Below are 50,855 nucleotides of genomic sequence, written 5' to 3'. Positions count from 1 at the left end.
CCGCCCTTGACCCCGCCGATACCGAAACAAGGGATAGGATAAATTTGCGAAAAACCAGTTGACTTGGAATTCATCATAGAAGGTCGGGTTAGCCCTTCAGGGCGTAACCCGACTGGCGTCGGCGGCGGCTCGACGTCGGATTACGCTGTCGCTAATCCGACCTACGGGCTGTTAACTTGGCGGCATCAGGGTCCGACCCCGGTTTGACGCCCCTGTTTTTTTGCCGCCGCCGGCGCCCCGGCCGCTTCCCGCCATCCCTTTCGTTGACTCCCACATGAAACTTGCAACACTGAACGACGGCACCCGCGATGGCCAACTGGCCGTCGTCGCGCGCGATTTGAAAACCGCCCATGTGGCCGACGGCATCGCGCCGACCTTGCAGGCGGCGCTGGACGACTGGGGTTTCATCGCGCCCCAGCTCGACGCGCTGTACCAATTGCTCAACCAGGGGCGCGGCCAGCGCAGCTTCGAGTTCGACGTCGCCAACTGCATGGCGCCGCTGCCGCGGGCCTTCCAATGGGTTAGCGCGGCGGCCTATCCGCTGCGCCTCGAACTGGCCTGCAAGGCGCGCGGCGCGGCGCCGCCGGAGTCGCTGCGCGGCGAGGCGCTGATGCAACAGGGCGGGGCCGACGCTTTTCTCGGGCCGCGGCAAGACATCGCGCTGGCTTACGAGCAGTGGGGCGTCGACTTCGGCGCCGGCTTGGCCGCCATTACCGACGACGTGCCGATGGGGGCGACGGCGGACCAGGCGCACCAGCACATCAAGCTGCTGGCCCTGGTCAACGAGGTGGTGCTGCGCAATCTGGCCGACGACGAGCTGGCGCGCGGCGGCGGCTTGCTGCAGGCACGGCCGGCGGCCGGTTTCGCGCCGGTGGCGCTGACGCCGGACGAGCTGGGCGACGCCTGGAAGGGCGGCAAGGCGCACCTGCCGCTGCGCACCCACTGGAACGGCAAGCTGGTTGGTCAGCCGCACGCCGGCGTCGACATGGTGTTTAATTTCCCGCAACTGATCGCGCACCTGTGCCGTACGCGCAATGTGCGCGCCGGCAGCATCGTCGGTTCCGGCGTGGTGGCGAACAAGGACGCCCGCCGCGGCTACGGCTGCATCGCCGACAAGCGTAACCTTGAGCTGGCCGCCGACGGCGTCGCCGCCACCCCGTTCATGCTGTTCGGCGACAGCGTCAAGATCGAGATGCTGGGCGAGGACGGCAAGTCGCTGTTCGGCGCGATTGAGCAGACCTTGAAGCAGATAGAGGCGCGCAGGGCACGCTGACGAGGCAGTCGCTATCGTGTCGCCGGCGGCACCGGCTATCGGCTCGATACCGGCGATGGCGGGTCGGGGCGGCAGCTTTTGGCTAGCTTGGCAGGCATTTGTGTCGCATGCGCAACATGTACACTGGCGGCGGCGTCGCCTGCGTAGTCAACCTGTTGCGCCGGCGTCGATGCGCGTCAAGCGGGGACGGCGTGCCTTTTTGTTTACAACGTCCATTGTCGCGCGCCGTCGGAAGCCTGTTTTTCCAGTGCTGAGCGGTGCGTTTGTTGTTGTTATCCCGTTCTCGCCAGATACGGATAGTAGCTGCCGGGAGGCTTACTTCGTGGTAGAATCGCGGCCTCCTTTCTGGCAGTTTTGGCGGGTTTGACGGGCGGCCCGAGGGTGAATGGCCGCCGCGACGCGCCGCCTAAAATCAATGCCGGCGAGCGCGTGTTTTCGAGCGTTTGCCTTGCTCAAAAATATTTCGTCCTTGCTGGAAAGCCGCGTAATATATATCGACGATACGTACTGCTGACGCGGTTTTTTTGACTAATAGAATTCACCCATGCGCCAAATTTCCCGTTGTGCACTGGCTTTTACTTTGGCCATAACTAATGTTGCTTTTGCTCAAGATGTAATCAATAAGGGAGACTTGCCAGATCCTCGCAGTAGCGTTGACCAGAATCCGGTAAGCGTGGGCGACGTTCCAGTGTCGCAAGGGCAAATGCCCGGCAAAACGCGCATCAGTAATGCACTCTCAACTTCCACGGACGTCAATGGCGCATCAAAGGCGCAACCATTGAACAATCGGGATGTCATGCAGCAGCAGGTGGTGGCGGGCGCGAGTCAGCGTCCGAACGTGCCGAGCGAATTCCAAAAATTCCTGTTTGATAGCACAGGTAAAAACCTGCCCATCTTCGGACTCGAGTTTTTCGCCAATGCGCCGTCCACGTTCGCGCCCATTCTCAATTCGCCCGTTCCCGCCGAGTATCCTTTAGGGCCTGGCGACGAGTTGCTCATTCGCGCATGGGGTTCGATCGACATTGATTTCCGCGCCACCATTGATCGCAACGGCACGATCACCATCCCGACCATCGGCTCGGTTGTGCTGGGGGGGGTCAAGTCTGGTGACGCCGAGGGCGTGGTGCGCGCGGCGGTGGCCAAGCTGTACAAGAGCGTGACGGTTAACGTGAACTTCGGCCAATTGCGCGCGATTACCGTCTACGTCGTCGGTCAAGCAAGCCGGCCGGGCACGTACACGGTGTCGAGCCTGTCGACGCTGGTGACGGCACTGTTCGCCAGTGGCGGCCCGAACGCCAACGGCAGCCTGCGCCGGGTTCAAGTCAAGCGGGCTGGCAAAGTGGTGGCGGAGCTGGATCTGTATGCCTTCATCGCCAAGGGTGATAAGTCGGCCGACATCAAGCTGCAGGACGGCGATACTATCTATATACCGCCGTCGAAGGGTTACGTGGCGCTGATTGGTAAATTGAACACGCCGTCCATTTATGAATTGCGCACCGGCAGCGACACCGTCGAGTCCATGCTCGATTTCGCCGGCGGCTTGCCGATCGTGGCCGATCCGCGCCGCGCCTTCCTTGAGCGGATCGATCCGAGGAAAGTGCAGCCGCGTAGCGTCGAACAATTCGCTTTGACGTCCGATGGCCTTAAAAAAGTGATGAAAAATGGCGATGTCCTCCACATCACCTCGATCACGCCTGATTTTTCGAATGCGGTGGTGTTGCGCGGTAACGTGGATCAAGCCGTGCGCGCGCCGTTCCAAGAGGGCATGCGTGTCAGCGACTTGATTCCGAGCCGGGATTATCTGATTACCCGCGGCTCGACCCAGCGCCAGAACAGCGCCGTGCTGTCGGATAATAGTGGTAATGCCATGAATAATAGCAGCCCCGATTACGCCAACGCCGGCAACAATAACAACAGTAATAACAACAGTAATAACAACAATAATTACAACAATAATTACAACAATAATTACAACAATAACGGTGGCAACGCTTACCGCGGCAATAGCGCCGGCAACGAAAGTGGCGCCAGCCGCGACGGCGGCAACGGTAACTATCCGTCCAATAGCGGTCGCAGAGAGCGTCAGAACAGCAGTAACATCGCCGCGCGCATTGGCGGTTTGATGGACGAGATCAATTGGGATTATGCGGTTATCGAGCGTATCAACCGCGCCGACTTGAGCGTGAGCCTGATTCCTTTTAATTTGGGCAAGGTATTTTCCGACCCCGCTAGTTCGGACAATGTGCAGTTACAGCCGGGCGATACGGTGACGGTCTTCTCGCAGCAGGACGTGGTGGTGCCGATCGACAAGCGGCGCGTGTTTGTCCGCGTCGAAGGCGAGGTCAATGTGCCGGGCGTGTATCAAATGACGCCGGGCGAGAACCTGCAGTCGCTGCTGGAGCGGGCGGGTGGTCCGACCTCGAACGCTTATCTGTTCGGTACCGAGTTCTATCGCGAACAGGTGCGCAAAGAACAAGAAATCAACTTGGAAAAAGCTGCCAACCGGCTTGAAACGCAGTTGCGGGCCGAACAGTCGAAAACGATAGCCAACGTGCGCGCCACCAACGCCGCCGACGCCCAAGTCGCCGAAAGCCGCCGCCAGGCCGACTTGCTGAGCGCGCGTGATACGGTGGCCCGCTTCCGCCAATTGAAGCCGACCGGCCGCATTGCGTTCGGCTTGGATCCGAAGGAGCGCGCGTTTAGCGCGTTACCGCAGCTGAAGCTGGAAAACGGCGACAAGCTGGTGGTGCCGCCGAAGCCGGATTTTGTCCATGTTTTCGGTGCCGTCAACGCCGAGGCGTCGGCGCTGTGGCGTCCCGGCACGCCGGTGAGTAAGTATCTACGGACGGCGGGCCTGACCGCCGACGCCGACGCCGACAATATATTCATCATCCGGCTCGACGGCAGCGTGGTGGCGGGCGATTCGGCCGGCTGGCTCTCGCGCGGCGTGTCCAGTATGGATGCCATGCCGGGCGACACCATCGTGGTGCCCGAAAAACTCGACAAAGAGACCGGCTGGACTCGGTTCACGATGGGGGTGCGCGAGTGGACGCAGATTTTCGCCAACTTCGGTTTGGGCGCGGCGGCCATCAAAGTTTTGAAATAGTCCGAGGGGGGGGGCGGTGGCGACGCGATGCACCGGCCCAGGAAAGTACTCACCATAATCGCATAACAACCTTGAGCGGCTTCCCAGCATGAATGAAATGCAGACCATCGCGGCAACAGCGGACGAATCCGTCGTTGAGAGTGAACTTGACCTGATCGATCTTTTGATCGTCCTTGCGAAGCATAAGAAAATGATCATTTTCCTGCCTTTGGCGGTGGCGATCCTCGCATTGGCTGTCAGTTTTCTTTTGCCGAACATCTATAAAGCGAACACCAAGATTTTGCCGCCGCAGCAAGGCCAGTCCGGCGCGGCGGCGTTGCTGTCGCAACTAGGCGGCGTTGCCGGCGCCGCCGCCGGCGCCGCCGGGATGAAAAATCCGAACGATTTGTATGTCGGCATGCTGACCAGCCGGACCATTGCCGATAGGCTGATCGCACGCTATGATTTGAAGAAGGCCTACGCTACCGATTCGCAGGAAAAGGCGAGGAAAATACTCGAAGACAACACCAGTGTTGTCGCGGGGAAAGACGGCTTGATCAGTGTCGAAGTGGAGGGCAAGGATAAGTTGCTGGTGTCGAAACTGGCCAACTCGTACGCGGAAGAATTGTTAAAGCTGACCAAGGTGCTGGCGGTAACCGAGGCGGCCCAGCGCCGCCTTTTCTTCGAGCGCCAGCTTGAACTCTCCAAGGACAATCTGTCCAAGGCCGAGATGACCCTCAAAAGCGCGCTCGATACGCACGGCGTGATCAGTGTGGACAGCGACAGTCGCGCCATCGTCGAGACCGTCGGCCGTTTGCGGGCGCAGATTGCCGCGAAGGAAATCCAGCTGAATTCGATGCAAGCCTTCGTGACCCCGAACAACCACGAATACAAGCGGGTTCAGGAAGATTTGAGCAGTTTGCGTTCCGAGTTTTCCAAACTTCAAAACGGTCGTCCGGCGCTGGCCGGCGACGAGATGCCCGCCGGAGACAAGCAGGCTGGACTGGAGAACATCAAGATCTTGCGCGAAGTAAAGTATCACCAAATGCTGTATGAGTTGTTGTCGAAGCAATATGAGGTGGCTCGTCTCGACGAGTCGAAAGATTCGTCGATCATTCAAGTGCTCGACATGGCGATGGAGCCGGAACGCAAATTCAAGCCGAAACGTTTAAGCATTGTGCTGGTCTCCACCATGCTGGCATTTTTCGCGGCGATCGCCCTGGCGTTCATTCGCGAAGCCAAACGGGAAGCGCTGGAGAATCCGGAGCGCGCCGAGCAGTGGGACGAACTGAAGTCGCATATCCGGTTCAAGTGAAATTCGACTCGGCGCCCGAGGCTGGGTTGAGCGGTACGACTCCGCGTCTGCGCCCGGTCAGGATTTGCTGACAGGGAAATGGTTTTGTGTTGGGGGCGGAATGATGAACGAATTTTACATGCTTGGTATTGCTGCGGTGGCCGGGGCGGGCAGTTGCGCCATGTGTCTTCTGATCATTTGTTCACAGCGCTGGCACGGCAAGCACTCGCTTCACCACGACCTCGCCGGCGCGCAGAAATTTCACGTGACGGCGGTGCCCCGCATCGGCGGCATCGCCGTCTTCGCGGGTGTGGCGCTGGCGGTCGTTACCTGTATGGCGCTGCTGCCGGCTGTATTTCCTACTCAATACGTCAACCAGGCGATGAAGCTGTTGCTGGCCAGTCTGCCGGCATTTTGCGCCGGCATCGTCGAGGATTTGACCAAGCATGTATCGGTGAAGGTCCGCCTGACGGCCACCGTCGTCAGCGCCTTGATGGGAGCTTGGCTGCTGGGGGCGGTGATTACTTCGCTGGATCTGTGGGGCGTCGACAATCTGCTGCTGTTTGTCCCGGCGGCGTTGTTGTTGACGGCGCTGGCGGTTGCCGGTGGCGCCAACGCGATCAACATTATCGACGGTTTCAACGGCCTAGCCGGCAGCGTCGTCGTGATTATGATGGTGGCGCTTGGCTTCCTGGCTTGGCGCGTCGGTGACGGCCTGGTGCTGACGCTGGCTTTGCTTGGCGGCGGCGCGGCGTGTGGTTTTCTGGTGTTGAATTTTCCGACCGGTCGCCTGTTCCTTGGCGACGGCGGCGCTTATTTTTTGGGGTTTTGGACGGCCGAACTCGCTGTGCTGTTGCTGGTTCGGAATCCCTCGGTGAACGCATGGCAGGTGTCGTCGTTGTGCGCCTATCCGGTGATCGAAGTCCTGTTCAGCATGTATCGCCGAAAAATCATCCGGAAATCCAGTCCTGGCGCGCCGGACGGCTTGCATTTGCACACGCTGCTGTATCGCCGGGTCGCGCCGCGTCTGGTGCGTCGACATGGCAAGGCCGGTTGGGTGCGCAACGCCGCCGTGACCTGCCTGGTCGCGCCCGCGATCGCGGCGCTGGCAGGGCTCACTTTGCTTGTCGGGAATAGCTTCGCCGGCGCGGGGGCCATGGTCTGCCTGCAGGTCGCCCTCTATCTTATCGTCTACAAGCGGCTGGTGCGCGGACGCTGGTGGCAGGCCCCGGCCAGCTATCGCGCGGTGGCCGGCGAAACCAAGGTCAAGTTGTCATGAGCGGCCGCGGGCGCGGCGCCGCGCGCCCGCACGCGGCGGAAATATACAAGCGGGAATCGTCCCCGATGTGATGGCTACGGGTGTCACCTGAAGCGTTTAACCATTTTTTACGAGAAATTTGTCATGCTCAAGAATAAGTCAATTTTAATCACCGGCGGAACGGGTTCTTTTGGTAAAGCTTTTGTGAGAACAATTTTGGAGCGTTTTCCAAGTATCGAGCGCCTCGTGGTGTTCTCGCGCGACGAGTTGAAGCAGTTTGAAATGGCGCAGGAGTTTTCCGAGGAAAAGTACCAGGGCCTGCGCTACTTTATCGGCGACATCCGCGACGAGGCGCGTCTGCGCCGCGCGCTCGAAGGTATTGACGTGGTGATCCACGCCGCCGCGCTCAAGCAAGTGCCGGCCGCCGAATATAATCCTTTCGAATGTATCAAGACCAATGTGCTCGGCGCGCAAAATTTGATCGAGGCCTGTCTCGACAGCAAGGTGCAAAAAGTGGTCGCCCTGTCCACCGACAAGGCCGCCGCGCCGATCAATCTGTACGGCGCCACCAAGCTGTGCTCGGATAAATTGTTTATCGCCGCCAACAACATCCGCGGCCGCCGCGACATCTCGTTTAGCGTGGTGCGTTACGGCAACGTTATGGGTAGCCGCGGCTCGGTGGTACCGTTTTTTCTGAGCAAGCGCGCCAGCGGCGTGTTGCCGATCACCGATGCCGAAATGACCCGTTTCAATATTTCCTTGCAAGAGGGCGTTGACATGGTGTTGTGGGCGCTGGAAAACGCGATGGGCGGCGAAATCCTGGTGCCGAAGATTCCGTCGTACCGCATCCTCGACGTCGCCAAGGCGATCGGGCCGGAGTGCGAGCATCCGATCGTCGGTATCCGCCCGGGCGAAAAAATCCATGAGGAAATGATCACCGCCAGTGACAGTTTGAACACGGTCGACCTCGGTCCGTATTACGCGATTCTTCCGGCCAATGGCAATCTGACCATTCAAAAGTATTGCGATACAATGAAGGCGACGCCGGTGGCGCCCGGATTCAGCTATAACAGTGGATCAAACAGCGATTTTCTGAGCGTCGACGAGTTGAAAAAACTGATCGCCGCCCAAGTCGGCTGACACTTCAACGGGAGCATTGATTGAGTTACATTCCCTACGGACGGCAAGACCTCGACGCCGACGACATCCAAGCCGTGGTCGAGGTGCTGCAATCGGATTTCCTCACGCAGGGGCCGAAGACCCCGCAATTCGAGGCCGCCCTGGCCGCCTACTGTGGCGCCGCCCACGCGTGCGCCGTCAACAGCGCCACGTCGGCGCTGCATATCGCCTGCCTGGCCTTGGGGGTGGGACCCGGCGATCTGGTGTGGACTTCGCCGGTGACCTTCATCGCCAGCGCCAATTGCGCGCGCTATTGCGGCGCCGATGTCGACTTCGTTGACATCGACGCGCGCACCTACAATATGAGCGTGGCCGCGCTGGCGGTCAAGTTGGCCAAGGCGCGGCTGGCCGGGCGCTTGCCCAAGGTGGTGATTCCAGTCCATCTGTGTGGCCAGCCGTGCGAAATGGAGGCGATCCGCGCCCTGTCCAGGCAGTATGGTTTCAGCGTGATCGAGGACGCCTCGCACGCCATCGGCGGTCGCTACCAGGATGCGCCGATCGGCGCATGTCGCTTTAGCGACATCTGCGTCTTCAGCTTCCATCCGGTGAAGATTATCACTACCGCGGAAGGCGGCGCGGCCTTGACCAACAACGCCGGGCTGGCGGCGCGCATGAATTCGCTGCGCAGCCATGGCATGACGCGCGACGCCGGGGCCATGACACAGGCGCCGGACGGTCCCTGGTATTATGAACAGATCGAGCTCGGTTACAATTACCGCATGACGGAGCTGCAATCGGCGCTGGGCCTGAGCCAGATGCGCCGGCTTGACGCCTTCGTCGCGCAGCGCCACCAGATCGCGCGGCGTTACGACGCATTGCTCGCGAAGCTGCCGGTGCTGTTGCCCTGGCAACATGCGGACGGGTATTCAGGCTTACACTTGTATGTCGTCAGACTGCAACTCGAGAAATTGGCGCTCAGCCATCTGCAGGTGTTTGAACGTCTGCGCGCGGCGGCTATCGGCGTCAATGTGCATTACATTCCGGTGTACCGCCAGCCGTATTACCGCGAGCTGGGCTTCGAGCCCGGCTATTGCGCCGAGGCCGAGTCCTACTATGCCAGCGCCATCAGTCTGCCGATGTATTCCGCGTTGAGTCTCGAACAGCAAGATTATGTGGTCGAGACCCTCAAAAACATTCTTCAAGAGCCATCATGAGCGGCGTGCTGCTCTCCAGTTCCCGCATCGCATTCCGTCCGCTGACGCTGGCCGACGTCAGCCAGGAGTATGTCGACTGGCTGTGCGACCCCGAGGTGTCGCGTTTTCTGGAGGCGCGGCACGTGCGCAGCACGCTGGCCGGGTGCCGGGAATACGTGGCCGCGGCCAACGCCAACGACAAACAGTTTTTGATGGGAATGTTCGACCTGGCCACCTCCAAGCATATTGGTAACATTAAGATCGGCCTGATCGACTACCAGTATATGTCGGGTGACCTCAGCCTATTCATCGGCGATAAAACATTCTGGCGCCGCGGCTACGCCGGCGAGGCGATTCAGCGGATCACGGGCTGGGGCTTCGAACAGTTGAAGCTGGAAAAAATCGGCGCCGGCTGCTACGAGAATAATACCGCCTCGCTGCGCGCCTTTCTGAAGTCCGGCTATGCGATCGAGGGATTCTTCCGCAAGCAGGTGCGATACGAGGGCAGGCGTATCGGCGTCATACGGGTAGGGATCACCGCACATGACGTCGAATAGGCCACCACAGCGGCTAGGTTTGGGGACGGTACAGTTCGGCCTTGACTACGGTATCGCGAACCAGTCCGGCCGGGTCGCGTTGGCCGACGCCGTCGCCATCGTCGCCCTGGCGGGCGGCAACGGCCTGGAGGTGCTCGACACCGCTTCCGCCTACGGCGACAGCGAGTCGACGGTTGGCCTATGCCTGCTTGCCAACGCCGCCTGCGCGTTCCGGGTGGTGACCAAAACCGCGCCGCTCGGAACGGCGGCGCTGGGTGCGGCGGAATTGCAAATGGTCGAACGGGCGTTCATGGCGTCGCTGGAAAGACTAGGCCGGCGCCGCGTCGATTGCCTGATGGTGCACCACGCCGACGACTTGCTGGTACCCGGCGGCGAGCGCCTGTTCGCGCGCCTGCTGGCATGGCGCGAACAGGGCTTGGTCGACAAAATTGGCGTCTCGGTCTACGACAAGGAACAAATTGAGCGCCTGTTCGCACGCTATAGTTTCGACCTGGTCCAGTTGCCGCTGAACGTCTTTGACCAGCGCCTGCTGCACAACGGCGGCCTGGCCATGCTGGCCGAGCGGGGTGTCGAAGTACATGCCCGTTCGCTGTTGTTGCAGGGCGTGCTATTGATGTCGCCCGCAAGCCTGCCGGCCCATTTGGCCGCGCTGAGGGCGCCGCTGGCGGCGCTGCACGCGCTGGCGCGTACCAGGGGCCTGACGCCGCTTGCTGCGGCGTTCGGTTTTGTCAAACAAATCAAGGAGGTGGCGGTGGCGCTGGTGGGCGTGTTGTCGGTCGCGCACCTGGGCGAATGCCTGGACGCCTATCGCGGCGCGCCGGCGGGCGATTATGCCCGCTTCGCCCAGGACGATGACAGCTTGATTGATCCGCGCCGCTGGCCCGCGTCGAGGTAAGACAGATGATATTAGTGATATTGCAGGCCCGTTGTTCGTCCACGCGTTTGCCGCAAAAAGTGTTGAAACCTATCCTCGGCGTGCCGATGCTGGCCCATCAAATCGCCCGCGTCCAGCGGGCCACGCTGATCGATCGCCTGATCGTTGCCACCAGCTCCGATAGCAGCGACGAGCCGCTGCAGCGCTTGTGCGGGCAGTTGCGGGTCGAGTGTTTCCGGGGCAGTTTGAACGACGTCCTCGACCGCTACTACCAGGCGGCGTTGCCGTTGCGGCCAGAACATGTGGTGCGGCTGACCGGTGACTGCCCGTTAAGCGACCCGGAGGTGATTGACAAGGTGATCCGGGCCCACCTCGACAGCGGCGCTGACTATACGAGCAATGCCGTGTTGCCGAGCTATCCCGATGGCCTGGATGTGGAGGTGTTCAAGTACGCGCTGCTGCGCCAGGCCTGGCGCGAGGCGAGCCTGCCGTCCCAGCGCGAGCACGTTACCTTGTTTATGCACGGCCAGCCCGAACGCTTCCACGTCGAGCACGTGCGCGGCGAGGCGGATCTATCCCATTTGCGCTGGACCGTCGACAACCCCGAGGATTTCGAACTGGTGCAGCAGATTTACGCGGCCTTATATCCGGCCAAGCCGCGGTTCGACAGCGCCGACGTCCTGGCCCTGCTGGCGCGACGCCCCGGCCTGGTGGACCTTAACCGGCATATCGACCGCAACGAAGGTTTGAAGAAATCGCTGGGCGCCGACTAGCGCCAAGGGCTTTCCCCATTTTAGACACGTCTACTCTAGTAAGGGATATACAAGAATGAGCACCCGTTATCAGAAATCCGAGCAACTGCTTGAGCGCGCGGAAAAAGTTATCCCGCTGGGGAGTCAGACTTTCAGCAAGAGCAAGACGCAATTTCCATTTGGCGTGTCGCCCTATTTCATCAGCCGCGGCAAAGGCAGCCGCGTATGGGACGAGGACGGCAACGAGTACGTGGACTATATCAACAGCCTGGCCGCCATCACCCTGGGCTATAACGACCCGGACGTGACGGACGCGGTACGAGCGCAATTGGAAGACGGCGTCATTTTTTCGCTGCCGCACCGGCTGGAAATGGAAGTGGCCGAGTTGCTAGTGGAGATGGTGCCGTGCGCCGAAAAGGTGCGCTTTGGCAAGAACGGCTCCGACGCCACGGCTGGCGCGATCCGCGTGTCGCGCGCGTTCACCGGGCGCGACCGGGTCGCCATCTGCGGCTATCACGGTTGGCAGGATTGGTACATCGGCACTACCGCCCGTTCCCTCGGGGTGCCGCGGGCGGTCAAGGACCTGAGCCACACCTTCCCCTACAATGATTTGCCGGCCTTGGCCGCGCTGCTGGAGCAACACCGCGGCGAATTCGCCGCGATCATCCTGGAGCCGATGAACGTGGTGTTCCCGGCGCCCGGTTACCTGGAGGGCGTGCGCGAGCTGGCCACCCGGCACGGTGCGGTGCTGGTGTTCGACGAAACCATCACCGGCTTTCGCTATGCCAACGGCGGCGCCCAGCAATTGTTCGGCGTGACGCCGGACTTGGCCACTTTCGGCAAGGGCATGGCGAATGGTTACCCGGTGTCGGCGGTCGCCGGACGCGCCGATATCATGAAGTTGATGGAAGAGATTTTCTTTTCGTTCACCTTTGGCGGTGAAACGCTGTCGCTGGCGGCCGCCGGCGCGACGATGCGCAAATTGAAGCGCGAGCCGGTGGTACAGACGATGACGGCAACCGGAACCTGCCTGCTCGGCGAGGTGACGGCCTTGATCGAGCGGCACCAGCTGGGAGAATGGCTGGGTTGCGCCGGCCATCCGACCTGGAGTTTCCTGACGCTCAAGGACGCCCCGCATTGCTCGATGTGGGATATGAAGACGCTGTTGATGCAGGAATTGTTGGCGCGCGGGGTGCTGTGGTTCGGCACCCACAACATCAGTTACGCGCACACCGAGCAGGACGTGCACACCCTGGTCCATGCCTACGATGCCATTTTCCCCATGCTGGGGCAGGCCATCAGGACGGGGCGGCCGGGCGACTTCCTGCGCTGCGAACCGCTCAAGCCGCTGTTCAAGCTGCGCTAGGGCGGACCCGTTGGCAACTATCATCAAGGTCGCGATCCGGGCCGACGCTTCCGCGCAAATCGGCACCGGCCACGTGATGCGCTGCCTGACGCTGGCCAACGAGATTCACAGGCTGGGCGCGCAAGTGTATTTCCTGTCCCGTGATTTGCCGGCGCACTTGGCGCAGGCGCTGCGGCAAAGCGGCCACACGTTGCTGCCGCTTGCCGCCGCCACGCCCGTCGCCAGCGACGAGCCGGCTCACGCCGCCTGGCTCGGCACGTCGTGGCAGCGCGACGCTGAAGCGTGCGCGGCTGTTTTGGCGCCGCTTGGCGACGTCGCTTGGCTGGTGCTCGACCAATACGCGCTCGACGCGCGCTGGGAGTCGGCGCTCCGGCCGGCGGTAGGGAGGATACTCGTCATCGACGACCTGGCCGACCGCGCGCACGATTGCGACATCTTGCTTGACCAAAATTTCTATGTCGACCAGGCCGCCCGTTACGAGGGTAAGACCGCGCCCGGTACGGCGCTGCTGCTCGGTTCGCACTACGCCTTGTTGCGTCCCGAGTTCGGACGCATCAGGGCCGCCGCCGACTTGGCCGGCGTGGCGCCGGGGGCGCCGCGCCGGCTGAATATCTGCTTCGGCGGCGCCGACGCCGGCGGCGAAACGCTGAAGGTCGTGCGTGCCCTCGATGGCCGCTTCGCCGCAGCGGACCTGCTGGTCGATATCGTCGTTGGGCCGAGCAATCCGCACCAGGCGGCGATCCGCGACTGGGCGCGCAGGCGCCCCTACCTCCAGGTCCATCTCGCGCCGTCGGGCCTGGCCGGGCTCATGGCCGCGGCCGACATCGGTATTGGCGCGGCCGGCTCGATGAGTTGGGAGCGGGCCTGTGTGGGATTGCCGTCGATCGCCATCGCCGTCGCGGAGAACCAGTTCAGGCTGGGAGGCGACGCCGCCGCCGTCGGCATGCACGTGTTCCTTGGCCGCGCGCAAGACTTGGGCGAGGGCGAGTTGCTTGCCGCGTTCGATTTGCTCATCGCTAACGCTTACTTGCGCCAGGCATTTGTCGCCGCCGGCAAGAAGATGGTCGACGGCCAGGGCGCCGCCCGCGTCGCCCGGCGCCTGGTCGGGACGGACCTGGGTTTGCGCGCGGCGCAGCCGGAGGATTGCGCCGCGTTGTACCAGTGGCGCAACGCACCGGAGAACCGGCGCCACGCGCACCAGTCCGGCCAGATCGCCTATGCGGACCACCAGCGTTGGTTCGCCGACAGCCTGGACCGCGACGACCGTCACCTGCTCATCGGCTATGACGCGCACGGCCCGGTCGGCGTATTGCGCTACGATAAACATATCGGTAGTTGGCTGACTTCGATATACTTGGCGCCAGGTCGGCACGGAGCGGGCTTGGGGCGGAAGTTAATCGAGCAGGGTATTGAATGGATGCGCGCGCGACACGGCCCCCGCTGTCAAATTCAAGCGGAAATAAAAATGGATAACATCGCGTCGCAGCGAGTATTTATGCAAGCCGGTTATATCGCCAGTTTCACCACTTATACAATAGTCGCATAGGATTTACCATGACCAAATCGGAGTTTGCAATTGCGGGTCGTCCAATTGGAACGGGGCAGGCCCCGTTTGTGATCGCCGAAATGTCGGGCAATCACAATCAATCGCTGGCCCGCGCCCTGGAGATCGTCGAGGCGGCGGCCCGGACTGGCGCGCATGCGATTAAAATTCAGACGTATACGCCGGATACGATGACGCTCGACTTGAACGAACGTGAGTTTCGCATTTCAGATCCGAACAGTTTGTGGTTTGGCCGCTCGTTATACGAGCTGTACGGTGAAGCGTTTACCCCGTGGGAATGGCACAAGCCTATATTCGAGCGCGCGCGCGCGCTCGGCATGATTCCGTTCAGCACGCCGTTTGACGCCAGTTCGGTTGATTTTTTGGAAACACTCGATGTCGCGGTGTATAAAATCGCCTCGTTTGAAAATACCGATTTGCCCCTGATCAGGAAGGTCGCGGCGACGGGCAAGCCGATGATTATCTCAACCGGCATGGCCAGCGTGGCCGAGATCGACGACACGGTACGCGCGGCCAGAGCGGCGGGCTGCACCGATTTGGTGCTGCTCAAGTGCACCAGCACCTATCCGGCGACGCCGGAAAACACGAATATCCTGTCAATTCCGCACATGCGCCAGTTGTTCGGCTGCGAGGTCGGCCTGTCCGACCACACCATGGGCATCGGCGTGTCGGTGGCCAGCGTCGCGCTGGGTGCCAGCGTGATTGAAAAGCATTTCACCCTGAGCCGGGCCGACGGCGGCGTCGATAGCGCGTTTTCCATGGAACCGGGCGAGATGGCGCAACTGGTGCTGGAAACCGAACGGGCCTGGCGGGCGCTGGGGGCGGTCAGCTATGGCGTCACCGACGCCGAGCGCAAATCCCTGCAGTTTCGGCGCTCGCTATATATCTGCCGCGACATGAAGGCCGGCGAGGTGCTGAGCGAACACAATCTGCGCGCCATCCGGCCGGGCCAGGGTCTGCCAACGAAGTACCAGGAAGTGGTGCTGGGGAAAACCGTCAAGCAAGACGTGGCCAGGGGCACCGCGTTGACGTGGCAGTTGCTCGCGTAATGGGCAAGCTCGCGGCGCCTCAACACCTGTGCGCCAGCCTGACCGACTGTTTTCGGCAGGGTGGGTTGGCGGGGGTCTTGCGGTTCGACGATCCGCTCGCCTGGCAAGCGGTGTGGGACGCGCTGCCTTTTCAGGCCGTGAACCGCAGCACACCGATGCTCGATTACCAGCACGCCTACCTGCGCAGCGGTGGCAAGGAAGTCGCCGACATGTCGATGACCTTGCTGAACGACGGCAAGCCGTGCGCGATTTGGCCGCTGACCTTGTCGTTCGGCGAGCACGGGAAAATGTGCGTCAGCTCGTACGGCGGCCCCGTCATGCCGCCCGAGTTCGCCGCCGGCACGCCGCCGCGCACGGTGAAAAAGCTCACCGCGCTGGCGCTGTCGCTGCTGGAGGGCTTTCACGGCACGGTAACGCGGGGCGACCTGCACAGTGAAGAGTTCGTGGTTCCGGACGGTGGCGCCGTCGGCCTGTCCGACTGGCACCAGCGCTGCATGCTGGGTGGCGCCGGCGTCACTCTTAAACATGATTTGTACGTTGACTTGTCGCTGCCGCTGGACCGTATACGCGCCAGTTTCCGCAAAAGCTACCGCTCCCTGATTACGGCCGGCTTGAAAGTCTGGGCCGTGAGCGTGGTCGAGCAGGGCTACGTGCAGGCGGCGACGTGGGACGAGTTTCGCACGCTGCATCGCCTGTCGGCCGGCAGGAATACCCGCAGCGACGCGTCCTGGACCTTACAGTATCAGATGCTGCTCGACGGCGGCGCTTTCCTGGTTTGTCTGCGCGACGCCAGCCCCGAGCGCCGCTTGGTCGGCGCTGGCTTCTTTCAAACCACCCGCGACGAGGGCTTGTATGCGGTGGCGGCGTATGACCGTTCGCTATTCGAGCTGCCCCTGGGGCATGTGGTCCAGCAGCGCGCGATCGAGGAAATGAAAAAGCGCGGCTTGCGCTGGTATCGGATCGGTGAACGCTATTACCCGTCGAATCTACCGGCGCCCACCAGCAAGGAATTGGCCATTTCCCTGTTTAAACAGGGATTCGCCACGCATCTGGCGCCGCGCTACGTCTTTCATATTCCCACGCGGCGCGCTGGCTAATCAAACGGCGCCGTGGCGCGCCCGCGCGGCGCGCACATTGTTGTTTGCGGATGACGCGTTTATTTCCATGCACATAGTTTGAAATATTTGATGAAAATTTTATTTGTTGAAAATAGGTATGCGACGTGGATCTTCGACGCGGTCGCGGCCCGCTTGCAAGCGGCGGGTCACGAGATCCATTGGCTGGTGCAAAATCCGGTATTTCGCCCGTCGAGCGGAACGGTACACCTGCTGCGCTTTCCCGGCCGGTCGGAAAAAACCGCGGACGCGTCGTTTGCCTGGCTGGCCGAGCTGGACCGCGGCGTGCGCTGGTTCGGCGGCGACGGCAGCCACTGGCAATGCTATAGCCGGCAAATCGACGCGGTCTTGGCGGCGCTCCAGCCGCGGGTGATCTTCGGCGAAGTGACCGAATTCCACGAGCTGCTAACGGTGGAACTGGCGAAGCGGCGGCGCATGCCGTTTTATCAGCCGACCTCCACCAGATACCCGGTTGGGCGGCTGCAGTTCCTCAGCTACGACACGATGGACCCGGTGTTTGGCGAAGACCTCGACCTGGCGCCGGCCCGGCTGGACGCCATGCTCGACGATATCGTCGAACGCAAGGTCAAACCAAGCTATATGGAGTCGAGCCAGCGCTCCTGGTGGGACGGCAAGCGCCTGGCCTGGTCGGACCGGGCGCGCATTCTGGGCGGCTGGATCCGCGGTGAGCGTTATGTGACGCCGTCACCGTTGCTGAAAATGCGGCTGCAGCGCCGCCATGCGGTGCAGTACCGGCGCTGGGAAAACCTGGCGCATCGGAGCTTGCCGGCCAGCTTGGCCGGCAAGCCATGGGTGTTACTGCCGTTGCAGATGCAGCCGGAGTCGAATATCGAGCTGTGGGGGCACCCGTGGAGCGACCAAGTGGCGTTGGTGCGCCGCGCCGCGCAGGCCTTGCACGGCATGGGCGCGGTCTTGGTGGTGAAGCCGAACCCGAAATCGAAGTACGAGCTGAGCGAAGCGTTGTGCGAGGTGGTAGAGAGCTGCGCCAATATCGTGGCGATCTCCCACACCACGCCGATGAAGGCGGTATTCGCGTCGGCGCCGCTGGTGATGACGGTGACCGGAACGGTGCTACTGGAGTGCGTTTTGGCCGGCAAGCCGGTGGCCAGCCTGGGCAGCCACGCGATGAGCCGGTACGCCGGGGTGAGCGCGCTGGCCGCGCCGGAATCGATTGCGGCGGTGCTGAGGGGCGTGCTCGACAATGTTGTCATGGGCGCCAGCGCGGTCGACGCCAAACAGTTGTTAAACTATTTACATAAGACGAGTTATCCGGCTGCCATGTGGGACCCGGTATCGCGTCCGGAAATGATGACCCGGGAAAATGTCGCTGGTCTTGTATCGGCGTTTGACGACGTGCTGCGCAAGATGCAATGAAAAGCCCGGCGCCGGGCGCTATCCGACTCTCCATGCCGCGTCTTATTAAGTGATGAAATAATATGAAGTTTATTAATAGGTTGCTCATCTCGGAAATTCCGAAGGATCTGGTTGGGCGCCCCGCCAAGCTGGTGGCGCTGTGCATCTATATGTCCGTGTATCTAAAGGACTTTGCCTCCGGTTTTCTGCCGCCTATCGTTTCCCTGGTTTTTCTGGCGCTGGGGGGCGGCGTCGGGACCGTGCTGGTCCTGGCTAAAATCCGCCGCAAGGCGCCGGTAAACCAAGCCTCGCTGAACGTGGCGGTCTGTTGCATCGCCGCCTGGTGTGTATCGATGGCGGTGACGCGCACCTGGAACGCCAGCAATTATTATATCGCCATCGTCGCCGCCTTTGTCGTGGTGAATACCGCGCCGCGCTTTTTCCTGAAATTGTTGGTATTTCACTTTGTCGCTTCGGTCGCCATCCAGGGAATGGAATTTATCACCGGCGATTATTTTTTCGTCTATAAGGCGGCCGACGGCGACCTGTTGAATGAAGAATTGTTCGGCGGGGGCATGGCGATTCTCCGCACCAAAGGCATGTTCCAGGGACCGTTGAGCGCGGTCGCGTTTGGCCTGTGGATGGCTTTTATTTTCAGGGGCAGCGCGCTGTTCGCCTTTGGACTCTTGCTTTCCGCGTATTTCGCCACCGGCCGCCTGGGTATGTCGGCCGGCGCCGTACTGTTGCTCTACCGCTTCTTCGTGAAACGCAACGACACCGGGAAGATCAAGATCCTGCTTTCCCTGCTGGGGGTCGCGGCGATTGCCTATGCCTTGTTCAAGGTGATCGACGCCGACCGGCTCGACTTCATTTCTGCCGCCTTCAACCTGGGCAACGACCAGAATGTGTCGCGCGTGTATTTTTGGCAAAAGTCCCTGATATATTATTTGAATTACTCTTCGCTTGAAATGATTTTCGGTAATTTCGGCTTTATCGGCGTACGCGAGGGCGGCACCGAGAACGATTTCCTGCGCATCGCCCTCGACAACGGCGCGGTCTGTCTGGTGATCTATCTGAGCGCCATCCTGTTGCTATTGTTTTCGAGGCCGCGCCGCGATGGCGCCAGCGCCGAAATCAAATTCATGATGTTGATGATCATTGCGCTGATGAATATCTTCCCGTATATCCAGTCGCTGTCGTCGACGCTGCTATTTTGGATTTTCATGTTTATCTATCTGAAGGTTGGTTCCGCCGCCGCCGCGCTGGCGCCGGCGCCGACGCCGACGCGGAAAAAGGTCAAGAAATTCAGAAAAACCGCTGCACCATCGACGCTCCAGGCGGTGTCGCCATGAAGCGGCGCATGTTGCGCCTGGAGCGCGCCCTGCTGGGCTTGGCGGTGTTCGCCTGGCCGCTCTCGGCGCTCGAGCACGCCGTCCGCCGCCTGCTGTGGTTATGGGGGCGCCTGCGTTTTGGCGCGGCGGTGCGGCACCGCGGCCTCGGCTGCGTGTGCCACTGGGCGGTCGACTTGAAGTATCCGGAAAACATCTTCCTGGGCGAGCGCGTCATCATCGGGGTGAACGCCTCGCTGGGCGCGCACAGCCCGATCCGGCTGGGTGACGACGTCCACCTGTCGCGCGACGTGCACCTGGAAACCGCCGGTCTGGACTTCGACGGCAAGTCGCCGCCGTTCCAACACCTGTCGAAGCCGATCAACATCGCCCGCGGCGTGTGGATCGGCAGCCGCGCCACGATATTGGGCGGGGTCAGCATTGGCGAGTACGCGGTGATCGCCGCCGGGGCCGTGGTCAGCAAGGATGTGCCGGCCTTCACCGTGGTGGCTGGGGTGCCGGCCAGGATCATCAAAGTAATCAATCAGGATAGTGGAGGAACATCGTGCTAGCAAGAAAACTGCGACGCTTGCGTATCGTGCTAGGGGATTCCCGCTGGTGGCCTTTCTATGTGCAACGGCGCTTCATGCATCCGGCCCTGCGCGCCAGGCTGGGCGGCATGCTGGTAAAGGCCAGGCCGCAGCGGCGCGAGACGACGACGCCGCCGGCTCTGCTGGCCAGGCACGTCGACGCCTTGAACACGGCCGGAATTTCCCATCTTGGGGCCTTGCTCAGCGCGGCGCAGGCGGCTGAATTGCGCGACTATTTTTCCAAGTTGCCGGTGTTCGACGACTACCGCCCGCAGACCCCGCCGTTCCTGCCGCACGGCGCCGGTCGCCACCCGGACAGCCATGTCGCCCACCATACCGCGCGCGACATCGCGATGGCGCCGTATCTATGGCAACTGGCGAACGATCCGCTGTTGCTCGACGTTGCCAGCCGCTTCCTGGGCTGCCAGGCCAGCATCGGCTACCTTGCCGCGTGGTGGAGCTACCACACCGCCGCCGGCGCCCAGCAGGCCGAACATTTTCACCGCGACGTCGACGACTGGCGTTTTCTGAAGCTGTTTGTCTACCTGACCGACGTCGGAGACGACAACGGCCCGCACATCTATGTCGCGCATTCGTCGACCAGCCCGAAGTTGGCGGAAATTCGCCGCTTCGACGACGCCGAGGTACTGGCGCAGTTCGGTGGCGCCAACGTGTTGCGCCTGACCGGCGTGGCCGGTGGCGCGTTTTTCGAGAACACCTTCGGCATTCACAAGGGCCAGCCGGTGCAACAGGGCATGCGCCTGATCTTCCAGGTGGTATATAGCGTATTTCCGCTGCCTTATGGTCCGAAGGCGCCGGTGCTCAAGCGCAGCGAATTGCCGGCCGCCGCGCGCGGCGCCGACGCCTGGGTCAACCGCCTGTACGTGGCGCAGGATGAATAGGAAAATTCGCCTGCTGCTGGGCGCGCTGTGTATCTTGCTGCTGCCGTCGCCGCTGGCGGCAAGGCTGTTGAACCTGCTGGGCCACCGCGTCTGCGCCACTTGCCGGTTCGGCTTCTCGGTGGTGCTCGTCGAACACCTGGCTATGCAAAGCGGCGCCAGAATCGGCCACTTGAACGCGCTGAAGATCCGCCGCCTGCTGATGCGCCAAGACGCTTATATCGGCAGGGCGAACTTCCTGCACGGGCCAATCGACGTCGTCCTCGCGCGCGACGCCGCGATCGGCAACACCAACAAGGTGGTGCGCGGTCCGGCCGGCGTGGTGGCGGTCGGGCGCGCCGAGTTGCGCCTCGGGCAGTTGGCGAAAATTACCGCCAACCATCGCGTGGATTGCACCAGGAGTGTGCGGATCGGCGCGTTTTCGACGCTGGCGGGCGTCGGCAGCCAAGTCTGGACCCACGGTTACGTCCATGAGATGGAGGGGGCCGGGCGCTACCGGATTGACGGCGCCGTATTGATCGAAAATAATGTCTACATCGGTGCCGCGTGTGTCATCAGCATGGGCGTACGCATCGCCGCCGGTGTGATCGTCGGCGCCGGTACGACGGTGGCGCGCGACCTCGACGAGCCCGGCCTATACGTGTCCTCGGCCATCCGCCAGTTGCCGCGCCCGGCCGCGCCCGGCGGCCGCGGCGATTTGCTGGCGGCGACCGACGCGCGCCTGTGCGAGCGCGTCTACATGAAGGTGTAGCCCTTGCAGATGAAGAGAATTTTCCAGACCGTGCTGTACCTGGTCAGTTTCGGCTTTGCCCGCGGCACCCTGTTCGTCGCCCCGATCATCCTCGCCAATAGCCTGTCGTCGCGCGACTATGGCGCACTCGAATGGGCCCACGCCGCCGCCTCGCTGGGCGCCACCGTCGTCGCGCTGGGCACTGCCTCGGCCATGCCGCTGGTGGCCCTGAAACGCACCGCGCAGGGCAGCCAGCGGGGCATCCTCTGCCACCATCTCGGCGTCGCCGCCGCCTGCGTCGGCATGGCGCTGGCGGCCGGCTTGGCCGGCGCCGGCCGGGCGCCGGCGATGGCCGCGTTGCTCACCGCGGCCATCGCGCTGCAGGTGCTGTGGAGCGTGCACCTGAAGTCGCATGGCCGCGGCGAGGCGTCGCTCATGCTCGATTCCTGCATGTTTACGCTGGTAGCGGCGGTGGCCTTGGCGGCCAAATGGTGGCAGTGGCAAGACGTGCTGGGTTGCGTGTTGTATGCCCTGGCCGCGTATGTCGCCTGCCTGGCCGCGGTCACCGGCGCCGCCGTGCTGGGCCGTGCGCGCGCCGGCGAGGCGCCGGCGTACCGGGCCACGCTGCGCCTGGGCCTGCCCTTGATGTTGGGGGCGCTGGTGACGATCGCCGCCACTACCTCGGGCCGGCTGCTGATCGCCTACTTGGGCGGGGCCCTGTTGACGGCCGACTACGCCGTGCTGGCCAGGGCGGCGGCGCTGCCGATTATCGCGCATCAAGTGGTGCTGGTGGCGAAATTTCGGAAGTTGTACGAGTTACCGGACCGGGAAATGGAAAAGGTGGTCTTGCTGATCCTGTCCCTGGTGACCGCCTCGGTGCTGGTGTTCTGGTCGCTCAGCCCGTATCTGGGCTGGATGCTGGGCGGCGCCTTCGTCCGCACCTTTTCCACCCACTCCGCGGCGGCCGTGCCGATACTGGTGCAAGCCATATTATGGTCGGCCATCTCGCTCAACGACACCGTCAACATCCGCCAGCAGACAATGTTGAAAGTCTTGCCCGCCAGCGCGCTGGCGCTGCTGCTCGCGGTCCCGGCGGCCGTTGTCCTGGTGCAGTTCCTCGGCGTGAGCCTGCTGCGTTTCGTCTACGTACATGGCGCCGTCATGTTACTGTTTTATCTGGCCCAGGTCGGCGCCATGGTCGGCTCCGGCATCCGCCTGTGGCGGCCGTGGGGCTTTGCCGTGGCCGCGTATGTGCTGTTGACCGGCCTGGCCGCTTGGCTATACCGCTGATCCGTTCCGCATTCTTTTATTGGTTGAGTTATGTTGAAAGTTGTGCATTTAGGAAAGTATTATCCGCCCGATTCCGGCGGCATCGAAAGCGTCACGGAAACGCTGGTCGAAGGCACCTACGCGCATGGGTACGCGTCGACGGTCATTTGTTTTGATAAGGGCAAGCTGGGCAGTACGCGCTGCAAGGGCGGCGAGGTGGTGCGCCTGCCGATCGATAAGATGTTGAACGCCCAACCGCTGGGGTGGGCGTATTTGTGGCGCGGCATCCGGGCCGCGCGCAAGGCCGATATCGTCCACGTGCATACACCTAATTTGCTGGCGTCGCTGGCGACGTTGTTCATCGGCTCGAAGCCGAAGCTGTTGGTGCATTGGCACAGCGACATCGTCGGCAAGGGCATGATGGGGCATGTCGTGCGGCCCCTGGAAAACCTGATGCTCAGGCGCGCCGACGTGGTGCTGGCGACGTCCCAGCGCTATGCCGACGGCTCGGCCGCGCTGCGGCGCTTCGCCGGCAAGGTCAGCGTGGTGCCCCTGGGCGTGCCGGAGCCGCGGACCGAAGCGCCGCCGCAGCCTTTGAGCGAGCGCCTCAATCTGTTCATCGGCGGCCGGCGGCTGGTGTTGAGCGTGGGCCGCCTGACCGCCTATAAGGGGTTTTCGGTTCTGGTGGAGGCGGCGCGGAGCCTGCCCTCCGACGTCGCGGTGGTGATCGCCGGCGGCGGCGAGTTGATGCCGGCGCTGGCCCGGCAAATCGCCGAGCGCGGGCTGGGCCAGCGGATTTTGCTGGCGGGCCGGGTATCGGACCAGGAATTGCGCGCGCTGTATCTGGACGCGCAGGTGTTCTGCCTGCCGTCGATCCATCGCTCGGAGGCCTTTGGCGTGGTCTTGCTGGAGGCGATGGCGTACGGCGTGCCGATCGTGGCGACTGACATTGCCGGCTCCGGCGTGCCATGGGTCAACGCCGACGGCGTCAGCGGTTTGAACGCCGCATCCGGCTCGCCGGCCGCGCTGGCACGGGCCTGCTGCCAGATACTGGCCAGCCCCGAGTTGCGCACGCGCCTGGCCAATGGCGCGCGCAATCGCTATGAACGGCATTTCACCGACAAGTCCTTTGCCCAAGAAGTTGCAAATATTTACACGAAAATGCTGTAGCGGGACGCCGCGCCGCAGTCGCCCCTTTCTTGGGGGGATTTCTAGAGGGGAAAATCAAACAAGGCCGGAAAAGGCCGCCTGTTCCGCCGATGGCGGCGCCGGCGGCGCCGCCATAATGATACTTGTCCCGTCCGTTTTCGCGCGCCTTGCGCCCCGGACTCCACCGGAGTAACAGATGGCCGAAGACAGCGACGCCGAAAAGACCGAACCCGCGTCAGCCAAGCGCATCGAGCAGGCGCGCGAGGAGGGCGACGTGCCGCGCTCGCGCGAGGTGGCGACGTTTACGGTGCTGATGGCGTCCGGCTGCTGCCTGTGGTTCGCCGGCGAGGGCGTGGTGCGGCGCCTGACGGCGGTGCTGGTGGCCGGCCTGAACCTGGACCGCGAGCAAATCTTCAACCCCGACGCGCTGTTTACCCGCATCTTCAACGACGCCGTCGGCGTCATGCTGTCCTGCCTGCCGCTGGGCGTGGCGGTGATGGCGGTGGCGCTGGCCTCGCCGCTGCTGGTGGGCGGCTGGCTGTTCAGCGGCAAGGCCTTCATGCCGAAGTTCGGCAAGCTCAACCCGATCAAGGGCATCGGCAACATGATCTCGGTCAACGCGCTGGTCGAATTGCTCAAGGCGGTCGCCAAGACCATCGTCGTCGGCGTTGTCGCCTGGATGGTCATGCAGCACCAGAAGGACGCCGTGCTGGCCTTGGCGGTCGAGCCGCTGCGCGCCGGCAGCGCCCACCTGGTGAGCCTGTTGATCACCGCCTTCATGCTCATCGTCGGCGCGCTCGGCCTGATCGCCGCCATCGACGGCCCCTACCAGGTGTGGCACTACGCCCACAAGATGAGGATGACGCGCCAGGAAGTGACGCAGGAGAACAAGGAATCGGACGGCAATCCGCAGATCAAGGCGAAGATCCGCCAGATGCAGCACGAAATGTCGCGCCGGCGCATGATGGCGGCGGTGCCGGGCGCCGACGTGGTGGTGACCAACCCGACCCACTACGCGGTGGCGCTGAAGTACGGCGACGATTCGCGCGGCGCGCCGCAGGTGGTGGCCAAGGGCAGCGACGAGGTCGCCGCCAGGATCCGCGAGCTGGCCAGGGAGAACCACGTCGCCATCCTGGAGGCGCCGGCGTTGGCGCGCGCGCTGCACAAGCACACCGACATCGGCGACGAGATCCCCGAGGCGCTGTACGCGGCCGTGGCCGAGGTGCTGGCCTACGTGTTCCAGCTGCGCGCCTTCGACAAGGGCGCCGGGGCGCGGCCGGAGCGCCCCGGCCGGCTGCCGGTGCCGCCCGAGCTGGACCCTTTGAGCCCGGCCTCGCAGCCATCCCCCGACACGCCTAACGGAGCGACCCCATGAACAGCATCAGAATGCCGGCCTGGTTGAGCGGCCTGGGCGCCAGCGCCAGCCGCGGCGTGGCCGCGCCTATCATCATCATCATGCTGTTGGCGATGATGGTGCTGCCGCTGCCGGCCTTCATCCTCGACATCTTTTTCAGCTTCAACATCGCGCTGTCGATCATCGTCCTGCTGACCGCGCTGTACACGGTCAAGCCGCTCGACTTCATGGCCTTCCCGACCATTTTGCTGGTGAGCACGATGCTGCGCCTGTCGCTCAACGTCGCCTCGACCCGGGTCGTGCTGACCGAGGGCCACACCGGCGCGGCGGCGGCCGGCAAGGTGATCGAGGCCTTCGGCCACTTCCTCATCGGCGGCAACTACACGGTCGGTATCGTGGTCTTCATCATCTTGACGATCATTAACTTCACCGTCGTCACCAAGGGCGCCGGGCGCATCGCCGAAGTCGGCGCGCGCTTCGCGCTCGACGCCATGCCCGGCAAGCAGATGGCCATCGACGCCGACCTGAACGCCGGCCTGATCGCCGAGGCCGAGGCGCGCCGCCGCCGCACCGAGGTGGCGCAGGAGGCCGAGTTCTACGGCGCCATGGACGGCGCCAGCAAATACGTGCGCGGCGACGCCGTGGCCGGCATCATGGTCACCGTCATCAACATCGTCGGCGGCCTGCTGGTCGGCCTGCTGCAGCACGACCTGCCGTTCGCCGAGGCGCTCAAGACCTACACGCTGCTGGCCATCGGCGACGGCCTGGTCGCGCAGATCCCCTCGCTGATCATCTCGACGGCGGCCGGTATCGTGGTCTCGCGCGTGGCCAGCGACCAGGACATCGGTACCCAGCTGGTGGGCCAGTTGTTCGCCAAGCCGCAGGTGCTCTACATCACCGCCGGCATCATCGGCGGCATGGGCCTGATCCCGGGCATGCCCAATATGGTGTTCCTGCTGCTGGCCGGCGTCATGGCCGGCACCGCCTACCTGATCAGCAAACGCCGCGCCGAGGCCGCCGACGCGGCGCCGGCCGAGGCGCCGCCGCCGGCCACCGCGCCGGAGCAGGAGGAGGCCAGTTGGCAGGACATCATGCCGGTCGACACCCTCGGGCTCGAGGTCGGCTACCGCCTGATCCCGCTGGTCGACAAGACCCAGGGCGGCGAGCTGCTCAAGCGCATCAAGGGCATCCGCAAGAAATTCGCCCAGGAGGTCGGCTTCCTGGCGCCGCCGGTGCACATCCGCGACAACCTGGAATTGAAGCCGGCCGCCTACCGCATCACGCTCAAGGGCGTCGAGGTCGGCGCCGGCGAGGCCTTCAACGGCCAGTTCCTGGCGATCAACCCGGGCATGGCCAGCGGCACCCTGCCCGGCGTGGCCACCAGCGACCCGGCCTTCGGCCTGCCGGCCACCTGGATCGAGGCCGGCCTGCGCGACCAGGCCCAGGCGATGGGTTACACCGTCGTCGACGCCGGCACGGTGGTGGCGACCCATTTGAACCACCTGATCACCTCGCACGCCTCGGAGCTGCTCGGCCGCGCCGAGGTGCAGTCGCTGCTCGACCACCTGGGCAAGGACGCGCCCAAGCTGGTCGAGGATTTGGTGCCGAAGATGGTGTCCTTGTCGACCTTGCAAAAAGTGCTGCAAAACCTGCTGGTCGAGGGCGTGCACATCCGCGACATGCGCTCGATCATCGAAACCCTGGCCGAGCACGCCGTGCACATCCAGGACCCGGCCGACCTGACGGCGCTGGTGCGGGTGGCGCTGGGCCGGGCCATCGTGCAGCAACTGTTCCCCGGCGCCGGCGAGCTGTCGGTGATGACCCTGGACAACCGCCTGGAGCGCCTGTTGATGCAGGCGCTGGGTTCCGGCGGCGCCGACGGCGCCGGCATCGAGCCGGGTCTGGCCGACACCATCGCCCAGCAGGCCGGGCTGGCGGCGCAGCAGCAGGAGGCGCTGGGCCTGACGCCGGTGCTGCTGGTGCCGGGGCCGCTGCGCGCGCTGCTGTCGCGCTTCCTGCGCCGCGCGCTGCCGCAGCTGAAGGTGCTGTCGCACTCGGAAATCCCGGAAACCAAGACCATTCGGGTGACCAGCCTGGTAGGCGCGCAATAGCGTTGCCGCCGCCGTTCGCCCGCCCGCCCGCTCGCCGCCGCCGGAAAAATGAAATACGGCCTGTTTCCCGTCCTGCTCCTTCGATCGTTTCCAGGGTGCATCGTTAATAATGGACCTGTCCGAGTAAGCTGCGTCTCATGTGGAAGACGCGATGCCCGGGCAACAGGGAGTCGATGATGGCCATACACAACCATGCCGCACGCCGGCAAGCGCGCCCAAGCCACATACCGGGGGAGCGGCCATGAACGTCAAAAAATTCACCGCGCCGACTTCGCGCGATGCGCTGCGCAAGGTGCGCGAGGCGCTCGGCCCCGACGCCGTGATCCTGTCCAACCGCCAGCTCGACGGCGAGGTCGAGATCCTGGCGCTGGCCAGCGACGACGCCGCCTCGCTGGCCGAGCCCAGCGGCGAAATGGCGCCGCGGCCGTACGCGCAGTCGCAGCCGCCGGCCAGGCCGGCGGCGCCGTTCCAGGCGCAGCCTCAGCCGCAGGCCCGCCCGGCGCCGCGCCAGGCCGCCGCGCCGGCCGCGCCGGCCGACGACGCCCGCGACATGGCGCGCATGTCGCAGCTGATGGCCTCGGCCATCGCCCACGCCAAGGATAGCGCCGCCGCCGAGATGAGCGGCATGATGGACGAGATCCGCGCCATGCGCGGCATGCTCGAGAGCCAGCTCAGCGAAATGTCGTGGAGTTCGACCCAGCAGCGCGAGCCGCACAAGACCGAGGTGCTGCGGGCGATGCTGGCGGCCGGCTTTTCGGCGACGCTGGCGCGCTACCTGGTCGAGAAACTGCCGGCCGGGCGCGGCGGCGCCGACAGCCTGCGCTGGATCCAGACGGTGCTGGCGAAAAACCTCAACGCCATGGCCGACGAGGACGCGATGCTCGAGCAGGGCGGCGTGTTCGCGCTGGTCGGCCCGACCGGGGTCGGCAAGACCACCAGCACCGCCAAGCTGGCGGCGCGCTGCGTGATGCGCCACGGCCCGGAAAAGCTGGCCTTGATCACCACCGACGCCTACCGTATCGGCGCCCACGAGCAGCTGCGCATCTACGGCAAGATCCTCGGCGTGATGGTGCACTCGGTCAAGGACGAGGCCGACCTGCGCATCGCCCTGAAGGAGTTGCGCAACAAGCACACGGTGCTGATCGACACCGTCGGCGTCAGCCAGCGCGACCAGATGGTCACCGAACAGGTGGCGATGCTGCAGGGCGCCGGCGCCGACGTCAAGCGCCTGTTGTGTCTGAACGCCACCGCCACCGGCGAGACGCTGCAGGAAGTGGTGCGGGCCTACCAGGGCAGCGGCCTGGCCGGCTGCATCATCACCAAACTCGACGAGGCGGCCTCGATCGGCAACGTGCTCGACGTCGTGATCCGCCAGAAGCTGCGCCTGTTCTACGTCTCCAACGGCCAGCGCGTGCCGGAAGACCTGCACCTGGCCGACCGCGGCTACCTGATCGACCGCGCGTTCAAGCTGCAACGCGCCGGCGCGCCGTCGCAATACCAGGACGCCGAGCTGCCGCTGCTGATGGCGCAGGCCGGCGCCGCCCGCAACGAGCGTTCGCTCAGCGGGGTGCACCTTGGCTAATTTCGACTTCGACCAGGCCGAAGGCCTGCGGCGCATGCTGGCCGGGCCCAAGCCGCGCATCGTCACGGTGCTGTCGGCCACGCCGCGGGACGACAAGGGCGCCATGCTGGTGAACCTGGGCGCCTCGCTGGCGCGCGCCGGCAACGACGTGCTGCTGGTCGACGCCTGCGCCGGCGAGCGCGGCGTCGGCGAGCGCCTCGGCGTGGCCGGCGGCGCCAGCCTGCTCGACGTGGCGCGCCAGCGCTGCGCGCTGAACCAGGTGATCCACCAGGTGCCGCAGGGCTTCGGCGTGGTCACGCTGGCGCCGCGCGGCGTCGCCGCGGTGGCCGCCGACGAGGCGCGCCGGCTGGCCAAGGCCTTCGACGTGCTGGTCAAGCAGACCGGCATCGTCATCGTCGACGGCGAGTATGGTGAAGATGGCGAGGAGGGCTTCCCGCTGCCGGCCATGGCCAGCGCCGACATCGTGGTGCAGGTCTCGAACAGCGCCACCTCGATCAAGGCGGCCTATTGCATGATCAAGCGCCTGAACCACGCGTTCGGCCGGCGCCCGTTTGGAATTCTTGTCACCGGGGCTTCCGAAACCGAGGCAAAGGTGGTATACGATAATATGGCTCAGGCGGCCAGCCGTTATTTGGCGTTGAACCTGACCTCGATGGGCTCGGTGCCGGCCGACGAATACCTGCACCGCGCCGCGCGGCTGGGACGCGCGGTCGTCGACGCCTTCCCCTTGGCCGGGGCATCGGTCGCGTTCCGCCAGCTGGCCGGGCGCTTCGCCCTGTCGGCCGGGCCGTCACCCTACCGCGCGGGGGGGCAACCATTTTAGCGCCTAACAAACAATAAGCTGCCTATGTATACGGTTAAAGGGAAAGCGGACAAGAACCAATTGCTGACGGAGCACATCCCGTTGGTGAAGCGTCTGGCCCACCACATGAAGGCCAAACTGCCGCCCTCGGTCGAGGTCGACGACCTGGTCCAGGCCGGCATGATAGGCCTGCTCGACGCCATCAACCGCTACGAGGAAACCCACGGCGCCCAGTTCGAGACCTACGCGGTGCTGCGCATCCGCGGCGCCATGCTCGACGAGCTGCGCAGCAGCGACTGGCTGCCGCGCAGCATGCGCCAGAACATGCGCAAGATCGAGGTGGCGATGAGCACGCTGCAGCAGCGCCTCGGCCACCCGCCCACCGAGTCCGAGGTGGCGCAGCTGCTGAAGATGTCGCTGCACGACTACCAGGAGATGCTGGGCGACGGCGGCGGCCACCAGTTGCTGTACTACGAGGATTTCCACGACCCCGACGGCGGCAACGACAGCTTCCTCGACCGCCACAGCGTCGACGAGGACGGCGACCCGTTGCGCTCGCTGCTCGACACCGACTTCCGGCAATGCGTGATCGACGCCATCGACGCGCTGCCGCCACGCGAGAAAATGCTCATGGGCCTGTATTACGAGGAAGAATTGAACCTGAAGGAAATCGGGGCGGTGATGGGCGTGTCCGAATCGCGCGTCTCGCAGCTGCACACCCAGGCCGTCGCGCGCCTGCGCGCATCGTTAAGGGAGCAGGCGTGGACTGGGCCAGCGTAGCCGGGGTGGTGCTGGCGCTGGCCGGCGTCATCGTCGGCCAGGGGCTGGAGGGCGGCAAGTTCGCCTCGCTGCTACAGCCGGCCGCGTTCGCCATCGTGGTGGTCGGCACGCTCGGCGCGGTGCTGCTGCAAACGCGCATGCGCGCCTTCGTGCGCGGCATCGAGATGACGCGCTGGGTGTTCCTGCCGCCGCTCGACGGACGCGCCGCGCTGGCGCGCCAGATCAGCCAGTGGAACCAGTCGGCGCGGCGCGACGGCCCGCTGTCGCTGGAGCGCCACATGGAGGCCAGCGGCGACCAGCTGGTCGTCAAGGGCTTGCGCATGATCGTCGACGGCATCCACCCCGACAAGCTGCGCCAGTTGCTCGACGTCGAGATCAGCGCCTACGAGGTGGCCGAGCGCCAGGCGGTGCGGATCTGGGAGTCGGCGGCCGGCTACTCGCCCACCATCGGCATCCTCGGCGCCGTGCTCGGCCTGATCCACGTGATGGAAAACCTGACCGACCCGGCCAAGCTGGGCGGCGGCATCGCCGTGGCGTTCGTCTCGACCATCTACGGCGTCGGCCTGGCCAACCTGTTCTTCTACCCGGTGGCCAACAAGCTCAAGGCGATCGTCTCGCTGCGCGTGGTGCAGTACGAAATCGTCGCCGCCGTGTTCTACGACATCGCCAGCGGCGACCACACGCGCATCATCGAAGAGCGCGTCGCCAGCCTGCTGCGGGAGTACTGAGATGCAGATGCGGCGCGCGCGCAGGAAATTCGACGACGAGCCGGAGAACCACGAGCGCTGGCTGATCTCGTACGCCGACTTCATCACCTTGTTGTTCGCCTTTTTCGTCGTCATGTACGCGCTGTCGCTGGCCAACGAGGGCAAGTACCGGGTTTTCTCGGACGCCATCGGCGAAGCGCTCGGCCTGCGCCGCGGCGCGCCGCCCATCGTGCTGGAGGCGCCGCAGGCGATACCGCTGCCGAACCCGATGATCAAAAAGCGCGCCGAGGCGCTCAAGCGCGAGCGCGAGAACATGACGCGGCTGGCCAACGACCTGCTATCGACGCTGGCGCCGCTGGTCAAGGAGGGCAAGGTGCGGGTGACGCAGAACAGCCGCGGCGTCAGCGTCGAAATCAACGCCAGCGTGCTGTTCGACCCGGGCGAGGCGCGCCTGACGGCCGAATCGGACCAGGCCCTGCGGGCGGTCGCGGTGCTGCTCAAGGACGACCCGCACGCGGTGCAGGTCGAAGGCCATACCGACAACCAGCCAATCCGCAACCCCAGCTTCCCGTCCAACTGGGAATTGTCGGCGGTGCGCGCCAGCGCGGTGGTGCGCCTGTTCATCGAAGCGGGCGTGGCGCCGGCGCGGCTGACCGCGGTGGGCCACGGCGCCAACCTGCCGGTGGCGCCGAACGACGGCGCCGACGGGCGCGCGCGCAACCGCCGCGTCGCCGTCACCATCCTGTCGGCGCTGCCCGACACCGTCACCGAACTGCCGACCACGGCGGCGCCGGCGCCGGCGCCATAAAAAAAACCGGGGACAGACCACGTTTTTCGAGAAAGTTTCTCGAAAAACGTGGTCTGTCCCCGGTTTGCTTGTCGCGGTTTGGGTGTCGGCTGGACTAGCCGATGACCAGGCGGCGGCTGGCCGCGCCGGCGGTGGTTTGGCCGCTGGGGCCGTAGAAGTTGCCGCCCTGGGCGGCCGGGCGCATGCTGTTGAGCGCGCCCTGGGTGTGCGCCAGCTGTTTGTTGACCAGCATGCCGTTCAGGCGGTTGCGCTCCTTGGCCGCGCGCGTCAAGGCCAGCAGCGCCGACCACTGCGCGGTTGCGCCGGCGTCGCCGCATCCGGCCAGCCAGGCCGCCATGCCTTCCTCCTTCGGCGCGAAGCCGGCCGCCGCCAAGGCGTCGTGGCGCAGCTTGGCGCAGGCCGCCAGTTGCGCCACCAGCGCGCCTTTGCGCGCCGTCAGCGCGGTCAATTCGTCGATTTCCGCCGCCACCAGGCTGTCTTGCTCGCGCTGCATCAATTCAAACAGCGCGTCCATCAGTTCGCGTTCTTCGCGCAGCGTGCTCAAGGGGGAGGCGGATTGCATGGCTGATACCTATCTTTTACGTGAATGCAGCAAGTCCCTGACTGTTTCCAGCAGACCGTCCGCGACTTTTTCGGAATTGACCTGGAACTGGCCGTCGGCGATGGCCAGCTTGATGCGTTCTACTTTCTTGGTGTCGAACACGGCGCTGTTGCCGGCCGCGCTGGCGGCCAGCGCCTGGCCCTGCGGCGACAGGCGCACCTTGTCCGACGTGTCGGTGTTAACGCTGGCCTTTTCGGCGCCGCGCGCACTGGAAGTGGCTGCCGGCGTCACCGGCAGGCCGGGGGTGCTCTTCATGGTATCGGTAATTTTCACAGCATCATCCTCGTCTGGTCGGAGCTTGGAACTCCGGGATATGTGTTCTTTATCGGCGCCCGCAGCGGAAACTTTAGCCCTGGCGCCGCCAATCAGCATATCTCTTTGCCAAGACGTTTAAAACGCCACTTCGACCAGGCCGCCGGCCCTGGCCACGCCGCTGATTTGCTGGCCCGCCGTGGTGCGTACCTGCACCACCTGGCCGTCGCTGGCGTTGTTGATCGCGCGCGCCTCGGCCGAGACGCGGAAGCCGGCGCCGCTCGACACCAGCCGCACCAGTTGCCCCTGCTGTACCACGTTACCGCTGCGCAGCATGTCGAGGCGCAGCGGCGTGCCGGCCGCCAGCGAGACGGTGGCGCTGCGCCCGAGCACCTGCGCCATGTCGGTGGCGATGCCGGCCGGCAGCGCGGCGAGGTCGCCGCGCAGGATCACCAGTTGTTCGGCGACGATGGGCTGGCCCTGCGCCAGCGGCAGCGCGCTGGCGATGTAGCCGGCCTGCACCGCCACCGTCGCCTGGATATAGATGGTCCACGGCGTCGGCGCGGTGCAGCGCAGCCCGACCGTGGTCTTGCCCCAGGCCCGTGCGCCCGGCGCCATGAACGCCTGCGGCGCCGGGCAGGCGGCCAGGTTCAGGCGCGCGTCGAGCGGGCCGACCGTGACCGTGACCTGGCCGGGCAGGCCGGCCGTTTGCAGTTGCAGGAATTGCGCCACGCTCTGGCGCAGCGCCTCCGGCTCTTGGCGCGCGCCGGCCTGGGCGGCGGCGCCGGCGGCACAGCACAGCAGGGCGGCGAACAGTGGAATGCGGCGTGGCAGAGTGAAAGCGTATGGCATGGTATGGACCCCCGGAATGGTTAGATGATAGGCCGGGCGGGGCCGGACGAAACCCCGAGCAAGACCGCAAACAGCGGTCTGATCAAGCGATGGCGGCGGCGCCGCCGGCCGTATCATCGATCCTGTCACCACCATATCGCCCACCCCGGACGGAAGTGGCCGATCTCTTGCGGAGCTAGAAATGATAGGCAAACTCGACGCTTACTTGGGCTTTCACGAAACGGCGCTGAACCTGCGTGCGAACCGCCAGCAAGTGCTGGCGTCGAACATCGCCAACGCCGACACGCCGAACTACAAGGCGCGCGACCTCGACTTCGCCGCCGCGCTCAAGGGCGCGCTGGGCCAGGGCGGGGCGGGGCCGGCGCTGGCGGCCACTGCGGCGCGGCATTTCCCCACGGCGGCGGCGGGCGGCGCCGCCGCCGGCGCGCTGCAGTACCGCACGCCGGCCCAGGGCGCGGTCGACGGCAATACCGTCGACATGGACGTCGAGCGCAACCAGTTCGCCGACAACGCCGTCCGCTACGAGGCCAGCATCACATTAATCAACGCCCAGATCAAGGAAATGATGACGGCGATACAAGGAGCGCAATAACCATGTCCCTCTTTCATATCTTCAGCGTTTCCGGCTCGGCCATGAGCGCCCAGGCGCAGCGCCTCAACGCCACCGCCAGCAACCTGGCCAACGTCGACAGCGCCACCAGCGCCAGCGGCCAGGCCTACCGCGCCAAGCAGGTGGTGTTCGAGGCGGTGCCGCTGGCCGGCGGCGCCACCGCCGTCAAGGTGCGCGAGGTGATCGAGGACCCGTCGCCGCTGAAGATGGTGTTCGATCCGAAGCACCCGCTGGCCGACGACAAGGGCTATGTGGCGATGCCGAACGTCAACCCGGTCGACGAGATGGTCAACATGCTGTCGGCCTCGCGCTCCTACCAGACCAATGTGGAAACCATGAACGCGGCCAAGACGCTGTTGTTGAAAACCTTAACGATCGGCCAGTAGGCCGCGGAGAAGCAAACATGACTACTATTGACACCGGCTACGGCGATTTGATGGCCGCCGTGAACCCGAAGTCGGCCAAGGCGCCGGCCGCCGGCACGGTCGAGGCCGAAACCAATAAGTTCCTGACGCTGCTGGTGACGCAGTTGAAGAACCAGGATCCGATGAACCCGCTCGACAACGCCCAGTTGACCAGCCAGCTGGCGCAGTTGTCGACCGTCACCGGCGTCAACAAACTCAACGCCACGGTGGAGTCGCTCAAGGCCAGTTACCAGTCGAACGAGTCGCTGCAGGCGGCCAACCTGATCGGCCACGGCGTACTGGTCGACGGCAACGCCATCAACCTGATGAAAAGCGCCGCCATCCTCGGCGTCGACTTCGGCTCCGAAGTAGACAGCGTCAAGGTGGTGATCCGCACCGCCGGCGGCAAGGAGGTCAAGACCATGGAAATGGGGCCGCAGGCGGTCGGCACGGTGCCGCTGGCCTGGGACGGCAAGGTCGAGGACGACGGCACCGGCAAGCCCGGCGTGGCGCCCGACGGCAAATACGTCTTCGAAGTGGTGGCCATGCGCGGCGGCGAAAAAGTCGGCGACGCCAAGGCGCTGCAATTCGGCTCGGTCGCCAGCGTCTCGACCAGCGCCAAGGGGGTGCTGCTGAACGTGCCCTCGGTCGGCAGCGTCGGCCTGGCCGATATCAAACAAATTCTGTAACCGCGGCATCCCACCCATTACCAGGAGAATTCCATGTCTTTCCAACAAGGGCTTAGCGGCCTGAACGGCGCAGCGAAATCACTCGACGTGATCGGCAACAACATCGCCAACGCCAACACGGTCGGCTTCAAGCAGTCGCAGGCGCAGTTCGCCGACATTTACGCCAAGTCGCTCAACGGCGTCGGCGGCAATTCGGCCGGGATCGGCGTGTCGGTGTCGCAGATCGCCCAGATGTTCACCCAGGGCAACCTGGAAACCTCGGCCAACCCGCTCGACATCTCGATCAACGGCGCCGGTTTTTTCCGCACCTCGGTCAACGGCGCGATCCAGTATTCGCGCAACGGCCAGTTCCAGGTCGACAAGGAGGGCTTCATCGTCAACGCCCAGCTGGCCAAGCTGACCGGCTACGCGGCCGACGTCAACGGCAAGATCGTGGCCGGCTCGGCGCAGCCGCTGCAAATCAACAAGACCGACATGAAGCCGCAGGCCACGACCCGGGTCGACACCCAGATCAACCTCAATTCGACCAGCCAGATCCCGATCAAGTTTCCCTTCAGCGTGGGCGACGCCGACACCTATACCAAGCAAACCCCGACCGAGGTCTTCGATTCGCTCGGCAATTCCCATTCCTTGTCGACCTATTACGTCAAGACCGGCACCAATTCGTGGGATATCTACATGGCCAACGACAACATGGAAATCACCGCGATGAAGGCCGCCGCCACCGTCCAGAGCGACCCGGCGTCGCTGGCCGCGCGCGCCGTCTACCAGACGGCGGTGACGGCGGTGCCGCTGAACCCGGCCGCCGTGATCACGGCGGCGCTGGGTTACGCGGCCGCGGCCGGCGCGGCCGTCACGGCCGCCGCCACGGCGGCCGGCGCCAGTCCGGCCCAGCTGGCCGCGCTGCTGCTCAGCTACAACCCGGCCGCGATCCCCGGCAGCGACCAGAACGCCGGGCGCACCCCGGACCAGATCGACAAGGCCATCGCCGCCGCCACCGCGGTGCCGGCGAAGAAGGTCGGCGTGTTGCTGTTTAACACCTCGGGCACGCTCGACAAGGCGTCGATGCTGTCGCTGACGCCGCCGCAGACGCTGCCGATGTCGGTTTCGCTGCCGATTTTCCCGGCCACCGGCGCCGTGCCGCAATTGCCGATCAATGTGGAGTTTAGCAACTCGACCCAGATCGCCAACCCGACCAGCGAGAAAAAGACCACCCAGGACGGCTACGCCGGCGGCGCGCTGATCGACTTCGGCGCCGACGCCAGCGGCGTGCTGGTCGGCAAGTACAGCAACGGCCGCACCGCCGCGCTGGGCCAGATCGTGCTGGCGAACTTCGCCAACCCGAACGGCCTGGAGCCGCAGGGCAACAACGCCTGGGCCGAAACCAATGCCTCCGGCGGCCCGATGGTGGGCGAGCCCAACAGCGGCAGCCTGGGCTTGCTGCGCTCCGGCTCGGTGGAAGTGTCGAACGTCGACCTGACCGCCGAGCTGGTCAACATGATCACCGCGCAGCGCGCCTACCAGGCCAACGCGCAAACCATCAAAACCCAGGACCAGGTGCTGCAAACGCTGGTCAACCTGCGCTAAGCGTTGCCGCCGGCACAAGGAGAAGCAGATGGACCGTTTGATCTACACCGCCATGACCGGCGCCCGCCACATCCTCGAGCAGCAGGCGACGACGGCCAACAACCTGGCCAACGCCACCAGCACCGGCTTTCGCGCCCAGCTCAACGCCTTCCGCGCGGTGCCGGTGGTGGCCGACAACCTGCCGCTGGCGACCCGCACCTTCGTCGTCGACTCCACCGTCGGCAGCAACTTCGCCCCCGGGCCGATGCTGCAAACCGGGCGCGAGCTCGACGTCGCGGTGCAGAACAAGGGCTGGATCGCGGTGCAGTCGGCCGACGGCTCGGAAGCCTACACCCGCAACGGCGCGCTGCGCATCAACGAGAACGGCATGCTGCAAACCCAGTCCGGGCTGATGGTGCAGGGCGAGACCGGGCCGCTGGCGGTGCCGCCCGAGGTGCGCCTGGCGATCGCCGGCGACGGCACGCTGGGCGCCATTTCCACCGACACCAAGCCCGGCCCGGCCACCATCCTCGGGCGCATCAAGCTGGTCAACCCGCCCGAACAGTCGCTGGTGCGCGGCGACGACGGCCTGTTCCGCCTGCGCGACGGCGCCCCGGCCGAGGCCGACCCGGCGGTGCGCCTTTCCGCCGGCGCGCTGGAGGGCAGCAACGTCAGCCCGGTCGACTCGATGGTCAGCATGATCGCCCTGGCGCGCTCCTTCGAAACCCAGATGAGCATGCTGAAGAATGCCGAGAACAACGCCGCTAAAGCGACCCAGATCCTGGCTTTGAATTGACGGCCGCGCGCGCATAATGGCCACATAGAATTCACCGCGGGCCGTGCGCCGCCGTTATCGGAGAGAGAAAATGATACGTTCACTATGGATCGCGAAGACCGGGCTGGAGGCGCAGCAGACGCAGATGGACGTCATCGCCAACAACCTCGCCAACGTCAGCACCACCGGCTTCAAGAAGTCGCGCGCGGTGTTCGAGGACTTGCTGTACCAAAACGTGCGCCAGCCCGGCGCGCAGTCCTCGCAGCAAACCCAGTTGCCGTCCGGCCTGCAGATCGGCACCGGCGTGCGCACCGTCGCCACCGAACGCATCCACACCCAGGGCAACCCCCAGTCGACCGGCAACTCGAAGGACATCATGGTCAACGGCGCCGGCTTCTTCCAGGTGCTGCTGCCCGACGGCACCACCGCCTACACCCGCGACGGCTCCTTCCAGACCGACGCCAACGGCCAGATGGTGACGGCCGAGGGTTTCGTCATCCAACCCGCCATCACGGTGCCGAGCAACGCGCTGAGCCTGACCGTGGCGCGCGACGGCAGCGTCTCGGTGACGCTGCCCAACAGCGCCGCGCCGTCGCAGATCGGCTCGCTGCAACTGACCACCTTCGTCAACCCGTCCGGGCTGGAGTCGAAGGGCGAAAACCTGTACGTCGAGACCGGCGCGTCCGGCGCCGCCCAGACCAACACGCCCGGCACCAACGGCACCGGCATCATGATGCAGGGTTACATCGAGGCGTCCAACGTCAACGTCGCCGAGGAAATGGTCAATATGATCCAGACCCAGCGCGCCTACGAGATCAACAGCAAGGCCATCACCACGTCCGACCAGATGCTGGCGAAACTGGCGCAGCTGTAACGCCCCCCCCATTTAGCTTGGCGCACTGAACACTGAACACTGACACAAGGCCGGACGCCGCCACGCGGCGCGCCAGCGGAGGCAATATGAAATACTTGATCCTGATATGCGCGGCGGCCCTGGGCGCCTGCTCGGTGGTGCCGACCTCGATCGTGCAGCAACCGACGTCGTCGCGCCCGTTGCAGGCCGACACGCCGGCGCCGTCGAACGGCGCCATTTTCCAGAGCGCCGCCTACCGGCCGTATTTCGAGGACCGCCGCGCGCGCCACGTCGGCGACATGCTGACCATCACCATCACCGAGAAAACCAACGCCGTCAAGGCCGGCGCCAGCTCCGGCAACAAGAGCGGCAGCGTCAACTTCGGCATGGCCGGGCCGCTGCAGGCCCGCTTCGGCGCCACCGCCTCGGCCGAGGGCGCCACCAAGCACGCCGACGGCGACAACCAGAGCGCCAGCAACGCCTTCACCGGCACCATCGGCGTGACCGTCATCGAGGTGCTGGCCAACGGCAACCTGCTGGTCGCCGGCGAGAAACAGGTGGCGATGAACAAGGGCGTCGAGTTCATCCGTTTTTCCGGCATGGTCAGCCCGGACACCGTCGCCACCGGCAACAACGTGCTGTCGACCCAGGTCGCCGACGCCCGCGTCGAATACCGCACCAACAGCCAGATCGACAAGGCCGAAGTGGCGTCGATGGCCTCGCGCTTCTTCCTCAGCCTGTTGCCGTTCTGATCATGGCGACCTTGTCCACCCAAGCCTCGCGCCTGCTGCGCGCCCTGGCCGCGCTGGCGCTGTGCGCCACGCTGCTGCCCGGCGCCGCCCGCGGCGAGCGCCTGAAAGACCTGGCCAGCGTCGCCGGCGTGCGCCAGAACCAATTGATGGGCTACGGCCTGGTGGTCGGCCTCGACGGCAGCGGCGACCAGACCACGCAAACCCCGTTCACCGTGCAAAGCGTGGTGTCGATGTTGCAGCAACTGGGCGTGAACCTGCCGCAGGGCACCAGCCTGCAATTGAAAAACGTCGCCGCCGTCATGGTGACGACGTCGCTGCCGGCGTTCGCCCAGCCGGGCCAGATGCTCGACGTCACGGTCTCGTCGATGGGCAACGCCAAGAGCCTGCGCGGCGGCACTTTGCTGATGACGCCGCTCAAGGGCGCCGACGGCCAGATCTACGGCATGGCGCAGGGCAACGTGCTGGTCGGCGGCGTCGGCGCCCAGGCGGCCGGCAGCTCGGTGCAGATCAACCACCTCAGCGTGGGCCGCATTTCCGGCGGCGCCACGGTCGAGCGCGCGGTCGCCTCGGCGCTGGGCCAGGACAACACCATCCGCCTGGAACTGAACACCACCGACTTTTCCACCGCCAGCCGGGTGGTGCAGGCGATCAACAACCATTTCGGCAACAACGTCGCGGCGGCGCTGGACGGGCGCGTGATCCGCGTCCAGTCGCCCAGCGACAGCGACGCCCGCGTCGCCTTCCTGGGCGCGCTGGAAAGCCTGGACGTGAAGCCGGCGCAAATGGCCGCCAAGGTCATCATGAACGCGCGCACCGGTTCGGTGGTGATGAACCAGGCGGTTACGCTGGACAGTTGCGCCATTTCGCACGGCAACCTGTCGGTCAGCGTCAGCGCCGACACCCAGGTCAGCCAGCCGAACCCGCTCGGCGGCGGCCAGACCGTGGTGACCCAGGGCGCGCAGATCGACATCAAGAAAGAGCCGGGCAAGGTGTTGCTGCTCAAGTCGGGCGCCTCGCTGGCCGAGGTGGTCAAGGCGCTCAACGCCATCGGCGCCTCGCCGCAAGACTTGCTGGCGATCCTGCAAGCGATGAAGGCCGCCGGTTCGCTGCGCGCCGAACTTGAAATTATCTAATAGGGGCCGCCATGATCAGCCAAACCGACTTGTCGAAACAGAACGCCTTTGACCTGAAGGGCCTGGGCGAATTGCGCCAGTCCGCCAAGGCCAAGGAGCCGGAGGCGCTGAAGACGGCGGCGACCCAGTTCGAGGCGATGTTCCTGAACATGATGATGAAGAGCATGCGCGACGCCACGCCGCAGGACGGCGTCATGGACAGCCAGCAGAGCAAGATGTACACCTCGATGCTGGACCAGCAGACCAGCCAGAACCTGGCCAAGCGCGGCACCGGCCTGGCCGACGTGCTGATGCGCCAGTTGACGCAGGTGGCGCCGGCGCCCGACGCCGACGTCTCGCCGCGTTCGTCGACGATGGCGGCGGCGCTGGAAGCCTTCCGCGCCCAGCAGCAGGGGGCGGGCGCGCCGGCCGCCGCGGCGGCGCTGAAACCGGCCGCGGCTGCCGGCGTCGGCGCGGGCAGCCAGGCGCCGCACGTGCGCGCGTTCCAGGAAAAACTCGGCGGCCACGCCGCCGAGGCCAGCCGCGCCACCGGCATCCCGGCCAAGTTCATGCTGGGCCAGGCCGCGCTCGAGAGCGGCTGGGGCAAGCGCGAGATCAAGGGCCGCGACGGCGTCGCCAGCCACAACCTGTTCGGCATCAAGGCCGGCCCGGAGTGGAAGGGCAAGGTGGCCGAGGCCGTTACCACCGAGTACGTCAACGGGGTGCCGAAGACGCGCACCGAGAAGTTCCGCGCCTACGATTCCTACGCCGACAGCTTCCGCGATTACGCCAAGTTAATCACCGACAACAAGCGCTACGAAAAGGTGCTGGCCAGCGCCGGCGACGCCAGCAGCTTCGCCCAGGGCCTGCAGCGCGCCGGTTACGCCACCGACCCGCACTACGCCGCCAAGCTGACCCGCATTATCAAGCACTCGCTGGTCGGCTAGCCGGGGGGGGCGCGGGCCGGCCGCTTCAAGTTTCGCCGCCCGGTGCCGTAAATGAAGTAGAGCTGAAGTAGAGCGCACAGAAAAGTACCCACACCATGTCTATCAATCTCCTCAATATTGGCAAAAGCGGCCTGATGGCGGCGCAGTTGGGGCTGGCGACGACCGGCCACAACATCTCGAACGCCAACGTCACCGGCTACAGCCGCCAGACCGTGTTGCAGCGCAACGCCGTGCCGAACCAGGCCGGTTACGGCTTCGTCGGCACCGGCACCGAGGTGGCGCAGGTGAAGCGGGTGTACGACAACTTCCTGGCCAACCAGGTGCGCGCGGCGCAAAGCGCCTCCAGCGGCCACGAGGCCGTCTACACGCAGATCAGCCAGATCGACAACCTGCTGGCCGACCCGTCGGCCGGCCTGTCGCCGTCGCTGCAAGAGTTTTTCAAGAGCGTGCAGGACGTCAGCGCCAATCCGGCCTCGGTGGCGTCGCGCCAGGCGCTGTTGTCGGGCGCCGGCTCGCTGGCCTCGCGCTTCCAGGGGCTGACCGCGCGCCTGCGGGAAATCGGCAACGGCGTCACCAGCGAAATCAAGGGCAGCGTCGCCTCGATCAATTCCTTCGCCACCCAGATCGCCGAGCTCAACGCCTCGATCAGCAACCTCGGCGTGAACGAAACCAACCTGCCCAACGACTTGCTGGACCAGCGCGACCAGTTGATCAATGAAATGAGCAAATACGTCAAGGTGACGGTGACGCCGGGCGAAAACAACAGCGTCACGGTGGCGATCGGCTCCGGCCAGCCGCTGGTGCTGGGCAAGCACGCGTTCCAGCTGGCGACGACGCCGGCGCTGACCAACCCGGACCGCCTCGAAGTGGGGTATATGATCGGCGACACCGTGTCGGTGCTGGGCGAGGGCGCGCTCAACGGCGGCTCCCTCGGCGGCTTGCTGGAATTTCGCAGCGGCACCCTGGACCGCGTGCAAAATTCGCTCGGCCGCCTGGCGGTGACGATGGCCATTACCTTCAACGACCAGCACAAGCTGGGGCAGGACCAGAACGGCGCGCCGGGCGGCGCTTTCTTCAGCGTCGCCGCGCCGGTGGTGGCGGCCGACTACCGCAACAACGCCACCAGCACGGCGGCGGTGACGGCCACCATCAGCGACCCGACCAAGCTCACCGTCAGCGACTACGCGGTGCGCTACGACGGCGCCGATTTCGTCGTCACGCGCCAGTCCGACGGCCAGCGCACCACCATCGCGCCGTATCCGCAAAGCGGCCCGCAAACCATCGACGGCGTCGATTTCTCGATCAGCGGCAGCGCCGCCGAGGCCGACAATTTCATGGTCAAGCCGACCGCCAACGGCGCCGCCGGTTTCAACGTGCTGATCACCGACCGCGCCAAGATCGCCGCCGCCGCCCCGGTCAGCACCTCCAGCCCGCTGGCCAACACCGGCAACGCCAAAATCAGCGCCGGCTCGGTCGACAGCGCCTACCTGCTGCCGGGAAATACCCTGGCGGCGCCGGTGACGCTGACCTACAACCTGGCCGGCAATTCCCTGTCGGGCTTCCCGCCCGGCCAGGCCGTCACGGTGACGGCCAACGGCGTGCCCACCGTGTATCCGGCCGGCACCGCCAGCATCCCCTATACCAACGGCGCCGAACTGAGTTTCGGCGGCGTCCACGTGGCCATCGCCGGCACCCCGGGCGCCGGCGACCAGTTCAGCGTCGGCCCCAACGTCAGCGGCGTCGGCGACAACCGCAACATGGCCTTGCTGGGCGCCTTGCAAACCAAGAACATCCTCGACGGCGGCAAGGCCACCTACCAGGGCGCCTACGCGGAGACCGTCAGCTTCGTCGGCAACACCACGCGCGAGGTGCAGATCAACGGCTTGGCCAGCACGGCGTTGCTGGAGCAGACCGAAACGGCGCAGCAGTCCCTGTCGGGCGTCAACCTCGACGAGGAGGCGGCCAACCTGTTGCGCTACCAGCAGGCCTACCAGGCCAGCGGCAAGGTCATGCAACTTGCCAGCACGCTGTTCGACGTCATCATCGGGCTCGGACGATAATTGTGTCCGGCGCGGCCCCGGGCCGCGCCGGCGAGGAAGGGTAACATCATGCGCATCAGCACCAAGACCACGTACGACATCGGCAGCACGCAGATCAACAAGCTGCAGTCCGCGCTCAACCGCACCCAGCAGCAGTTGTCGAGCAACCGCCGCAACCTGACGCCGGCCGACGACCCGATCGCCAGCGCGCGCGCGCTGGAGGTGACGCAGTCGCAGTCGATCAACACGCAGTTCGTGACGAACCGGCAAAACGCGAAGAATTTCCTGGGCCAGGAGTTGCAGGCGCTCAACACCACCCAGCAACTGATCGCCGACGTCAAGGAACTGGTCGACAAGGCCGGCAACGGCACCTACACCGACAGCGAGCGGGCCATGCTGGCGACCGAGCTGGAGGTGCGCCTGAACGACCTGCTGGCGGTGGCCAACACCTCCGACGGCGCCGGCGGCTACCTGTTCTCCGGCTACAAATCGACCACCGTGCCGTACAGCATGAACGCGGCCGGCGGCGGCGCCACCTACCAGGGCGACCAGGGCCAGCGCACGCTGCAGGTGGGCATGTCGCGCCAACTGGCCACCAGCGACGCCGGCAGCACCGTCTTCGACAACAACATGACCGGCAACGGCAGCTTCGTCACGGCGCCCGATCCGGGCAACTTCGGCCGCGGCGGCGGCGGCAAGATTTCCGCCGGCACCGTGACCAACCCGGTGGCGCTGACGGGGCACAATTATTCGATCGCCTTTAGCGGCACCGGCGCGGCCACCACCTACCTGGTCACCGACACCACGCTGGGCGTGACCGTGCCCAGCCCGGCCGCGCCGGCGCCCTACATCAGCGGCGCGGCGATCTCCTTCGACGGCCAGCAGTTCGACGTCAAGGGCGCGCCGGCCAACGGTGACACGTTTACCGTCGCGCCGAGCCGCAAGGAGTCGCTGTTCACCACGCTGTCGACCGCCTTGACGGTATTGCGCCAGCCGGCCAGCGGCACGGCCGGCCAGGCGCGCCTGAGCAACGGCCTCGACGCGGTGCACGTCATCCTCGACACCGCCTTCGACAACGTGCTGGCGGTGCAGGCCGACGTTGGCTCGCGCCTGAAGGAACTGGACTACCTCGACAGCGCCGGCGAGGACCTGGAGCTGCAATACGCCGGCACCCTGTCCGACCTGCAAGACCTCGACATCGTCAAGGCGATTTCCCTGTTCACGCAGCAGGAGACCACGCTCAAGGCGGCGCAGCAAACCTACACCAAGGTTATGGGCCTGTCGCTGTTCAACTACATCAATTAAGCCCGGCTCTTTGCCTGGGGTTGATTTCCAGCGTTACCGCCCCCCGCGAATTTAACGGTCTTGGGGCTGACGCGGCACCGGCACCGGCGCCGGGCCGGCGGGCTTGGCCGGGCGCACCGGCAATAGCGCCGGCCGGGTCCGGTCGGCCCAGGACCGCGGCAGTTTGCGGCTGGTCTCTATCGCTTCGAGGAACAGGCGCTCCAGCGGCCCCTCCATGTAGGGCATGGCCATGGCGATCACCAGCATGCCGACCCCCAGCGTGATCGGGAAGCCGATGCCAAACAGGTTTAGCTGCGGCGCGGCGCGCGTCAGGATGCCCAGCGCGACGTTGGTGAGCAGCAGGGCGGCGACGATCGGCAGCGAGATCTGCAAGCCCGAGGCGAAGATCTTGCCGCCCCAGTCGGCCAGGTGCTTGAAGCCGGCGCCGCTCAAGGGCGCCGCCGAGACCGGCAGGCTGACGAAACTCTCGGCCAGCGCCGCCAGCAGCACCAGGTGGACGTTGGCGGCCAGGAAAACCATGCTGGCCAGCAGGGCCAGCAATTGGCCGATGGCCGACGAGCGCCCGTGCGACTGCGGGTCGAAAAAAGTGGCGAAGCCCAGGCCCATGGTCAGGCTGCTGATCTCGCCGGCCATTTCAATGGCGGCGAAGACGACGCGCATCGAAAACCCCATGCCCAGACCGACCAGCAGCTCCTGCGCCAGGATCAGCAGCCCGGCCAGCGACAGCGGGTCGGCCGCCGGCAGCGCCGGCACGGTCGGTCCGATGATCGCCGCCAGCATCACGGCGAGCATGATCTTGCTGCTGTTGGGTACCGCCGAGTTGCCCAGCACCGGCGCGGCGGCGATCAGGCCGAGGATACGCGTGAGCGGCCACAGCAGCGCGGCGATCCAGGTGTTCAGGTCGACGCTCGACAGCGTCAGCATGGCGCGCGGGCGGCGCGCGCGCGCCGGTTCGGAGGGGACATTGGGCCGGACCCCGCGTCAGCCGACCAGCGCTGGCAGGTTGGTAAACACCTGGCGCATATAGTCGAGCATGACCGACAGCATCCACGGGCCGGCCACCACCAGCGCGACGAAAATGCCGACCAGTTTGGGGATGAAGGACAGCGTCGCCTCGTTGATCTGGGTGGCGGCCTGGAAGATGCTGACGACCAGGCCGATGATAAGGGCCACCAGCAACATCGGCGCGGCCACCATCAGGGTGACTTCCATGGCGTTGCGGCCCAGGGTCATGACGCTTTCCGGTGTCATCGCGAACCTTTGCTCAATTTAGTAGAAACTCTGGGACAGCGAGCCGAGCAGTAACTGCCAGCCGTCGACCAGCACGAACAACATCATCTTGAACGGCAGCGAAATGACGGCCGGCGACATCATCATCATCCCCATCGCCATCAACACGCTGGCCACCACCATGTCGATGATCAGGAAGGGGATGAAGATGGCGAAGCCGATCTGGAACGCCGTCTTCAGCTCGCTGGTGACGAAGGCCGGCACCAGGATGCGCAGCGGCACGTCGTCCGGCCCCTGCAGCGCCGGCGTGCGCGACATCTTGGCGAACAGCGCCAGGTCGGCCTGGCGGGTTTGCTTGAGCATGAAGGCCTTGAGCGGCTCGACGCCCTTGTCCATCGCCACCGTCATGCTGATCTTGTTTTCCTGCAAAGGCAGGTAGGCCTCGGTGTAGATCTTGTCGAACACCGGCCCCATGACGAACAGCGTCAGGAACAGCGCCAGTCCGACCAGCACCTGGTTCGGCGGCGCCGACTGAGTGCCGATGGCCTGGCGCAGCAGCGACAGCACGATGATGATGCGGGTGAAGCTGGTCATCATCAACAGCGCCGCCGGCAGGAAGGAGAGCGACGTCATCAGCAACATCGTCTGCACCGGCAGCGTATAGTTTTGCGCGCCGCCCGGGCCCGGCGTGCTGCTGAAGACCGGAATGCCGGGTTCGGCCAGCGCCAGCAGCGGCAGCGCCAGCGCGGCGCCGGCCAGCAGCCAGCCCAGCGCCTGGCGAGGGGAGTGCGGTAAGAATGCTGCGACGTGCATGCGCTGCCTATTTGCCATTGCGTTTTTCAATTGTCTGTTTCAGCCACTCGGAGAAGTTGGCGGCGGCCGGGCTGTTCGGCTGGCCCGCCGTGGCGCTGGCGTCGTCCTGGCGCGGCATGGTGGCCAGCGCGTTGACCCGGCCCGGCGAAGCGCCGACGACAATCCACTGGTCGCCGACCTCGATCAGCATGACGCGCTCGCGCCCGCCCAGGCTCATCGAGCTGAGCAGCCGCAGCCGGGAGTTGCCGCCCGCCACTTTCGGGCCGAAGCGTTTCATGAACCAGGCCAGGCCGCCCAGCAGGGCCAGCACGAACAGCAGGGCCAGGATGGTTTGCAGCAGGCTGCCGGCGGCCGAGGCCGGCGCGGTCGCGGTCGCGGCCGGGATTGGCGCAGGCGCGGGCGCAACGGCGCGGCCCGGCATGGCCAGCGCTTCCGGCGCCGGTACGGGCGCCGGGTCGGGCGTTGCGGCGGCGGACGGCGCGGGCGCGGGGGCGGACACGCTGGAAGGGGGAGTGGCGGGGACGGCGGCGGCCGGGGCCGTCGGTGTGGCGGCCCCGTTCGCCGTGGCGTTGGCGATACAGCAGGCCAGCGCCATGGCGGTGAATGCTACAGGCTTCATTTATTCAGTTTTCTAATGCGTTCGGACGGCGTGATGATGTCGGTCAGGCGGATGCCGAACTTGTCGTTGACCACCACCACCTCGCCCTGGGCGATCAGGCAACCGTTGACCAGCACGTCCATCGGCTCGCCGGCCAGGCCGTCGAGCTCGACCACCGAACCCTGCGCCAGTTGCAGCAGGTTCTTGATGGCGATCTTGGTGCGGCCCAGCTCGACCGTCAGTTGCACCGGGATATCGAGGATGAAATCGATGTCGTTGTGCGTCTCGGTCTTCGAACCCTGCTTGGAGAAGTCCTTGAACACGGCGGCGCTTGCGGCGCTGGCCACGCTGGCCTGGCTGGCCTGGTTTTGCAGCGCCTCCGCTTCCGCCTTGGCCTGCTCGGCGATGGCCGCGCCCCAATCGTCTTCCGCGCTTTGATCGTCTTGATTGTCGGACATGTTGCTCTCCTGTTGTTGCGGACTCCGGCGCCGGGCGCCGGTCTTACTTGATGTTATCGGAATTGGCGAGTAATTTCTCGACCTTCAAGGCGTATTGTCCATTCAATACCCCATATGTGCAATCCATCACCGGCACGCCGTCGACGGTGGCGGCGATCAGCTCGGGGATGTTGAGGGGAATGATGTCGCCCACCTTCATGTTCAAAATCTCGTCGAACGACACCCTGGCCGTGCCCAGCGAGGCCACCAGCTCGACCTCGGCGATCTGGATCTGCTGCGTCATCAGGCGGATCCAGCGTTTGTCCACTTCCAGCGCCTCGCCTTGCAGGCTGGAGGTGAGGGCGTCGCGGATCGGCTCGATCATCGAATACGGCATGCAAAAGTGGATCTGGCCCGACACCGAGCCCAGCTCGACCGTGAAGGTCGACGCCACCACCACCTCGTTGGGCGTGGCGATGTTGGCGAATTGGGTGTTCATTTCCGAGCGGATGTACTCGAACTCGACCGGGAACACCGGTTCCCAAGACTTGGTGTAGGCCTCGAAGACGATGTCGAGGATGCGCAGGATGATGCGCTGCTCGGTCTGGGTAAAGTCGCGCCCCTCGACGCGGGTGTGGAAGCGGCCGTCGCCGCCGAACAGGTTGTCGACCAGCAGGAACACCAGGCCCGGGTCGAACACCATCAGGGCGGTGCCGCGCAGCGGCTTCATGTGCACCAGGTTCAGGTTGGTCGGCACCACCAGGTTGCGGATGAATTCGCTGTACTTCGACACCCGCACCGAGCCCACCGAGACCTCGGCGCTGCGGCGCAGGAAGTTGAACAGGCCCACCCGCAACAGGCGCGCGAAGCGTTCGTTGATGATTTCCAGCGTCGGCATGCGCCCGCGCACGATACGTTCCTGGGTGGCCAGGTTGTACGTGCGTACGCCAGTGGCCTCTTCGGGCGCCTGGGCGTCGTCCTGGTCTCCGTTGACGCCCTTGAGAAGGGCGTCGACTTCTTCCTGGGAGAGGAAATTATCGGCCATGACTGCTTTATTGAATGATAAACGAGGTGAATAAAACGTCGGTGACTTCCTGCTGGTCGCCGTGGTCCTCGAACGGTTCGTTGACCTGGGCGATGATTTCACCGGCCAGCGTTTTCTTGCCCTCGCCGGTGTTCAGTTCCGAGGCTTTTTTGCTCGACAGCAGCAACAGCAGGCGGCTGCGCACCTTCGGCATGTTCAGCTTGACCAGTTCGACCTCTTCCAGGCTCGCCACTTGCAGCGTGAAGGCGATTTGCAGGTACTGCTCGCCGTTCTCCGGCTGCAGGTTGACGGTGAACGGGTCGAGCGGCACGAACACCGGCGGGCCCGCCTTCACCGCCTTCTTCTTCTTGCCGCCCTTGTCGTGCTTGCCCTCTTCGGCGTCGGCCTTGCCGTGCAGCAGGAACCACGCCGCGCCGCCGCCGAGCGAACCGGCGCCCAGCACCGCCGCCAGGATGATGATCAAAAGCTTTTTCTTCGACGCGCCCGCCGCCGGCGGCGCCGCGTCTGCTTTTGGATCTGCTTTCATTTTCGGATTAGCTTTCAATGGAGCCTTGGTGCGGGGAAGTGGATCACGTCGCCATTATGTCATTATCGGCAAACTCTGCGCGGTCGGATGCGCGGAAAAGAGAGCGGAAGGGCGCGCATCTCAAAGTTTCCCTAAGAAAAGTGCGCGCCGCCGCCACGGCGGGCTCAGGCAAAGGTGTCGACCATGCCCTGGGCCACCTTGCGCGGCGCCGCGGCGCCGCCGCGTTCGAGCCCGCCGTTGCCGTCGCCGCCGCCGCCCCCGTGCGAGCCGCCGCCGCCGCCGCCGCCGCCGCCGCGGCCCATGCGGGCCTCGCCGTTGCCACCGTTTTGTTGGTTCGACAAGCCCGCCGAGACGCTGGCGTTGGCCAGTTCGACGCCCGTTGCGCTCATCATTTCACGCAGCCGCGGCAGCGCCGCCTCGAGCGCCTGGCGCACTTCCGGCTGGGCCGACGTGAAGGTGGCGTCGAGCTGGTCGTTGCTGACCCTCAGCACCACCTGCAGCGGGCCCAGGTCGGGCGGGTTCAGCGTCAGCGTGGCGCTTTGCTCGGCGCCGGCCACCATCCAGACGATTTTCTGGCCCAGTTCCTGGTTCCAGGCCGGCGTGCCGACCTGGCCGCGCAAGACGGCGCCGGGCACCGACGTGGCGGCCTCGGTGATCTGCAGCGACGCCTGTTGCACCGGCGCCGCCGCCAGCGTGGCGGCCTCGCGCGGCGGTTCCTGTATAAGTTGCAATTCCGGCAGGCCGTCGCGGGTTTTCACGGCGGCCAATTGCGCCGCGGCCGGGTCGCTGGCCTGGGCCTGCGGCGCCGGCGCGCCGGGCTGGGCCGCAAGCTGGGCGGCCGGCAACAGCGTGTCGGCGGCGCCGCGCGCGTCGGCGGCGGGCGCCGTCGACGCCGTCGCCGTCGTTGCGCTCGCGAACTTCCCGGCCGCGGCAACGCCGGCTTTGGCCGCGTCGGCGACGGCGGCGAAGGCCGTTGCCGTGGCGCCGGCACCCTGGTCGGCGAGGCCGGCCTTGGCTGGCGCGTCGGCGGCCGGCTTGACGCCCGCGTCGGCCGGCAAGACGCCCGTGCCCGCGGCTGTCTGGCTATCGATCACCTCTGTCGACGGCGGCGGCGCTACGCTCAGGTTCAAGCTGGCAACCAGGGCCAGCATGTCGGCCACCGGCCCGGTGTAGGCGTCTTCGGCGGCGTTTGCCGGCGTTGCCGCGGCGGCGTCGGCGGGCGCCTGCGGCGCGGCCGCCGTTGCCGGCGCGGCATTGCTGGCGCCGGCCTCCGCTGCGACGTCCTTGTCCACGTCCGCTTTATCCGCCTGCGCCGGTTTCTGCGCGCTGGCCGGCGCCGGCGGGGGGGGCGCACCCGCCCCCGCCACAACACCCCCCCACACCCGCGCCCTTTGCCCCTGCCCTCTCCCACCATCACCCCCACCCCAGCGACGCCGCTCGTCTGCGCCACCCCACCGAAACCGCGAC

At 65.2% G+C, this 50,855-nt stretch carries 49 protein-coding genes; 38 read left to right on the top strand and 11 right to left on the bottom strand.

The annotated features are described in order from the left end of the window. Window positions 1-274 precede the first annotated feature (274 nt). The 27 genes from ACFDR9_RS08660 (at window position 275) to motD (ending at window position 31,982) form a co-directional block, all read left to right on the top strand. Window positions 275-1,273, top strand: a complete 999-nt coding sequence (locus ACFDR9_RS08660) for a fumarylacetoacetate hydrolase family protein (protein WP_409030745.1) — start codon at window positions 275-277, stop codon at window positions 1,271-1,273. A gap of 544 nt (window positions 1,274-1,817) precedes the next feature. Beyond that, complete coding sequence (locus tag ACFDR9_RS08655; protein ID WP_409030744.1) at window positions 1,818-4,379, top strand: SLBB domain-containing protein; 2,562 nt, start codon at window positions 1,818-1,820, stop codon at window positions 4,377-4,379. A 97-nt stretch (window positions 4,380-4,476) separates the two neighbouring features. Next, window positions 4,477-5,673, top strand: coding sequence for a Wzz/FepE/Etk N-terminal domain-containing protein (locus ACFDR9_RS08650; RefSeq protein ID WP_035788967.1), 1,197 nt, complete (start codon window positions 4,477-4,479; stop codon window positions 5,671-5,673). A gap of 100 nt (window positions 5,674-5,773) precedes the next feature. Then, window positions 5,774-6,931 carry an MraY family glycosyltransferase gene (locus ACFDR9_RS08645; protein ID WP_409030743.1) on the top strand — a complete coding sequence of 386 codons (1,158 nt, stop codon included), beginning with the start codon at window positions 5,774-5,776 and terminating at the stop codon, window positions 6,929-6,931. Window positions 6,932-7,054: 123 nt separating this feature from the next. After that, complete coding sequence (gene pseB / locus ACFDR9_RS08640; protein ID WP_026133398.1) at window positions 7,055-8,050, top strand: UDP-N-acetylglucosamine 4,6-dehydratase (inverting); 996 nt, start codon at window positions 7,055-7,057, stop codon at window positions 8,048-8,050. 20 nt (window positions 8,051-8,070) lie between these two features. Continuing rightward, on the top strand, window positions 8,071-9,243 hold the full coding sequence (gene pseC, locus ACFDR9_RS08635) for a UDP-4-amino-4,6-dideoxy-N-acetyl-beta-L-altrosamine transaminase (protein WP_409030742.1): 1,173 nt from the start codon (window positions 8,071-8,073) through the stop codon (window positions 9,241-9,243). Continuing rightward, on the top strand, window positions 9,240-9,779 hold the full coding sequence (locus ACFDR9_RS08630; RefSeq protein WP_409030741.1) for a GNAT family N-acetyltransferase: 540 nt from the start codon (window positions 9,240-9,242) through the stop codon (window positions 9,777-9,779). The genes pseC and ACFDR9_RS08630 overlap by 4 nt, the downstream gene beginning before the upstream one ends. Further along, window positions 9,766-10,674, top strand: coding sequence for an aldo/keto reductase (locus ACFDR9_RS08625; RefSeq protein WP_409030740.1), 909 nt, complete (start codon window positions 9,766-9,768; stop codon window positions 10,672-10,674). The genes ACFDR9_RS08630 and ACFDR9_RS08625 overlap by 14 nt, the downstream gene beginning before the upstream one ends. Before the next feature lie 5 nt (window positions 10,675-10,679). Continuing rightward, a complete protein-coding gene (locus tag ACFDR9_RS08620) occupies window positions 10,680-11,426 on the top strand; it encodes a cytidylyltransferase domain-containing protein (RefSeq protein WP_026133400.1) in 747 nt (248 codons plus the stop codon). 55 nt (window positions 11,427-11,481) lie between these two features. Then, window positions 11,482-12,771, top strand: a complete 1,290-nt coding sequence (locus tag ACFDR9_RS08615) for an aminotransferase class III-fold pyridoxal phosphate-dependent enzyme (RefSeq protein WP_409030739.1) — start codon at window positions 11,482-11,484, stop codon at window positions 12,769-12,771. Then, window positions 12,665-14,317 carry a UDP-2,4-diacetamido-2,4,6-trideoxy-beta-L-altropyranose hydrolase gene (gene pseG / locus ACFDR9_RS08610; protein ID WP_409030738.1) on the top strand — a complete coding sequence of 551 codons (1,653 nt, stop codon included), beginning with the start codon at window positions 12,665-12,667 and terminating at the stop codon, window positions 14,315-14,317. Before ACFDR9_RS08615 ends, pseG begins: the two co-directional genes overlap by 107 nt. An 8-nt stretch (window positions 14,318-14,325) precedes the next feature. Then, window positions 14,326-15,384, top strand: a complete 1,059-nt coding sequence (gene pseI / locus ACFDR9_RS08605) for a pseudaminic acid synthase (protein ID WP_026133402.1) — start codon at window positions 14,326-14,328, stop codon at window positions 15,382-15,384. After that, the gene (locus ACFDR9_RS08600) at window positions 15,384-16,481 is read left to right on the top strand and encodes a FemAB family protein (protein ID WP_081611959.1); all 1,098 of its coding nucleotides are present in this window, start codon (window positions 15,384-15,386) and stop codon (window positions 16,479-16,481) included. Before pseI ends, ACFDR9_RS08600 begins: the two co-directional genes overlap by 1 nt. 90 nt (window positions 16,482-16,571) lie before the next feature. Further along, window positions 16,572-17,894 carry a hypothetical protein gene (locus ACFDR9_RS08595; protein ID WP_157406845.1) on the top strand — a complete coding sequence of 441 codons (1,323 nt, stop codon included), beginning with the start codon at window positions 16,572-16,574 and terminating at the stop codon, window positions 17,892-17,894. A 62-nt stretch (window positions 17,895-17,956) separates the two neighbouring features. Next, entirely contained in the window at window positions 17,957-19,225 is a 1,269-nt protein-coding gene (locus ACFDR9_RS08590; RefSeq protein ID WP_409030737.1) for a hypothetical protein, read from the top strand. Then, the gene (locus tag ACFDR9_RS08585) at window positions 19,222-19,773 is read left to right on the top strand and encodes a DapH/DapD/GlmU-related protein (protein WP_017878893.1); all 552 of its coding nucleotides are present in this window, start codon (window positions 19,222-19,224) and stop codon (window positions 19,771-19,773) included. The genes ACFDR9_RS08590 and ACFDR9_RS08585 overlap by 4 nt, the downstream gene beginning before the upstream one ends. Before the next feature lie 74 nt (window positions 19,774-19,847). Further along, window positions 19,848-20,693 (top strand): hypothetical protein, encoded by an 846-nt coding sequence (locus ACFDR9_RS08580; protein WP_017878894.1) that lies wholly within the window; start codon window positions 19,848-19,850, stop codon window positions 20,691-20,693. Then, window positions 20,686-21,441, top strand: a complete 756-nt coding sequence (locus tag ACFDR9_RS08575) for a hypothetical protein (protein WP_327075974.1) — start codon at window positions 20,686-20,688, stop codon at window positions 21,439-21,441. Before ACFDR9_RS08580 ends, ACFDR9_RS08575 begins: the two co-directional genes overlap by 8 nt. 3 nt (window positions 21,442-21,444) lie before the next feature. After that, window positions 21,445-22,710, top strand: a complete 1,266-nt coding sequence (locus tag ACFDR9_RS08570) for a hypothetical protein (protein ID WP_327075975.1) — start codon at window positions 21,445-21,447, stop codon at window positions 22,708-22,710. A 42-nt stretch (window positions 22,711-22,752) separates the two neighbouring features. Next, a complete protein-coding gene (locus ACFDR9_RS08565) occupies window positions 22,753-23,859 on the top strand; it encodes a glycosyltransferase (protein ID WP_198292049.1) in 1,107 nt (368 codons plus the stop codon). A 175-nt stretch (window positions 23,860-24,034) separates the two neighbouring features. Beyond that, window positions 24,035-25,213 (top strand): flagellar biosynthesis protein FlhB, encoded by a 1,179-nt coding sequence (flhB, locus tag ACFDR9_RS08560; protein ID WP_409030736.1) that lies wholly within the window; start codon window positions 24,035-24,037, stop codon window positions 25,211-25,213. After that, the gene (gene flhA / locus ACFDR9_RS08555) at window positions 25,210-27,303 is read left to right on the top strand and encodes a flagellar biosynthesis protein FlhA (RefSeq protein ID WP_017878899.1); all 2,094 of its coding nucleotides are present in this window, start codon (window positions 25,210-25,212) and stop codon (window positions 27,301-27,303) included. The genes flhB and flhA overlap by 4 nt, the downstream gene beginning before the upstream one ends. Window positions 27,304-27,544: 241 nt before the next feature. Beyond that, a complete protein-coding gene (gene flhF, locus ACFDR9_RS08550) occupies window positions 27,545-28,885 on the top strand; it encodes a flagellar biosynthesis protein FlhF (RefSeq protein WP_327075976.1) in 1,341 nt (446 codons plus the stop codon). Further along, window positions 28,878-29,708 carry an antiactivator of flagellar biosynthesis FleN protein gene (locus tag ACFDR9_RS08545; RefSeq protein WP_327075977.1) on the top strand — a complete coding sequence of 277 codons (831 nt, stop codon included), beginning with the start codon at window positions 28,878-28,880 and terminating at the stop codon, window positions 29,706-29,708. Before flhF ends, ACFDR9_RS08545 begins: the two co-directional genes overlap by 8 nt. Before the next feature lie 24 nt (window positions 29,709-29,732). Then, window positions 29,733-30,467 carry an RNA polymerase sigma factor FliA gene (locus ACFDR9_RS08540; RefSeq protein WP_017878902.1) on the top strand — a complete coding sequence of 245 codons (735 nt, stop codon included), beginning with the start codon at window positions 29,733-29,735 and terminating at the stop codon, window positions 30,465-30,467. Continuing rightward, complete coding sequence (locus ACFDR9_RS08535; RefSeq protein WP_017878903.1) at window positions 30,449-31,195, top strand: flagellar motor protein; 747 nt, start codon at window positions 30,449-30,451, stop codon at window positions 31,193-31,195. Before ACFDR9_RS08540 ends, ACFDR9_RS08535 begins: the two co-directional genes overlap by 19 nt. A gap of 1 nt (window position 31,196) precedes the next feature. Beyond that, window positions 31,197-31,982 carry a flagellar motor protein MotD gene (gene motD, locus ACFDR9_RS08530; RefSeq protein ID WP_026133404.1) on the top strand — a complete coding sequence of 262 codons (786 nt, stop codon included), beginning with the start codon at window positions 31,197-31,199 and terminating at the stop codon, window positions 31,980-31,982. A 94-nt stretch (window positions 31,983-32,076) separates the two neighbouring features. Here motD and ACFDR9_RS08525 read toward each other — a convergent pair whose 3' ends face one another. The 3 genes from ACFDR9_RS08525 to flgA form a co-directional block, all read right to left on the bottom strand. Beyond that, the gene (locus ACFDR9_RS08525; protein WP_026133405.1) at window positions 32,077-32,544 is read right to left on the bottom strand and encodes a flagella synthesis protein FlgN; all 468 of its coding nucleotides are present in this window, start codon (window positions 32,542-32,544) and stop codon (window positions 32,077-32,079) included. Window positions 32,545-32,553: 9 nt separating this feature from the next. After that, the gene (flgM, locus tag ACFDR9_RS08520) at window positions 32,554-32,856 is read right to left on the bottom strand and encodes a flagellar biosynthesis anti-sigma factor FlgM (RefSeq protein ID WP_409030735.1); all 303 of its coding nucleotides are present in this window, start codon (window positions 32,854-32,856) and stop codon (window positions 32,554-32,556) included. A 117-nt stretch (window positions 32,857-32,973) separates the two neighbouring features. Then, on the bottom strand, window positions 32,974-33,687 hold the full coding sequence (gene flgA / locus ACFDR9_RS08515; RefSeq protein WP_409030734.1) for a flagellar basal body P-ring formation chaperone FlgA: 714 nt from the start codon (window positions 33,685-33,687) through the stop codon (window positions 32,974-32,976). A 181-nt stretch (window positions 33,688-33,868) separates the two neighbouring features. Here flgA and flgB point away from each other — a divergent pair, with 181 nt between their 5' ends. The 11 genes from flgB (at window position 33,869) to flgL (ending at window position 44,739) form a co-directional block, all read left to right on the top strand. Beyond that, window positions 33,869-34,279: a flagellar basal body rod protein FlgB gene (gene flgB / locus ACFDR9_RS08510; RefSeq protein ID WP_017878908.1), complete on the top strand. Its 411-nt coding sequence runs from the start codon at window positions 33,869-33,871 to the stop codon at window positions 34,277-34,279. 2 nt (window positions 34,280-34,281) lie between these two features. Beyond that, window positions 34,282-34,683, top strand: a complete 402-nt coding sequence (flgC, locus tag ACFDR9_RS08505; RefSeq protein ID WP_026133406.1) for a flagellar basal body rod protein FlgC — start codon at window positions 34,282-34,284, stop codon at window positions 34,681-34,683. Window positions 34,684-34,700: 17 nt separating this feature from the next. Continuing rightward, window positions 34,701-35,390: a flagellar hook assembly protein FlgD gene (locus tag ACFDR9_RS08500; RefSeq protein WP_026133407.1), complete on the top strand. Its 690-nt coding sequence runs from the start codon at window positions 34,701-34,703 to the stop codon at window positions 35,388-35,390. A gap of 33 nt (window positions 35,391-35,423) precedes the next feature. Then, the gene (locus tag ACFDR9_RS08495; protein ID WP_409030733.1) at window positions 35,424-36,977 is read left to right on the top strand and encodes a flagellar hook protein FlgE; all 1,554 of its coding nucleotides are present in this window, start codon (window positions 35,424-35,426) and stop codon (window positions 36,975-36,977) included. Window positions 36,978-37,005: 28 nt separating this feature from the next. Further along, a complete protein-coding gene (locus ACFDR9_RS08490) occupies window positions 37,006-37,752 on the top strand; it encodes a flagellar basal body rod protein FlgF (protein WP_026133408.1) in 747 nt (248 codons plus the stop codon). A gap of 70 nt (window positions 37,753-37,822) precedes the next feature. Then, complete coding sequence (gene flgG / locus ACFDR9_RS08485) at window positions 37,823-38,605, top strand: flagellar basal-body rod protein FlgG (protein WP_026133409.1); 783 nt, start codon at window positions 37,823-37,825, stop codon at window positions 38,603-38,605. Window positions 38,606-38,691: 86 nt separating this feature from the next. Continuing rightward, window positions 38,692-39,336 carry a flagellar basal body L-ring protein FlgH gene (locus ACFDR9_RS08480; RefSeq protein ID WP_026133410.1) on the top strand — a complete coding sequence of 215 codons (645 nt, stop codon included), beginning with the start codon at window positions 38,692-38,694 and terminating at the stop codon, window positions 39,334-39,336. Between the two features lie 2 nt (window positions 39,337-39,338). Then, the gene (locus tag ACFDR9_RS08475) at window positions 39,339-40,469 is read left to right on the top strand and encodes a flagellar basal body P-ring protein FlgI (RefSeq protein WP_409030732.1); all 1,131 of its coding nucleotides are present in this window, start codon (window positions 39,339-39,341) and stop codon (window positions 40,467-40,469) included. 11 nt (window positions 40,470-40,480) lie between these two features. Beyond that, window positions 40,481-41,395 (top strand): flagellar assembly peptidoglycan hydrolase FlgJ, encoded by a 915-nt coding sequence (gene flgJ / locus ACFDR9_RS08470; RefSeq protein WP_409030731.1) that lies wholly within the window; start codon window positions 40,481-40,483, stop codon window positions 41,393-41,395. Window positions 41,396-41,490: 95 nt separating this feature from the next. After that, entirely contained in the window at window positions 41,491-43,455 is a 1,965-nt protein-coding gene (gene flgK / locus ACFDR9_RS08465) for a flagellar hook-associated protein FlgK (RefSeq protein ID WP_026133411.1), read from the top strand. Between the two features lie 48 nt (window positions 43,456-43,503). Then, on the top strand, window positions 43,504-44,739 hold the full coding sequence (flgL, locus tag ACFDR9_RS08460) for a flagellar hook-associated protein FlgL (protein ID WP_409030730.1): 1,236 nt from the start codon (window positions 43,504-43,506) through the stop codon (window positions 44,737-44,739). 51 nt (window positions 44,740-44,790) lie between these two features. Here the strand turns inward: flgL and fliR are convergent, their stop codons facing one another. The 8 genes from fliR to ACFDR9_RS08420 form a co-directional block, all read right to left on the bottom strand. Continuing rightward, window positions 44,791-45,663, bottom strand: a complete 873-nt coding sequence (gene fliR, locus ACFDR9_RS08455; RefSeq protein ID WP_409030729.1) for a flagellar biosynthetic protein FliR — start codon at window positions 45,661-45,663, stop codon at window positions 44,791-44,793. Window positions 45,664-45,720: 57 nt separating this feature from the next. Then, complete coding sequence (gene fliQ / locus ACFDR9_RS08450) at window positions 45,721-45,990, bottom strand: flagellar biosynthesis protein FliQ (RefSeq protein ID WP_026133412.1); 270 nt, start codon at window positions 45,988-45,990, stop codon at window positions 45,721-45,723. Window positions 45,991-46,008: 18 nt separating this feature from the next. Continuing rightward, window positions 46,009-46,782, bottom strand: a complete 774-nt coding sequence (fliP, locus tag ACFDR9_RS08445; RefSeq protein WP_017878921.1) for a flagellar type III secretion system pore protein FliP — start codon at window positions 46,780-46,782, stop codon at window positions 46,009-46,011. A 7-nt stretch (window positions 46,783-46,789) separates the two neighbouring features. After that, complete coding sequence (gene fliO, locus ACFDR9_RS08440) at window positions 46,790-47,401, bottom strand: flagellar biosynthetic protein FliO (RefSeq protein WP_409030728.1); 612 nt, start codon at window positions 47,399-47,401, stop codon at window positions 46,790-46,792. Further along, window positions 47,398-47,838: a flagellar motor switch protein FliN gene (gene fliN, locus ACFDR9_RS08435; RefSeq protein ID WP_017878923.1), complete on the bottom strand. Its 441-nt coding sequence runs from the start codon at window positions 47,836-47,838 to the stop codon at window positions 47,398-47,400. The genes fliO and fliN overlap by 4 nt, the downstream gene beginning before the upstream one ends. Before the next feature lie 43 nt (window positions 47,839-47,881). After that, complete coding sequence (gene fliM, locus ACFDR9_RS08430) at window positions 47,882-48,862, bottom strand: flagellar motor switch protein FliM (protein ID WP_017878924.1); 981 nt, start codon at window positions 48,860-48,862, stop codon at window positions 47,882-47,884. Between the two features lie 7 nt (window positions 48,863-48,869). Then, complete coding sequence (gene fliL, locus ACFDR9_RS08425; protein WP_409030727.1) at window positions 48,870-49,388, bottom strand: flagellar basal body-associated protein FliL; 519 nt, start codon at window positions 49,386-49,388, stop codon at window positions 48,870-48,872. Between the two features lie 164 nt (window positions 49,389-49,552). Further along, on the bottom strand, window positions 49,553-50,680 hold the full coding sequence (locus tag ACFDR9_RS08420) for a flagellar hook-length control protein FliK (protein WP_409030726.1): 1,128 nt from the start codon (window positions 50,678-50,680) through the stop codon (window positions 49,553-49,555). Window positions 50,681-50,855 lie beyond the last annotated feature (175 nt).

Source organism: Janthinobacterium sp. CG_23.3, from assembly GCF_046115965.1.
In the GTDB taxonomy this organism is placed as follows: Bacteria; Pseudomonadota; Gammaproteobacteria; order Burkholderiales; family Burkholderiaceae_D; genus Janthinobacterium.
The sequence above is the reverse complement of the archived record's forward strand: the minus strand, read 5'-3'. Positions and strand labels throughout refer to the sequence as shown.

What these genes read in the sequence shown, in the direction of transcription:
- fliR (WP_409030729.1), bottom strand. Translation starts at nt 45,663, where the DNA reads ATGCTGACGCTGTCGAGCGTCGACCTGAACACCTGGATCGCCGCGCTG.
- ACFDR9_RS08590 (WP_409030737.1), top strand. Translation starts at nt 17,957, where the DNA reads ATGAAGTTTATTAATAGGTTGCTCATCTCGGAAATTCCGAAGGATCTG.
- pseI (WP_026133402.1), top strand. Translation starts at nt 14,326, where the DNA reads ATGACCAAATCGGAGTTTGCAATTGCGGGTCGTCCAATTGGAACGGGG.
- pseB (WP_026133398.1), top strand. Translation starts at nt 7,055, where the DNA reads ATGCTCAAGAATAAGTCAATTTTAATCACCGGCGGAACGGGTTCTTTT.
- flgA (WP_409030734.1), bottom strand. Translation starts at nt 33,687, where the DNA reads ATGCCATACGCTTTCACTCTGCCACGCCGCATTCCACTGTTCGCCGCC.
- flgB (WP_017878908.1), top strand. Translation starts at nt 33,869, where the DNA reads ATGATAGGCAAACTCGACGCTTACTTGGGCTTTCACGAAACGGCGCTG.
- flgG (WP_026133409.1), top strand. Translation starts at nt 37,823, where the DNA reads ATGATACGTTCACTATGGATCGCGAAGACCGGGCTGGAGGCGCAGCAG.
- flhF (WP_327075976.1), top strand. Translation starts at nt 27,545, where the DNA reads ATGAACGTCAAAAAATTCACCGCGCCGACTTCGCGCGATGCGCTGCGC.
- ACFDR9_RS08650 (WP_035788967.1), top strand. Translation starts at nt 4,477, where the DNA reads ATGCAGACCATCGCGGCAACAGCGGACGAATCCGTCGTTGAGAGTGAA.
- ACFDR9_RS08585 (WP_017878893.1), top strand. Translation starts at nt 19,222, where the DNA reads ATGAAGCGGCGCATGTTGCGCCTGGAGCGCGCCCTGCTGGGCTTGGCG.
- flgJ (WP_409030731.1), top strand. Translation starts at nt 40,481, where the DNA reads ATGATCAGCCAAACCGACTTGTCGAAACAGAACGCCTTTGACCTGAAG.
- ACFDR9_RS08615 (WP_409030739.1), top strand. Translation starts at nt 11,482, where the DNA reads ATGAGCACCCGTTATCAGAAATCCGAGCAACTGCTTGAGCGCGCGGAA.
- ACFDR9_RS08625 (WP_409030740.1), top strand. Translation starts at nt 9,766, where the DNA reads ATGACGTCGAATAGGCCACCACAGCGGCTAGGTTTGGGGACGGTACAG.
- ACFDR9_RS08630 (WP_409030741.1), top strand. Translation starts at nt 9,240, where the DNA reads ATGAGCGGCGTGCTGCTCTCCAGTTCCCGCATCGCATTCCGTCCGCTG.
- flhB (WP_409030736.1), top strand. Translation starts at nt 24,035, where the DNA reads ATGGCCGAAGACAGCGACGCCGAAAAGACCGAACCCGCGTCAGCCAAG.
- fliN (WP_017878923.1), bottom strand. Translation starts at nt 47,838, where the DNA reads ATGTCCGACAATCAAGACGATCAAAGCGCGGAAGACGATTGGGGCGCG.
- flgC (WP_026133406.1), top strand. Translation starts at nt 34,282, where the DNA reads ATGTCCCTCTTTCATATCTTCAGCGTTTCCGGCTCGGCCATGAGCGCC.
- flgK (WP_026133411.1), top strand. Translation starts at nt 41,491, where the DNA reads ATGTCTATCAATCTCCTCAATATTGGCAAAAGCGGCCTGATGGCGGCG.
- ACFDR9_RS08540 (WP_017878902.1), top strand. Translation starts at nt 29,733, where the DNA reads ATGTATACGGTTAAAGGGAAAGCGGACAAGAACCAATTGCTGACGGAG.
- fliM (WP_017878924.1), bottom strand. Translation starts at nt 48,862, where the DNA reads ATGGCCGATAATTTCCTCTCCCAGGAAGAAGTCGACGCCCTTCTCAAG.
- ACFDR9_RS08595 (WP_157406845.1), top strand. Translation starts at nt 16,572, where the DNA reads ATGAAAATTTTATTTGTTGAAAATAGGTATGCGACGTGGATCTTCGAC.
- ACFDR9_RS08490 (WP_026133408.1), top strand. Translation starts at nt 37,006, where the DNA reads ATGGACCGTTTGATCTACACCGCCATGACCGGCGCCCGCCACATCCTC.
- motD (WP_026133404.1), top strand. Translation starts at nt 31,197, where the DNA reads ATGCAGATGCGGCGCGCGCGCAGGAAATTCGACGACGAGCCGGAGAAC.
- ACFDR9_RS08495 (WP_409030733.1), top strand. Translation starts at nt 35,424, where the DNA reads ATGTCTTTCCAACAAGGGCTTAGCGGCCTGAACGGCGCAGCGAAATCA.
- ACFDR9_RS08500 (WP_026133407.1), top strand. Translation starts at nt 34,701, where the DNA reads ATGACTACTATTGACACCGGCTACGGCGATTTGATGGCCGCCGTGAAC.
- pseG (WP_409030738.1), top strand. Translation starts at nt 12,665, where the DNA reads ATGCCTACGATGCCATTTTCCCCATGCTGGGGCAGGCCATCAGGACGG.
- fliO (WP_409030728.1), bottom strand. Translation starts at nt 47,401, where the DNA reads ATGAAGCCTGTAGCATTCACCGCCATGGCGCTGGCCTGCTGTATCGCC.
- ACFDR9_RS08575 (WP_327075974.1), top strand. Translation starts at nt 20,686, where the DNA reads ATGAATAGGAAAATTCGCCTGCTGCTGGGCGCGCTGTGTATCTTGCTG.
- flgL (WP_409030730.1), top strand. Translation starts at nt 43,504, where the DNA reads ATGCGCATCAGCACCAAGACCACGTACGACATCGGCAGCACGCAGATC.
- ACFDR9_RS08600 (WP_081611959.1), top strand. Translation starts at nt 15,384, where the DNA reads ATGGGCAAGCTCGCGGCGCCTCAACACCTGTGCGCCAGCCTGACCGAC.
- ACFDR9_RS08525 (WP_026133405.1), bottom strand. Translation starts at nt 32,544, where the DNA reads ATGCAATCCGCCTCCCCCTTGAGCACGCTGCGCGAAGAACGCGAACTG.
- fliP (WP_017878921.1), bottom strand. Translation starts at nt 46,782, where the DNA reads ATGCACGTCGCAGCATTCTTACCGCACTCCCCTCGCCAGGCGCTGGGC.
- fliL (WP_409030727.1), bottom strand. Translation starts at nt 49,388, where the DNA reads ATGAAAGCAGATCCAAAAGCAGACGCGGCGCCGCCGGCGGCGGGCGCG.
- ACFDR9_RS08660 (WP_409030745.1), top strand. Translation starts at nt 275, where the DNA reads ATGAAACTTGCAACACTGAACGACGGCACCCGCGATGGCCAACTGGCC.
- fliQ (WP_026133412.1), bottom strand. Translation starts at nt 45,990, where the DNA reads ATGACACCGGAAAGCGTCATGACCCTGGGCCGCAACGCCATGGAAGTC.
- ACFDR9_RS08645 (WP_409030743.1), top strand. Translation starts at nt 5,774, where the DNA reads ATGATGAACGAATTTTACATGCTTGGTATTGCTGCGGTGGCCGGGGCG.
- ACFDR9_RS08580 (WP_017878894.1), top strand. Translation starts at nt 19,848, where the DNA reads ATGCATCCGGCCCTGCGCGCCAGGCTGGGCGGCATGCTGGTAAAGGCC.
- ACFDR9_RS08475 (WP_409030732.1), top strand. Translation starts at nt 39,339, where the DNA reads ATGGCGACCTTGTCCACCCAAGCCTCGCGCCTGCTGCGCGCCCTGGCC.
- ACFDR9_RS08655 (WP_409030744.1), top strand. Translation starts at nt 1,818, where the DNA reads ATGCGCCAAATTTCCCGTTGTGCACTGGCTTTTACTTTGGCCATAACT.
- ACFDR9_RS08480 (WP_026133410.1), top strand. Translation starts at nt 38,692, where the DNA reads ATGAAATACTTGATCCTGATATGCGCGGCGGCCCTGGGCGCCTGCTCG.
- flhA (WP_017878899.1), top strand. Translation starts at nt 25,210, where the DNA reads ATGAACAGCATCAGAATGCCGGCCTGGTTGAGCGGCCTGGGCGCCAGC.
- ACFDR9_RS08620 (WP_026133400.1), top strand. Translation starts at nt 10,680, where the DNA reads ATGATATTAGTGATATTGCAGGCCCGTTGTTCGTCCACGCGTTTGCCG.